General features: G+C 39.2%; 25 protein-coding genes and 1 pseudogene (1 of these 26 running past the window's edge). 13 read left to right on the top strand and 13 right to left on the bottom strand.

Features of this window, described 5'->3' with window-relative positions:
* From BUA16_RS03430 to BUA16_RS03385, 10 genes are all read right to left on the bottom strand, one after another.
* The coding region (locus BUA16_RS03430; protein ID WP_143150446.1) for a helix-turn-helix domain-containing protein at positions 1 to 263 on the bottom strand (263 nt) is incomplete at its 3' end.
* Between the two features lie 113 nt (positions 264 to 376).
* A complete protein-coding gene (locus BUA16_RS03425) occupies positions 377 to 2,029 on the bottom strand; it encodes a DUF4091 domain-containing protein (RefSeq protein ID WP_072763231.1) in 1,653 nt (550 codons plus the stop codon).
* 85 nt (positions 2,030 to 2,114) lie between these two features.
* On the bottom strand, positions 2,115 to 3,644 hold the full coding sequence (locus BUA16_RS03420; protein WP_072763230.1) for a LamG-like jellyroll fold domain-containing protein: 1,530 nt from the start codon (positions 3,642 to 3,644) through the stop codon (positions 2,115 to 2,117).
* A gap of 2 nt (positions 3,645 to 3,646) precedes the next feature.
* On the bottom strand, positions 3,647 to 6,118 hold the full coding sequence (locus BUA16_RS03415; protein ID WP_178338844.1) for an outer membrane protein assembly factor BamB family protein: 2,472 nt from the start codon (positions 6,116 to 6,118) through the stop codon (positions 3,647 to 3,649).
* Between the two features lie 80 nt (positions 6,119 to 6,198).
* Entirely contained in the window at positions 6,199 to 7,191 is a 993-nt protein-coding gene (locus BUA16_RS03410; protein WP_084668425.1) for a metallophosphoesterase family protein, read from the bottom strand.
* Between the two features lie 349 nt (positions 7,192 to 7,540).
* The gene (locus BUA16_RS03405) at positions 7,541 to 9,841 is read right to left on the bottom strand and encodes a glycosyl hydrolase family 95 catalytic domain-containing protein (protein WP_072763228.1); all 2,301 of its coding nucleotides are present in this window, start codon (positions 9,839 to 9,841) and stop codon (positions 7,541 to 7,543) included.
* 18 nt (positions 9,842 to 9,859) lie between these two features.
* Positions 9,860 to 12,712, bottom strand: coding sequence for an NPCBM/NEW2 domain-containing protein (locus BUA16_RS03400; RefSeq protein ID WP_084668424.1), 2,853 nt, complete (start codon positions 12,710 to 12,712; stop codon positions 9,860 to 9,862).
* 197 nt (positions 12,713 to 12,909) lie between these two features.
* Complete coding sequence (locus BUA16_RS03395) at positions 12,910 to 15,438, bottom strand: alpha-N-acetylglucosaminidase (protein WP_072763227.1); 2,529 nt, start codon at positions 15,436 to 15,438, stop codon at positions 12,910 to 12,912.
* Positions 15,439 to 15,457: 19 nt separating this feature from the next.
* A complete protein-coding gene (locus BUA16_RS03390; protein ID WP_072763226.1) occupies positions 15,458 to 15,943 on the bottom strand; it encodes a hypothetical protein in 486 nt (161 codons plus the stop codon).
* 127 nt (positions 15,944 to 16,070) lie between these two features.
* Positions 16,071 to 16,799, bottom strand: a complete 729-nt coding sequence (locus BUA16_RS03385; RefSeq protein WP_072763225.1) for a phytanoyl-CoA dioxygenase family protein — start codon at positions 16,797 to 16,799, stop codon at positions 16,071 to 16,073.
* Between the two features lie 86 nt (positions 16,800 to 16,885).
* On the opposite strand from BUA16_RS03385, the gene BUA16_RS03380 reads away from it, so the two are divergent.
* Positions 16,886 to 17,743 carry an AraC family transcriptional regulator gene (locus BUA16_RS03380; RefSeq protein WP_072763248.1) on the top strand — a complete coding sequence of 286 codons (858 nt, stop codon included), beginning with the start codon at positions 16,886 to 16,888 and terminating at the stop codon, positions 17,741 to 17,743.
* A 430-nt stretch (positions 17,744 to 18,173) separates the two neighbouring features.
* Here the strand turns inward: BUA16_RS03380 and BUA16_RS03375 are convergent, their stop codons facing one another.
* Positions 18,174 to 19,055 (bottom strand): AraC family transcriptional regulator, encoded by an 882-nt coding sequence (locus tag BUA16_RS03375; protein WP_072763224.1) that lies wholly within the window; start codon positions 19,053 to 19,055, stop codon positions 18,174 to 18,176.
* A gap of 154 nt (positions 19,056 to 19,209) precedes the next feature.
* On the opposite strand from BUA16_RS03375, the gene BUA16_RS03370 reads away from it, so the two are divergent.
* From BUA16_RS03370 to BUA16_RS03330, 10 genes and pseudogenes are all read left to right on the top strand, one after another.
* Positions 19,210 to 20,622 (top strand): sugar porter family MFS transporter, encoded by a 1,413-nt coding sequence (locus BUA16_RS03370; RefSeq protein WP_072763223.1) that lies wholly within the window; start codon positions 19,210 to 19,212, stop codon positions 20,620 to 20,622.
* Between the two features lie 130 nt (positions 20,623 to 20,752).
* Positions 20,753 to 23,995 carry a glycoside hydrolase family 2 TIM barrel-domain containing protein gene (locus tag BUA16_RS03365; protein ID WP_072763222.1) on the top strand — a complete coding sequence of 1,081 codons (3,243 nt, stop codon included), beginning with the start codon at positions 20,753 to 20,755 and terminating at the stop codon, positions 23,993 to 23,995.
* Positions 23,996 to 24,666: 671 nt separating this feature from the next.
* Complete coding sequence (locus BUA16_RS03360; protein WP_245795513.1) at positions 24,667 to 27,405, top strand: PSD1 and planctomycete cytochrome C domain-containing protein; 2,739 nt, start codon at positions 24,667 to 24,669, stop codon at positions 27,403 to 27,405.
* Between the two features lie 2 nt (positions 27,406 to 27,407).
* Positions 27,408 to 28,916, top strand: a complete 1,509-nt coding sequence (locus BUA16_RS03355) for a DUF1501 domain-containing protein (RefSeq protein ID WP_072763220.1) — start codon at positions 27,408 to 27,410, stop codon at positions 28,914 to 28,916.
* 30 nt (positions 28,917 to 28,946) lie between these two features.
* Positions 28,947 to 29,825 (top strand): sugar phosphate isomerase/epimerase family protein, encoded by an 879-nt coding sequence (locus tag BUA16_RS03350; RefSeq protein WP_072763219.1) that lies wholly within the window; start codon positions 28,947 to 28,949, stop codon positions 29,823 to 29,825.
* A gap of 10 nt (positions 29,826 to 29,835) precedes the next feature.
* Entirely contained in the window at positions 29,836 to 31,227 is a 1,392-nt protein-coding gene (locus BUA16_RS03345; RefSeq protein WP_072763218.1) for a c-type cytochrome domain-containing protein, read from the top strand.
* A gap of 137 nt (positions 31,228 to 31,364) precedes the next feature.
* The gene (locus tag BUA16_RS03340; protein WP_072763217.1) at positions 31,365 to 34,322 is read left to right on the top strand and encodes a glycoside hydrolase family 2 protein; all 2,958 of its coding nucleotides are present in this window, start codon (positions 31,365 to 31,367) and stop codon (positions 34,320 to 34,322) included.
* A 116-nt stretch (positions 34,323 to 34,438) separates the two neighbouring features.
* Positions 34,439 to 34,759, top strand: a pseudogene (locus tag BUA16_RS18820) (hypothetical protein); the annotation flags it as partial.
* Positions 34,754 to 35,599 (top strand): mandelate racemase/muconate lactonizing enzyme family protein, encoded by an 846-nt coding sequence (locus tag BUA16_RS03335; protein WP_245795514.1) that lies wholly within the window; start codon positions 34,754 to 34,756, stop codon positions 35,597 to 35,599. The pseudogene BUA16_RS18820 and the gene BUA16_RS03335, both read left to right, overlap by 6 nt.
* Before the next feature lie 8 nt (positions 35,600 to 35,607).
* Entirely contained in the window at positions 35,608 to 36,393 is a 786-nt protein-coding gene (locus BUA16_RS03330; protein ID WP_072763216.1) for an SDR family NAD(P)-dependent oxidoreductase, read from the top strand.
* Positions 36,394 to 36,718: 325 nt separating this feature from the next.
* Here the strand turns inward: BUA16_RS03330 and BUA16_RS03325 are convergent, their stop codons facing one another.
* Together BUA16_RS03325 and BUA16_RS03320 are read right to left on the bottom strand one after the other, a co-directional pair.
* On the bottom strand, positions 36,719 to 38,380 hold the full coding sequence (locus BUA16_RS03325; protein WP_072763215.1) for a RagB/SusD family nutrient uptake outer membrane protein: 1,662 nt from the start codon (positions 38,378 to 38,380) through the stop codon (positions 36,719 to 36,721).
* A 13-nt stretch (positions 38,381 to 38,393) separates the two neighbouring features.
* Positions 38,394 to 41,450, bottom strand: coding sequence for a SusC/RagA family TonB-linked outer membrane protein (locus tag BUA16_RS03320; RefSeq protein WP_072763214.1), 3,057 nt, complete (start codon positions 41,448 to 41,450; stop codon positions 38,394 to 38,396).
* Between the two features lie 125 nt (positions 41,451 to 41,575).
* Between BUA16_RS03320 and BUA16_RS03315 the strand changes: the two genes are divergently transcribed.
* Together BUA16_RS03315 and BUA16_RS03310 are read left to right on the top strand one after the other, a co-directional pair.
* Positions 41,576 to 42,436, top strand: coding sequence for an AraC family transcriptional regulator (locus BUA16_RS03315; RefSeq protein WP_072763213.1), 861 nt, complete (start codon positions 41,576 to 41,578; stop codon positions 42,434 to 42,436).
* Between the two features lie 482 nt (positions 42,437 to 42,918).
* Positions 42,919 to 43,973, top strand: the 5' portion of a protein-coding gene (locus BUA16_RS03310) for a sulfatase family protein (protein ID WP_084668423.1). 313 nt of this gene lie beyond the right edge of the window; the window shows 1,055 of its 1,368 coding nt (coding positions 1-1,055); its start codon is at positions 42,919 to 42,921; its stop codon lies beyond the right edge, outside the window.

The following is a 43,973-nucleotide window of genomic DNA, read 5'->3' as shown; positions in this document are numbered from 1 at the left end:
AGTTGTCCATAGGCAGGAAATTCAAAAGCGATTTGCACTACGGCTCTTTCCACTTCTTCCTCAATTCGATTCTTGAGGTTTGGCTTCCTTCTATTGAGTTCCCGTAGTGCCAACTCACCTCCTTGGTCGTAGAGCTCTTTGAAACGATAAAAGCTATCTCTGCTATAACCAAAAAGCTTGCAGGCCTGAGATACGTTGCCCAATTGTTCTGCTAACTGTAATAAACCTACCTTAGATTTAATTACCTTTGCTTCTGTATTCATTCTGACAGTTTTAAGGATTAATATTTGTTGTTTTGACTCTTTAAATATAATTCTTAACTGTCAGATTTTATCGTGGTTACTTCAAATCAATCTAAATATGTACTATCCTGTACTTAATCATTTTTCAAAGTTTCTAACAGCTCTCTTTTTACCGCCCTATAGTCCTGAATGCTTAAATTATAATCGGTGTAAGTCCGAAATAAGCGAGCAATCAATTCCTCATAACGCTTTTCATCTTTTATTTTAAGTAGTTGCAATAATTCATAATCTTCAATACCACCCCTATGAGCTTCAAAGCGCAGGGAAGACAAAGGACCGTTTTTACCGGGATAAATAATATGGGTATCTCCCGCCGGAAGGTAATTGTTAGGGCCAGCTCCAGGAGAGGGGTGTTTTACCGCACTGGTTTGGTAAGGATCTGCCTGATATTGATTTAATCCCCAATGAAGATACCCGTCCGTATTATAACGAGCAGCTCCCCAACCGAAATAAACCTGACGCAATTTCTCCATATCCAAGGTTCGGTTAAGCCATTGCCCTCCGGGTATCAAACAAGTATAGACAAAAATCTGCTCACCTTTCTGCTCTCTGTTCCTGAAAAAAGCTTCGTTTTCCTGAAAATCATTGATAATAGGACACCAAATGTCTATGGCTCCTGCCAAGTTATCCCGGTCGTTGGTCGCTTCCATAATCAAGGCTTCAGGAAACAGCTCTTTCACCTGATCGGCAATGTCTCTGTAACAAGCTGCATTTACTGCTGTAGGTTCATCGGAGATATGCTGTAGCCAGTTATCTACTATATTGTGTTTAACCGCAAAATCCCGTAAAAGCGTTATAATCTTTTGCACATCCTTTTTTCCTCCTTCCGTATAATACCGCTTACCGCTTAGGGCCACTTTTAGTTCTGCATCCCCCCAATCGTCATTGGGGCCCCTATTCATCAGATGTGGTGCTTCAAAGAAACGAAATCCATGTCTTTGAAAAACCTGAAGAAACCGCCACATTTTATCTGCTGCCAGTTTAATCTCCCCCTTTTCTACATATATCAATTCAGCGGGGATCAGGATGGCATTTTGCCGCCCTTTAGACATCAAACTAGCGTATTTGTCAAGCATCTCAAACCAGGCTTCCGTCCATCTTACGACACCGTGATGATATTCCATTTTGGATAGATTGAACCAATTTGTATAGAAAAATTCACTTTTCGAAGCCGAAGGAATATCGATCGCATGAATACGTGGTTTAAACTCCCCTACATAAGTAGTCTCTTGACTGGTTACTGTAAATTTAATAGTTGTTTCACCGGGAGATTTGTATGCTTCAGGCAAGACAAACCTAAAGGCCCGATAGTTTCCGTCACTTATAAAAATTGATTTGTCTACAGGCTTTATTACCTCATAAATCTTAAAGGGTGCTTTTCTTATAACAAAGGGATTGGGCGCTCCCGTATATAGTTCGGTACGGCTATCGAGGCCTGTATTTTGTTCTACCGGAACGTCTATCAATTCAAAAAAAGATCCGTCTGCCAAAGAACGCCCGTCTATCTCTGCGGTTATAGTAAATGGGGAGTTTTTTGGTGTTTTTACAAGCAGGTGGGCGGCTACATCGGTTTGCATAATAAAATCTGCCGACCAATGCCGACTCCAAGATTTCTCGTTATTGCGATCCGGGTACAGCGCTTCCAACGGATCAACAATCCATATTTGGGAATAAACGCTAACTGTTAGAAAAAGAAACATCAAGCTCGTCAAACATATATTTTTCATGGAAACCTTCCTTTAATTTTTATTAAATCTATAACAAACTAAGCAGATATTATGCCCTTAGTCTGACATCATTTTTTACCTATTGTTAAAAATCATCTAACAGTTTAAATTCTACGGTAACACCCGCATGATCCGAGGGAAACTGCAAAGCATGATCCTCGATAAGCCTTGCTTTTACGGGTTTTAATTTCAATCCCTTGTAGTATACAAAGTCAATTCTATCTTTGATATAAGTATCCGATGTATATAAAGGAGACCACGTAATACCGGGATGGGCCTTAACTTTAGGGTACAGCACCCGCCACGCATCTTTAAAGCCATTAGCTTCCATGGCTAAGCTGGCTGGCCATGGAACTACATATCCATTATGGGCTTCCTTGTTCTCTTTGGTCCAATCTAAATGGGAGCCACTGTTAAAATCCCCGGATAAAAGAACTGGAACCTTATCGCTATTATTTAAAAAAGGAGTGATCTCAGAAAGGATGTTCTGAATTTCTTTCCCTCTGGTCTTATTTTCTTCTACTAAAAAATCTTTAACATTCCATTTTTCATCTTTCATAAAACCCGACCAATAGTCAGGTAAATAGTGCAGCCAAACATTAAATATATTAATATGTTTTCCATTCGGAAGGGCTATGGTAGCCCCTCCGCTGTTAAAGGAATTATAAACCAAATGTGTATCGACTATAGGGTACCGACTTATAATGGAGAGATTGGAGCTTATAAGATACAAATAGTACCCTAAACCGTCTGCTATTTTTTCGCCGGATCCATAGGTCTCTACTAATGCAAATACATCTGAATTGCTTTCCTTGAGCAGTTGCATTATTCTATTAAACCCTGCTTCCTTACCAGACTCGTTACCCCCATGCCAAATATTAAAGCTTGTTAGGGTGAGATCCGCTAAGGGAGCATCAATTTCTGTCTGCTCCTTTCCTGTTACTCTGCTATACATTTTACTGATTTCCCTTGGGTCCATCGCAATGTTCGAAAAGCCAATGTCATCAATAGCCCCGTAAAAGGATTCCCACTGTTCACTCTTGTATGGTTTTTTAGTATCGATCGCATTCCCAATCACCACCTTTTCTCCTAAGTTCGCACTTTCTAAACCAGGGGCATTATAAATGGCTAATGGAAGTCCATCATAATAGAAGGACAGATCCTGACTGGTAATGTCATAGCTTACTGCCAATAAATGCCATTTCCCATCTCGAATAGATTGTCGTTCTGGGGTTGGATTATAAGTGAATTGTTTTTCGTCACTTATAATCACAAAATTCCAGGCTCCATTGGCCTGTATCCCTAATTTCCAACCATCATATCCCATATCTGTTTCCTTTAAAGAGGAAACTATGGTGTAGGCCGATCTACCTTCCTCCATAGCTTTTACCCAAACGGTAACGGTAAAATTGGTTTGCTCGTACATTGGATTAGGAACGTCAATAGCATAACGTCTGGCCACATCTCCCAAATCGAAAGCCTTTCCGATGATACCATCCGTTACCACAATTCCTTCCATATTTTCAAAATCTATGGTATGATGTGATTGCGCAAAAGTCCATATGCCTTGTATTATAAAAATAAAAAAGCATATTTTATGAAACATTTTTTTCATCCTTAACTAGTTTTAAAAAAGTAAATATTCCCTGCAAAATCACATATAAAAAAACCGTCGGCACTTATTGCTGCAGAGGTAATTAAAGGAGCCCCCAAGGCCGTTTTCCACACCAAGCTTCCAGTGTCCGCATTCACAACATATACCTTCCCATCCATAGCACCAAAAATCAGGTTATCACCAACTAAGATGGGGGTAGTTTCCAAACTCTGTTGTTGATCAGAAAAATACGAAGGTGTGTAAAACAAGGCGGGATCTACCTGGAATTCCCATTGTTTCTTTCCTGTTTTCAGATCAAAAGATGCTACACCGGGATGAGATCCTGAAATAATCACCCTATCTTGTAGAACAATCGGAGCCGAAGTTCCGGTATGCTGCATTCCTGTAATAAAACTATAGACTGTCTTTCCTGTTTTTAGATCCAGTTGATGTAATTTGTCCTGTTCGGCAACCCAGAGGTACTTGTCCTTATAGCTCAAAACTCCATCTCTAAAACGTAGACCATCATCATTCCTAGACCATAGCAATTCTCCGGTAAACCTATCGTGGGCATAGATAGCACCCCAATGACGGGATGCCAAAAGAACATCATCGGCAATAGTCATCGTAGGGGTAGTTCCTTCGCCTCCTTTCCAAGCCTTATTTTGCCATAAAACCCTTCCTGTATTCACTTCTATGGCCGAGAGTGATTCGGAAAATCCGGTATATACAATTTTTCCATCGGTTACCAAACCGGTAATAAACCCAGGAGCTCTATTGTATTTTAAATCGGTATCCCAAACCAGTTTTCCCGAAGCGATATCTATGGCATACGTATGCCCGATCATGTCGGTGGCTATCACCTTATCTTGGGCGATGACCATTTGGTTCTTAACACCGTTTTTTGTCTTATACCGCCAGAGCTCCCTGCCAGCGCCAACATCCCAACAAACAATAAAGCAGTTTTCTGCATTGCTATCATCAAACCCTGCCGTTAATACATAATTATCCTTAATTACCGGAGAACTCATATAGATATTGCTACCCACATTTGCAGTCCATTCCATGGTATAGGGCGCTTGCTGTTTGCTATCGACCACTGGATGATGCTCCTTGTTCCCCGCTAAATTCGACCATTTATCTTTAGGCGTCCCCCTATCCTTTCTATCTTCCAAACTAAATGTTTCCTTTCTATGAAGTACTTCTCCACTGCGTAAATAAGCATCTACCACCAACAAAAGGTCTTTTTCAGCAGTAGGGGTAACTTTTGCACGCCAATTCCAATCTGATGTTTTGACCATTTCATTCCATTTGGACGTATCACGGGAGGATTCCCAATTAAACCCTTCTTTACCCCAAATACTATAACGAACGCTATCCACTACAGAACCACTATCATATACATTCACAGAAACCTCTATTTCTCCCTGGTTATTTAATGTAAGTTCATTTTTTTGTGGACTCACAATTTGAATTTCTCTTTCTAGATGACTCCAAATTAATTGTGACTTGGTATTCCCTTCCTTATCTACTTTTATTGCCCTAAAACTAGAGGGAGAATGGTCGATTCCGCCCTTTGCCAAGGTAGCCGTGCTATAGGACACTACTCCAGATTTCCCATGAGTTTTTACCATATTAATATGCCAATGACCATACAACCAAGATTTTAAATTGTAATCCTCCAGAACTATAGATTCGTTGTCGTTCTTCTTAAAAACAAAACTTTCCCCATCGGTCAACAGGTCATGGTTAAAAAATATTTTGGGTTGCTCCTTGTCATACGCTTTCAGGAGGTTTTGCAACCATCCCCCAATATCCTCATGGTTAAATCCAGGAGGAAAATCGCCTCCCATCATTGGGGTAATTACAAATAAGGTATTCCCTTCTTCTACAGCATACCAAGCAGGACCAAATTTCTCTTCAAAAAACTGCTCCCCATAATCGCCTTTAACCAAGTCGTGGTTACCAAGACAATAGTAAATAGGCACGCCCAATTCTTTTTCCGTTAAGTTATCTGCATGCCACTCCATGCCTGCCTTATAACAGATATCCCCGGTATGAACTACAAAATCTGGCTTATGTACCTTAATGTACTTTTTCAGGTTATCGACCCAATCACCGTATTCAAAGGTTTCGGTATCTGAAATCTGCACAAAGTTAACCTCTTCCTTTTGTTTTTTAGTTTGTACGGGGAAATCATAGGACTTAAGCTTGGAAGTAATTGGAACAAACCGTTTTTCCGGGTTAAAACTGCCATTAGGGTAAATAGTTACAAATCTTTGCTTCTCCCATCCGGGCAATTCAAAATTCCCTTGCTCATCGGTGCGCACCACATGATAACCATCGGAAACCACCGCGTTTTCCACCCCTTTTTCTTTAGACTCTTTAATACCATTCTTATTTTGATCCAGAAAAACCTTGCCTTTTAACTGTCCGTAACCAAAAAAGTTACTCCCGAAAAGGAGCATCCCTATAGCTACTAATTTAATCTTCATGTAATTTATTTTAAACATTTATTATCTTCTGTTAACTCTTATTCCAATTTAACGAAAACTTCAACCTATCCATATAATCCCTAAAAGCTTACCTTTCTATCACTTATCGAGGCAGAAAGACGTGGCGCATCTGGATGGTTCTTCTGTGATGGCGTTGGTTCTTTAAAGGAGCTTTTCTTTCCTTCGATGGTAATTTCTCCAGAGGGATCTAGGGTGATAAAGGCAAAAATAGCATCCTTATACGTGGCCCTACTGCCATCGGAACCATAACCCTCTCCTACATAATAATAGGAGGCACTGTTCATCTGAAAATAATGAACCTTATTGATGTAACTATGGTCGTCTACGTGATGATGCCCGCAGAAACACCCAATTACCTTTTGAAAACCGGTACTGTTATTGGCATCATCGATCACTTTCCGAACTGCAAAGCGACTTGGCGAAGACCAGCCGTCCCAAATTTCGTCAAAGGCCTGATGCGAAAAAATAATAGTTTGCTTGTTCGTTTTTTCCAAATCTTGACGTAACCATTCTATTTGTTCCGGGTTCACCAAACTACGATTGGCTTGTTCAATATAAAAGTTTGCATGCCCATAATCCACGTATTTCCCATCCTTTGAAATATAATTACCATCTAGAACAACAAAATGAAAATCGCCCTTATCAAAGGAGTAGTAATTACTTTCCATTCCAAAGAAATCCATCGCCTCCTTTTTACTTCCCTTATCCATATCATGGTTTCCCAACACATGGTACTTTTCTCCCTGATAGGAATTCCAAAGATCCATACATTCCTGGGCCTCGGCTATGGGGTGACAAAAATCGCCACCTTGTATTATAAAATCCAGTTTTCGGGAAGAAGCCTCTTTTATAAAAACCTCCAAACGTTCTTGTGCATCCGCACAATAGCCATGATGCAGATCGGTTATAAAACCAACCTCAACACTTCGTTTTTTTAAAGCTTTTGACTTTGGGCTAAAGGCAAAAGAACTTGTATTAGACATCCCCACGGCAACAATACCCATGCCTAAATTATTTATAAACTGCCGTCTTCCTTTAGATGTACTTCTCATATTCTATAATAGTTTTACTTTAATTTAGGAAAGGCTTAAATACTTTCAGCGCTAGCATTAAGCCTTACAAACTAAACTAGCTTGTTACTCTTTGATTTTATTCCCACCGAGGAAATCCCCTCATATCGTTATTATTTTTTTTCTTTCTTGAGAATTGGTCTTTAACAATTATCCTTCTAGCAGTCCATAGCACTTTTGTTCGCTAAAGCATCTGTTATTAAAAGAAAACAATCTGATGAACTTTTTGAATTATGACATCAATTCCAATTCTTACCTTACTGCTTTCTCGTATTAGTATTCAATAAACGGTCTAATTCGTCTACAAATAAGACCGTTTTTAAAAGTGCCTTTATTTATAAAGGCTAAGTTCTAAAATCTCTCCCGGGTTCGAGTTCCATATTAGGATATCATCTTGCCATTTGAGTTTGTTGCCATGAATATTTATGTCTTTGGTTTTAAAGGGGTTCTTTAACCGCAATTCCCCTCCTTTTTCGGCAGTTATCTTCACTGTTTTCATTTGTCCTGCTTCTTTCTTGGCAGACACCAAGAACGCTCCCTCGGTCCGTAATTTTCTAAAACCAACAGTCTCCCAATGGGAAGGGACAGCCGGAAAAATATGTACTGTTCCCGTATGACTTTGGAGCAACATTTCTTGAATTCCCGCAGCAAACGCAAAGTTACCTTCCAAGGTAAATGGTCTGTATGTAAAATTAGACTTCCCTGTCCCAGACTGATCCCCGTTTGCGTGGAAACTGTTGGGAAGCACAAAGGAGGTTGCAAAGTCCGTTAGGGCTTTTGCGGCACCTTCCCCATCAAAAGCCCTAGCCTTAATGTTTCCAAGCCAACTAAAAGAATATCCGGTCCAGGCACTAGAGCCCGTTTTTTCTAAATTCCTGATAGTTTTATCTATGATACCTTTATCGGCCTCCCCTTTGGAAACATCAATAAGCCCCAAGGGATGGATAGCCATTAGATGGGAAAAGTGACGGTGCGATTGGTCAAACTGAGCATCTGGTGTTAACATAAGACCACTCTCGTCAACAGCAAAATCGGGCCATTTCTTTAAAATATTTTTCCACTGCCTAGCCTCTTTCTTGTAGCCTAGTTCCAAAGCCAATTCAGCAGCATGGGCATAGGTCCACCTTACCAAAGCGAGATCAAAATTAGTGGTCTTTTCAAACCAGGCATCGCGGGAATTATTATGTACTTCTGGACTAGAACTAATAGGTAGTTTTCGCTTGCCATCAGTTCCTATAACCGATAACTCATTAAAATGTTGGGCTACTTCTTTTATCCAAGGATAAGCATGGTTTTTAAGAAACTCCCTATCCATACTATACCGCCAGTGCAAGTAAAGGTGTTGCCCTAGCCAAGCCCCAACCGTTGGACCAAAAGAGTACTGAATCCACCCTCCCATAGGGTCTCCGGTCAAAGTTGTTACTCCAGGCACATTTAAACCGCTAGTACCGTAATAATCTTTAGTGTATTTTTTAAAGGTCGATTTATATTTTAGCAACCAGTCTATAAAACCTTCTTCCAGTTCCAAATGGTTTCCAGAATAGGTAGGCCAATAACTTAACTGGGTATTTAGGTCGTGATGAAAGTCGCCCTTCCATGGTGGTAATTTCCCATTGTCGGCCGTCCATACGCTTTGTAAAGAAATTGGTGGCGCTCCCTTTCTAGCGGCAGATCCTAATTTGTACATTTCCATATACCATTGATTTTGTAAAATGGGATCGGGAATACTAACGCTAGATTGTTTCCAAAAGTTATTCCACCAAGAAATATGACTCCCTTTAGAATTCTCCATTCCCTTTGAAGAAGAAGCGGCAAGGACTTCTTCTGCGGGTGTAACTATTTCCTCGGCTGTTTTTTGCGAACTAATACTCCAACTTCCTTCAAGATAGTCTGCTCCTTCTTCCCATTTGGTATATACTTGAAAATTAAATTCCTTCCATCCCTTTTGGTTATAGGTAATAGTATTTCCTTTTTGGGTAACTTTTCCAGCTTCGTATTCCAATCTTCGAAGATCCTGTCCGGTTACCGGGTCCTCAGCTCCTGATTCTTTAGCAGTAACATAAGCGGGAGGCACAAGGATAGGAGGGATAGGATTTTTTAAATTCTCAAAGCGATACCATCCTATGGGTTCCGTAGCGTGCACAAAGGTTTTTAATACAACACCATTTTTCCATCTTACCTCACAGGTCGCCGTTTTTAGTTCCAAGGTTACAGAGGCTATTTCTCCTAGGCTACTGACATCGAACTCCAACGCTCCTCCAGGAATTTTGGAAGGGGCTGGGGAATGGTCGTAGGGTACATCATATTTGTCCTGAACATTTTTATACGTATTGTTCTTCCATTGTTCATATACCCAATTAAAATCGTAATCTTCAAAATTCAAATTTTCCATGGGTCGAAGGTCCCAAAGATCTGCTCTGTCCAAGGACATTCTAAGTTTTCCTTCTTTTTGCCAAACCAAAGCACCTACGGTAGCATTTCCTAGAGGAATACCCTCGTCCCAACTGCTCGCTAGATTGGGAAAACGTAGCTCGTATTCCGGTAGCATGGAACCATCTATGGACTGTCCCTTGACTTGATAGCTTCCCAGTATGGAAAAAACTATTAATAGGCATAAAATATTTTTTTTCATTTTTAATATTTAGGTTGATTAGTGAATTTTAAACCAGTTATAACCATGAGCCGGTATTTTTACGGTAATAGGAACACTATAATCGCGCTCTAGTGTATAAGTCTTCACCGGACCTTCTTTTTCTTGTATACGGGCTACCTCTGTAAGCCCGGTATAATACAAGGGCAGTTGAATAGTTTGTGTAATCTCCTCATTGGTAGGGTTAAAAAACATGGCCATCCCCTTCTCCTTTAATTCTGGGTTTACATGCATTATGCCATCCATTTCCCTTCCATTGGCTCTTTTAAGGTGAACGATGGGGGAATTGAGAATATCGCGATATTTTTTATACCAATCTACCACCTCTATAACCATCGATTTCGTTCTCTCGGTATCGTATAAACGTGGCCCTCTATAACAAGCCTGTAACCCCATACCATAATTCTGTATCATATGCGCTTTGTAAGCCTTCACATGTGTATCCAAGGGCTCTATGGTTGCGGCGGCTCCTCCCCCATGATATTCGGTAAGCGGAACAAAGGTCCAGCTCATGCTAGGAAGTCTATCGTAGGTGCCATCGAACATATTTTGTCTGCCCAAGACCAGTTGTCGTTCTCTAGGCAAGGACCAATTTACCTCGCGATATCCTATACTGTTTTTAGTGCTACCACTTAGGTAATACCAATCTGGGATATTGAGGAAAATCCCTTTTTCGTTGCACCATTTATAGAAATCACTGATGCGTTTCCAAGATTTCCATTGGGAATCTTCCAAGCCACGGTGGCCTACGTGAGCTGTTGATGCACACAATTGACCAGGGTAAGAACCATCGTGTTCCAACAGGTCGAAACCTGTTTTTTCGAAGAAAACTTTAAGTTTTTCAAAATAATCAATACCCCATTGGCTATTTAAACAAGGAGAACTCCCATGTATTACGCCTCCTCTTTTCCCAGTTTCAGGATTAATAACATCGACCTCATCACTAATCCAGCGACTAGACAAGAGAGAGTAGCCCCCCAGTTCTATTCCCTTGGCATGGGCATAATCTGCCAAAGCCTTAAATTTGGCAATATTGGATTCGGATAAGTCTTCCATATTGAGTCCGCTACCAAAGCTTAAGATCACCATTTCGTACCCTGTTTCTGCACATTGGTCTATGGCCGCCTTAACTTTGGCATCTTCAGTAGTTGTTACATGTAAGAATAGCGGATTTTCTGTAACCCAAGGCGCTATCTTGGCATACATAGCATTGGTATATAACCCTTTGCGTTGTTTATCAGAACTATCGTACGGCAATTCCCAAATTCTAAAAGATTCAAATGTAGCAGCTGGGGCAATGGCTTCATTAGGTCCTATAGGCAATTTACACTCCAACAAACAGGGGGTTGCTAATAAATAGCTTGCTTGTGAGGTATACCGTGGGTCTTTTTCCCAATGCACTACCTTATTGGCATTTTTCATGGACATGGAATGAAAAGCATAATCGCTTTCTACATGAATATTTGGAGTTTCCCATCCCCTTTGTTTCTCTACCGCGCTCTCAGCTTCCACCATGGCCAGTATTTCACTTTTAAAATTATTTAAGACAATGGTATGCGAGCCTTTATTTGTTATGGTGAACCATTTACTAATAAGAGGGATTCCATCATAAATATTATAGTGTACCTGGACTTCAATATCCTTTAACCGACTATGGTGATAGGTAAAGGAAATGCTTTTTCCTTTTTGTGGTTGTTTAGACTCCAATGACCATCTTTTGTTAGGCCATTCAATTCGTTTTTGAATATCTCCTATGGTAAATGTCGAAAGCTGAAAAGAACCATCCGGACTCCATAGATCATCTAACCACTCTTTTTTTAAATATCCATACTCCTTTTGCCCATCTAGGCCACCAACCGCATATTCTTGTCCGTCAATGGTAAGCATGGCTTCTGGGCTAACCCCACGAAGTAAAGATTCGCCTGTAGTCAAGTTTTTAAAATCTACCGTGGCGCAATTAGGACTCAATCTAAAAGTTCTGCTTACCAAGCCATTAGACATCATTATTTCTTTACCGTTATCTTCCTTATAGATATTAGAAGAAAGGGATACCTTTTCTACCAACCAGTCCTTGTTTACCCCAGTCCTTAAAGCAGCACTCCCAACGGGAAGTTGTTCGATTAAGGGTTTTAAATGGTTGTTAAAATTATTGTCAACAGTTTTTAAGGTATTTATATAATTGGCATCTACTAATATTGGCTTAAATGAAGAATAGGTTATTTCTGGATTTCCCCAAACGGCATGATCTCCTGAAATCCCGTCATCACCATCGTTTACCGTCAGCTCTAAAACTTTGATCCCTTTTAAACTTAATGCTATCGGTGTTGGGGTTTGACCACCCTTTATTTTTTTGCTTCTCCATAAAAGCTTGCCGTCACCTTTAATAACAAATTGCACACTACCGCTGCCCATGGTTTCTTCGGAGTTCGCTATACCAACAAACTTTTTACCGGTTTCGTCTTGGGTATAAAACAATTTTGAGCCATCACTGAGAGCGTTGTATTTTACCGCTACAGGAAATGCAGAGGGATCTTGTAGTCCGACTTCGGCTTTAAAAGTATCACCTTTTCCATCCAAAAAAATATAAACACTACTTTCCGATAAGGTTCCTATTCCCTTTTTAAAGTTCGTTCCAGCTATTGTTAGGGGAGCTCCTGTTATGGCTGTATTTTTTTGTAATGGCCACCAAGGCTGAACCGCCTTTTCTATTTCTAGTTCGGAGAGGGATACTACCCCTGAAGGGGATTGTTGTGCGACTGTATAATTTAAAGAACAAACAAGAAAAATAAGTAACAGTAAAAGGTTAGACTTATAGACTCTTGTAGGAAGGGGCAAGTAAGAAGTAAATTGCATGGCGTTATAGTCAGGATATTTATTGGATTATTTCAATTGGAAAATTAGTTGCTTAGCTCCCTTGAATCCACCGATAATTTACCATTTATTGATATTTTTTTTCCATATAAGTCCTAAGACTATTCCGTTTCTAGGCAAATTGACCTTAAGAAACACGAATTATCAACGTTTAGACTTAGACCGTATCCTTTGTTTCTTTAATCTTCAAGAATTAAAACCGCCTTGCCTTTCGCTGGTATTTCTTCATCATTACTGCTTATTGCCACTTTTAGAGATGCACCGTTGTTTGCCCTCACACCCTTTGGTAATCCCAATGGATACACTACTGTTGCATTCTCTCTATCAAGAAAACCAAGCTTTGAGTTTTCATATAAAGGCTTACCATCGGCGATTAATGTTACATTTTTTATACTGACTGGCGTATTTCCGCTAGTATAAATGAATTTTACCTCTTTAATTTTTGGCAAATCCGCTCTATTAATAGGCCATTCCATGGTATTATCCTTTGAAGACCATTCGCCCACCACAATACCATCTTCATTTACGATAACAGGAACAGGTCTTTCAATAGCTTGTTTTACCAACTTCCTTGCCGACTCCAATGGATCTTTAAAAGGCTCTATTTTACTCACCCCTTTGTTTCGTACCCAAGCGTCCTCAAATGTTCTATGATCATAGGTTTCGTTTAATCGTAAGCTTTCTAATTTACCTGCCATTCTCTCCCGATAATAATCACGGATCAGACCTCCCCACATTCTAGCGGCATAATCATTAACCCCTAATTTAAGTTTTGGAGGGCCCCAAACGGTCAAAATTCTTCTTGCATCCTCTTCATACTTATCCTGTTGATTTGTATCGGTACTTGTTGCTCGGGCAAAATCAATCCATCGTTGTAGATTTAAAGTCGGATGGTTTTCCAACAACCTATCAGCATTCGTTAGTAGCTGCAATGCCCATTCACCTGCTTTATCCCGTGTTTCAAAATCTGACTTTTGATGTGCATTATAGGCATAGCCAAACCAATCTTCAGCCTTATGGCATAAGGCAGTTGCTGCAAATTCAAGAGCATCTGCTTTATACAGTTCAGAATCCTTCAACTCCTCCGAACAGGAAAGAAATTTTTCTATAGCTTCAAAAATACGGGGATCTTTGTTTATGGTTCCTGTAGACCATGATCCACTATTGCCTTGAAAACCAAAGCGAGGATGGTCTGTCATAGTTCCGTAACTAGTTTTTCTAAGCAACTGCCAAGCTTCTGCCATGGCTGTCGGAGCGGCACCGTAGCGCCCTTTCGCATACTCAACGTACCAATTATCCAAATCAATAGCTTCGCTTGTCCATGCCATATCGGACACTAGTTCAAAGGTTACTTCATTATTTTCTATACCTTCAGGGGCAAAACCAAAACCAGTATTACTTTTATAATATGGAGATTTTAAAAGCTCAATAGGGTTGGTTGCATAATAATCGTGCACACCTGTATGTCCGGTTTTTCCTCCACTATTAAGCATAAAACCATATACCCACGGTTTATTATTATACCCTTCGAATACATCATAGTTAAATCCGTTTTTATAAGCGATACCGTTATACTCATATGCATAATCGAGAATCATTAATTTGTCATCAGGAATTTTACTAAAAAGTGCATTCGTAGTTTCCTTGTTCCAGATATTTCTTTGATAAGTAAACATCCATCCCTGTACCACCCATACGGCATCCGGGTTACCAGATTTAAGTGACTCATAGATTGAGCTCCCGTATTCGGCTAAAAGTTCGGTTACCGGCCGATCTGTTTTTGGAAGGTCCATTTCATTAAAACTATCGGCAAGATAGTATTTGCCTTTACCAAATTCTCTTTCCCATTCCTCTATAAAAAGCTTTCCGATCTTATCAAACAAAGGTGTTTTTGGACTTATGAGGAACCCTTGATGTTTATCCGGGAAACCTCCCCAACTTACTGGCAAGAGCTCATTTTCTGGAAACAACCTACTAATATCCTTAGGTACAAAACCGGCAAAAGAGGGAAGAATAGGATTCATGTTAAGTTCTTTCATTCTTTTTAAGATTTTGTGCTGAAGTGCTATTTGACCATTATGCCATTCTTCCGTCAACAATTCACCACCAAGATCGTTTACATTCCCCATGCGTTGCCATGGCAGTAATGAAGGGGCCGTATAAAAGGCATCAATTTCGTCTTGCGTTAACCCCAACTTTTTCCATACACGTGTTGCAATTGCTTCATTGGCTACTAACGCTAAAGGGAAGTTCATGCCTTTTAAGGCCATCCAATCTATTTCCTGTTCCCACCGTTTCCAGTCCCAATATGGTGTTGAATAACCAAAGGCACATACATTTAAATAATATCTGTTCTTGTATGGGGAAGTACTAGTTTTTTCTACTTCGGGCAATTCCTCTGGAATATTGATATTTTTCCCAGACCAACTTATCATGGAATTTGTGGCGTTTTTTAAATAGTCATAGGCTCCCCTAGTCAATGCCGTAGGCGAATTTCCGCTTACTAAAACCTTATTGTTTTTCACCTTTATGGTATAAGTATCCAAGGAGTCATTCGCGGTGTATTTAAAGATAAATTTAGACGCGTCTTCTTCTCCTAAAGTTCTATTAAGGACCTCTTGGGCCGCCAATTCTTCCGGGCTTTGATCCTTGTAAGCGTTACATGAGCCTACTATTAAAAGGAGCGAAATAATTTGTAATCTGAACATAATGATAATTGTGTTTGTCCTAAGTATTAAGGGTTTTATATAGATTTTTGTAGTTCTCTACAATTTCTTTTTGAATGAATTGATTGATTTCCCATTGGTCACCCATCGGTATTTGAGTATTGGTCTTATATAGTGTACAGGGATGGGGGCCATATTCGGGAGTGATGGTGATAAAGGAGCGTTTGTTTTCCAAAGCATTTTTGATCATTAAACGCCACCATTCGTTGAACCTATCCAGCTCATTTTTGTAATTTCCATCTCGGGGATCTATCACCTGCGGACTTTGGGCCGAACCAACACGTGCATGGATATGATAGGTGTGTTCAATGGCCTTTTCTACTGCTGTTAGTTGATTTTCTAATAAAGGTTCGGCAACACAACACCAATGTAAAAAGTCAGCCGTAAGTTTCAAAAAAGGATAATCTTCCAAATAAGACAAACAGGCGTGAGCAGCAAAAGAGAAGCGGGAACGATGGGTTTCGTGTGTTATTGCAAAACAGGCCATGATACTTCTGAGCTTCCCCAGCGGGGATATATAAATTTAAGGTTCATTTATTACTTTTTGTTTTTAGTAGTCACCATCAATTTTAGAATTTAACTAAAGTGAAATCAGGTGATAGGCATTGGATCAACTAATTCCTTTTTTTTCGCTCTCCTGTATGATCTACCCCTTTTTCCCTTTCTAACTCGATCATTTTTTGGGGCCTGAAATTTAAGATCAGGGCTCTTCGTTGCGTATTCGTCGTATTGCCCTTGCTAAAGTGAAGCGTGTACCCATCATGAAAAGTACAGCCACCAGGATGTAGCGGAATGCTCTTTGCTTGAGTGGTGTCGGTTTCACAATACAGTGCTCCTCCATTGGGTAAATTTTTATGTGGAAGAATAGTATTTCCTTCCTCTTTGGGGACAAACCACATACAGCCATTTTCTTCGAACACCTCATCCAAGGCTATCCAACAACTGGCCGATCTTTTATCGGGCATGTCAATCCAATAAGCTGCATCCTGATGCCAAGGGGTTGGCGTATTGGTATGGGGGGCCTTATTGATCATCATGTCAAAGTCAAGCGCCATATCGGCTCCTAGCATATTCTGTACTAGTTGCAAGGCTTTTTCGTAAGCCTTGTTATTGAGCAATTCGATATTGACACTACTCGGTCGCATAATTTGGGTGATGCGCTCAACCTTTTTGCCAGTGGTATTTTCTTCACCGGCAAGATCGCTACGCAGGTGAGCGGTTGCTATTTTGTCTTGGAGCAATTCATCATAAATAGTACGCAAGGATTGTACCTCCTCTATTGAAAGCAAGGCATCTATTTTGATATAGCCTTGTTTCGAAAATTCTAATCTTCTCGTTTCCATTGTTTTGTTTAAAGAATGCCAAAATTGTAATTTTAATAAATGAAAGTCTATTAATTTTGTACTATATTACTTTTTTATACATTTTAATGGAATTAGAAAAGCAAGAAAGAAGGGTGTTTAATCTTCAAGAGTACGGCATAAAAAGAGCCCTTTCCTTTGGCCATTATAAATACAACAGGGTACAACCGGGTCTAGAGCAGCATAGGCACAAAGGAGCCATGGAGATTTGTTTTTGTATGAATGGACAACAACATTATAAGATTGGCGAGCATTTATATGAACTTAATGGCAATGATATATTTGTAGTGCCTCCAGATACTATTCACAGTACTGGAGAATTTCCTGAAGATAAAGGCGAACTGTTTTGGATTCAGGTACTGATAGACCCATCTAAAGGCAAGCTTTGCAGCCTACCTAAAAAACAAACGGAGTATTTATTGAATGGACTTTTAGATAAAACGGAATATATTTTTAAAGGGTCGTTTCGGTTAAAGTGGATATTGGAAAAATTAATGAACTGTTTAGAAAATGAAGATTCTATACTATCTAAAATACAGTTAGATCAGTTAATTGTTCAATTGTTGTTAGAAACCGTTATTCTTTCTAAAAAACCACCACAAAACACCCCTTCCATAAAGTTGGATACTTTGGATCGGTATATTTCAAAAAATCTGCATCGGATCATTTATGTTGATGAACTTGCAAAATTGGTAGATATGTCCACGGGGTATTTTAAAAATTGGTTTAAGATAAATTCTGGCATGCCTCCCAAGGAATACATCAACCGACTAAGGATCGAGCAAGCAAAAATGGAGCTGTTAAAGAAAAAAAAGGTCACACAGGTTGCCTTTGACCTTGGGTTTGGCTCTTCTCAATACTTTGCCACTACGTTTAAAAAATTCACAGGATACACTCCAAGATCCTATATTCGTTCAAAAAGATAAAAACAACCGTCATTACATAAAATACTTCATACTATCAAAGCAAGTAACATTGCTTCCTATTATATGTAGATATTATTGTTTTATAACCATCATACTTCGGCTGCGCTCAGTACAAGCATGAAATTCACAAATTTTCATTTGTCTTTGCTACATGTTTTCGGTCACGTTCATTTCAAATCAATTCTTCTCAAATTCCCAAATTGGAGAATTGGTTATTGTTAACTGAATGCCGCGTTAGGGACCGCGGCGGCATCCCCGCAGCGGAGCAAGGGATATAGACAAGGGCCCGCCCGACGAAGGAGGGAACGCCCAAAGGATTAGAATAATTATTTACATTTAACATCAGCCCAAGAATTTGGCATCACATGTGATTTAGGACCTTATTATAACATCGTACCAAAACGCACATGCCTACTAAATTAACAAGGCTTTAGTTTTCTAATTGATCTCGATATTTTTTAGGAGAAACACCCATGTATTTTTTAAATATTCTTGAGAAATACAAGGGGTCCTGATACCCTAATTTAAAACTTATTTCCTTTATATTCATGTCGGTATATTTAATATACTCACATGCCTTTTGGATTTTCTTTAAATTAAAAAAATGAATCAGGGAGTATCCTGTCTTTTTTTTAAAAATACTGAATATGTAAGAAGAAGAATAATTAAAGTTCCGAGCTATATCATCTGAAGTATAGGACTTATCTAGGTTGTTGGTCAAAAAACCAATTATGGAATCCACTAAATTTTCATAATCATTGTAGCTTACATTATTGATATCCTTATAAACAAAAGTACTAATGAAGTTTAAAGCAGCAAGGCTGGCATATTCCATTTGTGGTTCGGTATAACTACTTTCATAAATATTAAAAATTTGGCCAAATAAGTTTATCCGTCCACTTTCAAAGGGAACCGTTATAGTTTTGTTATTGTTTTTAGAATAGCGCGCAAAAAGGCTAGTTACTAGGGACCCATTAAAATGCATCCAATAAATACTCCATGGATTCTCATTTTGCGCCCCATAACTATGTTTGGTATTCTTTGGAATAATAAAAAACTGATTGGGCAAAACAGCTATAATTTCATCATCCAATTTATACCACCCCTCCCCTTTTGTACAATAAATAAATATATACTCGCTTGCCCCCTTTTCCCGTACCCTTTGATGATGGTTTGCGTTAGGGTAATACCCCAAATCAGTTACATAAAAAGAATTTGTAATAGGATTAGAACTTAGGCGTTGTTTAACCTCATTTGGCAGCACAATCATTCTTTGTCCCAAAAACCCCTCTTTTATAGTATAATTGTCCATATATTTCCATCATTTTTATATTTGTAAAACATCCCATAAGGTATAATTTTCAAAATTATATAATTAAGCTTTGTGATGGGACAATGTGTTACATATTTAAATATGAAGGATAGCAATAGTCGAACCCACAACTAAAGTCCATTTAAAATAAGAAATGAACAATTCAGAATTAAACATCCCTTACCTTCTATTTCTTTCGGTAGGTACGGCGATGGGCGGCTTCCTTTTCGGTTATGATTGGGTAGTGATTGGAGGTGCCAAACCTTTTTATGAACTTTATTTTGAAATTTATGATGTCCCAACTTTACAAGGGTGGGCCATGAGCAGCGCCCTAGTGGGCTGCGTATTTGGAGCGGTACTTTCAGCGGTAATTTCGGATAAGTGGGGCCGAAAGAACTCCTTGATTTTGGCCGCTTCCCTGTATTTCCTCTCTTCTTTTGGCACAGGCCATGCCGATGGGTTTGCGACCTTTATTATTTACCGCTTGATTGGCGGCTTAGCAATAGGGTTGGCTTCAACACTTTCGCCTATGTATATCGCAGAAGTAGCCCCTACAAAATACCGAGGACAATTTGTAGCCATTAACCAATTGACTATAGTAATCGGCATATTGGCAGCCCAAATTGCCAATTGGGGTATCGCGGAGGCCATTCCCACAGATTTTAGCAATTCTGAAATACTTGGTTCTTGGAATGGCCAATACGGTTGGCGGGTTATGTTCTGGGCCGAACTGATACCGGCTGGAATTTTCCTTTCTCTAATGTTTTTTGTACCCAAAAGCCCTCGGTTCCTTGTCAAAATAGGCCATAAAGAAGCTGCTTATAAAACCCTGGAAAAAATTGGCGGCAAGGAATACGCCCTAAATGAGCTCGACAATATAACCCGGTCCTTGAAAGATGATTCAGAACAAAAATTTACAAGTTCAGAAATAAAGAATAAAAAGGTTTTGTCCATCCTTGCCATTGGCATTGTATTGGCCGTTTTTCAACAATGGTGTGGCATCAATATCATTTTTAACTATGCGGAAGAAGTTTTTACCGCTGCAGGCTACAGCGTCGGAGATATGTTTTTTAATATTGTAATTACAGGTAGCGTCAACCTCATATTTACTTTTGTAGCGATGATTACGGTAGAAAGTTGGGGCCGCCGGAAGTTAATGCTTTTTGGGGCCATGGGCTTGGCCGTGGTATATGCTTTTCTTGGAACCGCTTATTATTTTGAATTTAGTGGATGGCCAGTATTGTTATTGGTAATCATGGCAATTGGCATTTATGCCATGTCATTGGCACCAATAACCTGGGTGATTCTTTCTGAAATATTCCCAAACAGTTTACGGGGAGCCGGCATGTCCATAGCTACATTTTCATTATGGATATCCTCATTTGCACTCACCTTTTCCTTTCCTATCTCAAATGACTTTTTAGGAACTTACGGTACATTTTGGATGTATAGCGGGATTTGTGTATTAGGGTTTACGTTCATTAAAAAGAAACTACCTGAAACAAAAGGTAAAAGTTTGGAAGAATTAGAATTAACACTAAAAGAGGTGAAATCATGGAACAAATGATGAATACCGAAAAACCAAATAAGCAAATGCAAGCTAGTCTACTTATTGTATAGGTCCGACTTCAAAGCAGCTAAAAATAGACCAAGGAACCTTCTTATAAGGTAAAAAAACTTATTTTAAAACCTATAAAATGAATTGGAAAAAAATTATTCTTATTGTTTTAGCAGCCACCTTTAACAATAGCATAAAAGCGCAAAAGGATACCATAGACCTTTCCGGAGCCTGGAACGTAACCTTAAATTCCGACATCCAGATTGGGGACAATATCTCTGAAGCCAATAAAATGAAAGGTATGATTCAGCTTCCTTCATCACTTGCCCAACAAGGTTTTGGGTTTGAAACAAAAGGATCTGATTTTGGTGTTCTTACTCCCGAGTATAAATATTTAGGTGTGGCCAGTTTTGAGAAAGAAATTATCATCCCTAAAAACTGGAAAGACAAACAGCTTACCGTTTTTCTTGAACGGGTATTATGGCAATCCAAAATTTTTATCGACGGCAAGGAACTTAGTACCCAAGATGCATTAGGAACTCCACATGTCCATAAAATCGGAAAACTCTCCCCTGGAAAGCATCGGCTAGTTATAGAGGTAGACAATGAAATGATACACAATATAGGTGATAAGGGCCATGCCTATGGAGACTATACCCAAGGTATATGGAACGGAATAGTAGGAAAAATGGAAATAAAGGCAAAGGATCCTACTTATATTCAGAATGTTAGAACCTTTTCATTGTTAAACAAGGACCAATTGAAAGTAGAGGTAGGCGTCATTGCCCAAAAAGATACAAAAACAGATGTAATTCTTCAAATACAAGAACTCGGAAAACCAGGGATAATTAAACAACTTAACATTTCTCGAAAGTTGAATATTGGGTCAAATAATATTGAAATTATACTAGATCTTGAGGGGCAGCTTAAAAAATGGTCCGAATTTGAACCCATTGTTTATTCCCTTAAGACAAAAATCAAAACAAAAAAGCATGAGGATATCCACGAAACAGAGTTTGGGTATCAGGAAATTGGTCACAACGGCACTCATATTACAATCAATGGTGCCCCAATTTTTTTAAGGGGAAATCTAGATTGCGTTCATTTTCCATTGACCGGTTACCCTTCAACCGAAGTAGAGGATTGGGTACGTATTTTTAAAACTTACAAGGAATACGGGCTAAACCATGCCCGCTTCCATTCTTGGTGTCCCCCTGAGGCCGCCTTTAAAGCCGCCAACAGGGTTGGTATTTATTTGCAGGCAGAAGCCTCTATTTGGATTGATTGGTGGATGAGTGAGGATATGAAAATAAAGGGAAGACCAGAGATGGACACTAAAGGGTACCCAAAGGGACTTGGTCTAGATCCTGAACGCGATGCTTTTGTTATCGAAGAAATGAACAGGGTGGTAGACACTTACGGAAACCATCCATCCTTTACTATGTTCTGCATTGGTAACGAATTGGGAAATTCAGATTTTGATATTATGAAAGGATGGGTGGCAGATTTAAAAAACAAGGACAACAGAAGGCTTTATTCTGTTTCCACGGCCCGCAAAATTACCGATGTAGACGATTATATGGCTACCCATTATATTCAAGGAGTAGGTCGTACAAGAGGTTTGAACGGGGCAAGGACGGATTGGGATTTTGAAGATATATACTCGCAAATGAACATCCCCATAATAGCACATGAGATAGGACAATGGCCAGTTTACCCTACTTGGGATGAAATTTACAAATATACTGGTGTACTCAAAGCTAGAAATTTAGAGGGGTTTAAGGAAGTTGCAGAAAAAAACGGTATTGCAGACCAGGATCATGACTTTAAAATGGCTTCTGGAGCCCTGAACCAAATTATGTACAAATATGAAATCGAATCATTTTTAAGGACCAAAAGTTGTGCAGGGATTCAATTATTGAGCATGCAGGACTATCAAGGGCAGGGAGAAGCCTTGATTGGCTGGCTAGATGCACACTGGGACAGCAAGGGAATAACAAGCCCAGAAAAATTTAAACAACATTTCGATGAAACGGTTCCTCTTTTGCGAATGAAGAAATTTGTCTGGGAAACGGATGAAACTTTTGAAGCGAGTGCTCAGATTTCCCATTACGGACAATTCACCATCAAAGAAGGGACTATTATTGCCAAGATCCTGACCAAAAAGGGAACAGTATTAAAGGAAGAAAAGTGGTCGATAACAAATTTGGAAAGCGGTAGTTTAACTGATATAGGAAGTTTTAAATTTCCTTTAAAATCAATTGATCGCGCACAACAATTGACCATATCCCTAGCCTTGGAGAATTCCCATTTTAAAAACACTTGGGATATTTGGGTCTACCCTTCCCAATTGCCAAACACAGATGAGAGTGAAATTTATTTTACGCACTCATTAGACAGCAAAGCAATGAAAGCCTTGGAGAAGGGCAGAAAAGTAATGTTATTCGCAAATCAATTGGGAACCGAAAAGAACAGTGTTGGTTTAAATTTTTATCCATTGTATTGGTCGTTGACATTCTTTCCCGGACAAGGCAAAACAAATATCGGTCTATTGATTCAAAACGAACACCCTGCTTTCGATAATTTCCCAACCTCCTATCACAGCGATTGGCAGTGGGAGGCTATTATGGGCGCTTCAAAAGCCTTTATATTAAACACTACCCCAAAGGAATATAAACCTATTGTACAGGTGGTAGACGATTTTCACAGGAACAACAAGGAAGGTGTTGTTTTCGAATTCGGAGTAGGAAAAGGTAAATTATTGGTTTGTGGTTTTGATATTGCTTCAAATGATTCTCCAGTTGCAAAACAGTTACAATATAGCCTTGAGGAATACATAAAATCTAACGCTTTTAACCCTAAACTTGCGGTCGACAATGCATTTTTAGAGGAACTTTTCCCCTTAATTCCCAAGGCTGAAGAAACCACTATAAATGAAGGTTTCAAAAATATTCTATTACAAGTGAGATCTGCTTCCTTATTAAAAATCAAAAATACCGATGTTCCTTGGTCTAAGGAGGTAGACCAAATAATTGTCCAAAAAGAAGGTGTCGCCTACAATTTACAATCAGATGGCGTATGGAAAGATGGGGAAGCCAGTGGGTGGCACGGAGAAAAAATGTCCCTTACTATAGATTGTCCTAGCGGAATATTGGGAAGTTTCTATGTATTATTTGACGATTGGAATCATAAGAACAGGGAAGGATTTGTCGAATTTGAAGGTAGAAAAGTTCAGTTAGGCGCACATGATACTGAAGGAGGAAAATGGGTAAAATTCCACGTAATGCGTGAAGATAGTAATGACGGAAAACTTGTTTTGAAAACTTCAGCATCTAAGGGAGGAAATTTGATGATTCGACAAATAGTATTAGAGAAGGAATAGTTTTGACGAAGCTAACAAACTATCCCTTTAAGGGGGTAAATGAAAAATAATGAGGGGCAGACTTTTAATAAGATCTGCCCCTTTTTTTATAAAACTCAAAAGCTGGCCAGTCCTATTCTAAACAATGTAATCTCCATTGATTGAACTACCTACTTATTGGGACTTGAAGTATATCATACTATAATACATATATAGAATAATAATGTCCATCCGATAAAACACTTATTCTAACTATTATTGAGTTTTAAAAAAAAACAATTAATAATGAAAAGTAAACCAAATTTTTTATCAACGATAACTGAAGATAGGCGTACCTCATTATTCTGGATGGAAGAATTTTAATCCAATAGCATCCATACTGTGATAGATTCCATACCTTATAGTATTAAGTATTTTACAAGGAGAAGGTTTACTTTCTTAAATGTTCCTATTTAAGTTATAAGCTACAAAGAATTGCAAATATAGAGGAGTCTTTTGTTAATATATTACCATGTTTATATGGCTATGAGAATTAATTTGCAATGGTAAAATCATGGATGGATTTGTAAATAAAAATCTACCAAAAATTAGATTCTTAAAAAATAGCAGTATTTCTTTTTAACAATTACAAATCAACACATTACAACGTTACAGAAGTAATCTAAAAAGCTTAACTATTAAAATTTAAAAGAGTGAGTAAAAAATATTTAATTGCCTTAGTTGTTGCCGTCATGTTAGGGCTTGTTCTTGTTATATGGAGCAAGTTAAAACCAGTTTCAACAATAGATTTCAGTACCGATATTAAGCCAATTCTTAATAAGAACTGTATAACTTGTCACGGAGGGGTAAAAAAAAGTGGCGGTTTTAGCCTTTTATTTGAAAGCGAGGCCTTGGCCGACACCGAGTCGGGGGGGCCTGCCATAATCCCGGGCAATGCCTCTAAGAGTTCTTTTATACAGCTTTTAAAGGAAGAGGATCCTGAATTGAGAATGCCCTATCAAAAACCAAAATTATCGGAAGAAGAAATAGCTCTTTTGACCAAATGGGTAGATGAAGGAGCAAAATGGGGCAAACATTGGGCGTATAGCCTACCTGAAAAGGTAGCAGTCCCCAAAACTAACCAAAGGGCAGGTATTTCCTCTAGTACTTCTGATGGATTTATACAAAATGACATAGATCGGTTTACTTTTAAAACACTAGAAAACAACGACTTGACACCTAGTCTACCAGCAGAACCAAATATCATTGCTAGAAGACTTGCTTTGGATTTGATAGGGCTTCCTGCCGACAATACCTTATTCGAAGATTTTTCGACAGGGAAAATATCGTATGAAAATATGGTCGACGAACTTCTCTCTCGAGATTCATATGGCGAAAAATGGGCTAGTTGGTGGTTAGACCAAGCACGTTATGCAGATACCAAGGGCTATGAAAAAGATATGGGACGATCGATGTGGGAATATCGGGATTGGGTGATAAAGGCCTTGAATAAAGACATGCCATATGATCAATTTACTATTGAACAACTTGCGGGAGACCTTTTGCCGGAACCTTCGGTAGATCAACTTATTGCTACAGCCTTTCATAGAAACACCATGAACAACGATGAAGGAGGCACGGATGACGAGGAGTTTAGGGTTGCCGCAGTTATTGATAGGGTGAACACCACTTTTGAAGTATTTCAGAGTACTACCATTGGTTGTGTGCAATGCCATAGCCATACCTATGATCCCTTCAAGCATGAGGAATTTTATAATTTGATGGCCTTTTTTAACAATACTAGGGATGAAGATACCACAGAGGATGAACCCAACCTAAAATTCTACAATGAGGAGCAGAAGGCAAAAGTGGCTAAAATCCACGAATGGATTTTAAAAAATGAAAACAAGGAAGTTGCTGATGCGTATAAAAATTTCCTTACTTATTCGGAACCTGTGTACCATGGGCATTTAGCAAAAAATTATACCAACGGAAATTTAGCGGATACCAAATGGATTGCTTTGCGCAATAATGGTTCTTGTTACATGAACGACGTTTATACTCAGGGAGCCGACTATATATATTTAAAACTTTACTCGGGCATTGACGCTACTAAAGTAACTATAAGAAAGGATAACTCCGAGGGGGAAATTCTAGCACAGTTTAACACCAATAAAACCCAAGGAAGGGTCGTTCAAAAGTTTCCATTTAAGAAAACTAAAGAAAAGTTAAACTTATACATTGAGGCCGAAAATAACAAGATTTCTCCAACAACGCCCACGAGTTATATATCATGGATAGCTTTTCTTCCTGAAATTAAAGCCAATAAAAATAAAGAATTCTATCAAATTGACGAAACCTTTATGCAGCTAGTGAATAGCCATACGCCTACCCTACCTATTATGGTGGAGAACTTGGATCATCAAAAAAGAACTACGCAATTCTTTGAAAAAGGCAGTTGGCTTATGAAAACTGATACCGTATACCCATCTACCCCTCAGGTGTTAAACGATTGGAAGCCCGAATGGCCAAAAAACAGGTTAGGTTTTTCCCAATGGTTAGTGAGCAAAGAGAATCCACTTACTGCCCGAACCTTGGTAAACAGGATATGGCATCAACTTTTTGGACGAGGTATTGTAGCCTCCTTGGAGGACATGGGATCTCAGTCCGACGCGCCTTCCCACCCAGAATTACTGGATTGGTTGGCCCTAAGATTTATGAACGAACATCAATGGAGTATAAAAGCGTTGGTAAAAGAAATTGTAATGTCTGGCACCTATAGGCAGCGTTCTGTAAACAGCGCAGCACTATATAACAAAGATCCAGAAAACAAATTGTATGCTCGAGGTCCCAGGACAAGGCTTTCTGCAGAACAAATACGAGACCAGGCCTTGGCGGTTTCGGGGCTCCTGAGCAAAAAAATGTATGGCCCAAGTGTAATGCCACCCCAACCAGAGGGGATTTGGCAAACCGTTTACAATGGCGGCCAATGGAATGAAAGTAAAGGAGAAGACAAATACCGAAGAGCCTTGTATACTTACTTAAAGCGTACCAGCCCCTACCCTTCACTAGTTACTTTTGATGCCAATAGCCGAGAGGTTTCCACCGTTAGAAGAACAGTGACCAATACTCCTTTGCAGGCATTGGTGACCCTTAACGATCCGGTATACCTAGAAGCTGCATTTAATTTGGCTAAACATATGGCCAAGGCCGGTAATGTAGATAAAAGCATTACAACAGGGTACTATAAGGCCGTATTAAGAGAAATTGAAAAAGAAAAACTAATAGCCCTGAAGCAACTTTACAAAAGTGCCTTTTTAGAGTTTGAACAGCAACCTGAGACTATAAGGGAGTTCATTCCTTTTGACGCGGAAGCTACACCTAATATAGCGGCATTGACCATAGTAGCCAATGCCATAATGAACCTAGATGAGTTTTTAACAAAATCGTAACAATGAACAATATAGACCGACTCATAAAAGAAAAGATAGAAAGAGAGTTGCAGGCCAACACTAGAAGGCATTTTATTAAAAATTGTGTCACAGGAATGGGTGGACTAGCTTTGGGCTCCTTTTTCATGTCATGTAATTCTTTTAGCAGTAAAAATGGAAATGGAAAAATAGCGCTTACCGAAAGGGATGTGAACCCTTTAGCCTCTTTAGCCCCTCCGTTTCCTGCCAAGGTAAAATCTGTAATCTACCTTCACATGGCCGGAGCGCCATCGCAACTCGAGATGTTCGATTATAAGCCCATGCTTCAAAAACTGGACGGACAGCTTACCCCACAATCGATGTTGGAAGGAAAAAAATTCGCTTTCATACGGGGGACTCCTAAATTACTAGGGCCTCAGGCAGAATTTAAACAAGAAGGGGAGTCCGGAAACTGGGTTTCCAATTTTTTACCCCATTTTTCAAAGGTAGTAGATGAAGTTTCTTTTTTAAAAGCCGTGAATACCGACCAGTTTAACCATGGCCCTGCCCAGTTGTTTATGCAAACAGGGAGTCCTAGGTTGGGAAGACCGAGTATAGGGTCTTGGGTGACCTATGGCCTTGGTTCTGAAAACCAAAATTTGCCAGGTTTTGTCGTATTGACTTCTGGAGGAAAAACACCAGATGCCGGAAAAAGTGTTTGGGGAAGCGGTTTCTTGCCCTCGGTATACCAAGGGGTTCAGTGCCGTTCTAAGGGCGATCCGGTCTTATACATAGATGATCCTAAAGGAATTTCCCGAGACCTCAAAAAAAACACCATCGATGCTATCAACAAAATTAATAAGGAAGAATTCAACAAATATTCCGATCCCGAAATCCTCGCTAGGATCAACCAATATGAGATGGCCTATCGGATGCAAACAGCTGTTCCCGAAATAATGAATATCAATAACGAACCGGAGCATATAAAAGAAATGTACGGGGTAAAACCTGGAAAGGAATCTTTTGCCAACAATTGTTTGTTGGCCAGAAAACTAGTAGAAGACGGGGTACGTTTTGTACAATTATATGATTGGGGCTGGGATAGCCACGGAACAGACCACGGTACAGCTGTAGACTTAGGCCTAAGAAATAAATGTACAGAAATAGACCGCCCTATGTCTGCCTTGCTTTTAGACCTTAAACAAAGAGGGTTGCTAGACGAAACCCTTGTGGTCTGGGGAGGTGAATTTGGCAGAACACCGATGCAGGAAAACAGGGAAGGCCAGGAAATGGCCTATAAAGGCAGGGATCACCACGGGGACGCCTTTACCATGTGGATGGCCGGTGGTGGCATTAAAAAAGGAGCCAGCCATGGAGTGACCGATGAAATTGGTTACTCGGCCTTAGAAGGAAAGGTATCGGTCCATGATGTCCATGCCACCATTTTACATTTACTAGGGTTTAACCATGAACAGTTTACCTTCGATTTCCAGGGTAGACCTTTCCGTCTCACCGATGTTGAGGGACATGTCATAAATGAAATATTAGCTTAACATTCAAATCAAACCATTTAAACCAATACAATGCGATCACTTACTACCATCATAATCTTTTTATTCGGGGCCATTTTCCTTTCCCATAGCCAAGGAAAAGTATTATTTTTCCAAACAGACTGGGGGAACCCACTCTCTATGGACAAATTTTGCGAACGAACCAAGGCATCGGGATATGATGGCATCGAGATTTGGTTTCCATGGGATACCAAAAAACAAGAAGAGTTAAAAACAGCCCTTAAAAAACATGGATTATTGGTGAGTTTCCTGCACGGCACCAATAAGGGAATACCCTTTGAGGCAAGCTTGGAGCAATACAAAAAAGGCTTAAATACCCTGTTAGAATGGAAACCTGTCTTCGTCAATTGCCATACTGGTAACGATTTTTATACCGAGGCACAAAACGCGGCGTTTATTGAAGCGGCAAATGCTATTAGTGCCACTCATAAAATTCCTGTATACCATGAAACCCACAGAGGTAGGTTTAGTTACTCCCTTCCAGAAACAACCAAATACCTGACTTCCATTCCAGATTTAAAATTAACCTTGGATATCAGCCATTGGATGGCAGTGCATGAATCCTTACTTCAAGGAAAAGATGAATTATTAGAACCTGTAATTAACAAATCGCACCACATCCATGCGCGGGTAGGACACTCTCAAGGGCCACAGGTCAACGACCCCAAAGCTCCGGAATGGGCAAATGCCCTAAAGCGCCATGTAGATATTTGGGAGAAAATCATTAGAAAAGGATGGAAAGAACACCAAGGAGTTTTCACCGTTACGACAGAGTTTGGTCCTGCCGATTATATGCCTACACTTCCCTATACCAGGATTCCGTTATCGGACCAGTGGGAAGCCAATGTTTTTATGATGAAAGCTATTAAAGAACGTCTAAACTTGAATTAATAAGTATTTCATGGAAGTTATTCAACAACTCATAGGACGCTTACACCCCGTAGTAGTTCATTTACCCATAGGATTTATAATTACTGGCTTATTACTGCAATGGTATGACCGAAAGGAAAACAATCTGACCAACATAATTGCCCTGGTTTTTCTATGGGGTTTTATCGCCGCTACTATTGCCTGTATCAGCGGTTATTTTCTGTATTTGGGAGAAGGGTATGCTTTTGACACGGTAGCCTTACATTTATGGTCGGGGGTATTTACGGCACTATTTTCATTGTTAATGTTCCTACGATTAAAGGAGGTCTCCGAAAAGATTTTCCTTAAACGTTTACCTATTGTAATGTTGTCGTTTTCACTATTGTTTTTAATTTCCATAACTGGCCATCTTGGGGGCAATATTACCCATGGCTCGGATTACCTAACTGAACCTCTTCCACAAAACATCAAAACATTATTGGGCATACGCTCTGATACTTATGAAATGCCTGTTTTACAAGAAGACAATTGGGAGGAGGCCGTTCTATATGAAGAGGTGGTACAGCCTATATTGAACAATAAATGTGTGAGCTGTCATAACCCTAAAAAAGACAAAGGCGAACTACAGTTACAGGAAGAAAAAGGGATCCTTAAGGGAGGTGAGAACGGCGCAATCATAAAAACCAACGACCCCGAGAACAGTTCTATATATGCAAGGCTAGTACTACCCTTGGATCATGAGGACCATATGCCCCCAAAAGACAAGACCCAACTCACCAAGGAAGAAATAGAAATTATAAAAGCTTGGATCGCCAACAACAACGACTTTGACAAAAAAATTGGGGAATTAGGGTTGCAAAAGGAATTGTTTACCGCTTTTTTTCCTAAAACCCATAAGGATATTTATCCCAACATTACGGTCGCCGAAGCTTCCATGGACAGTATTGTTTCCCTTAAAACTAAGGGGCTCCATATAGAACCAATCAGTGTGGATAATAATTTCCTTAAAGTTTCCTGTACTAACAATCCGCTATTTGGAGACGAAGATGTTAAATCGCTAGCACCTATCCTAAAGCAGACGGTTTATTTGGACTTAGGTGACACCCAGATTACGGACGAGGTATTTGATTTTATATCCCAATTTCCAAATCTGACAGTTTTAAAGTTGGACAAGACCGATATAAGCGGAAAACACATAGAGAAACTAAAAAATTTAGAACATTTAACTGTCTTAAACCTAACCGGTACAAGTTTTAAAGAAGAGCATCTTTCTGTGTTGTCTGCCTTTAAACAGTTAAAAACTGTTTATCTCTACAACACCCCTTTGGCCGAAAATAATATAGACAAAACAATTAACGAAACACACTATAATTTTGGGAATTATAAGCTGCCAATAAGGGCATCGGACTCCATAATATATTAATAATGGAGTTTTTCAAGTTATGTTTATTATGTGTATTCGCTACAAAACGACAGTTTGTTTTGTGGCGAATATTCTTTTAACCATTATATTTTCTGCATTAGTACTCTTTCTTAAATAATAACACTTTAAAACAAAGCATGAAAACCAATAAAGGCTACCACAAGCTATCGAACCATAAAATACCGCTTATTTTATATGTCTTTTTACTTTTGATTATCACAAAAGTAAAATCCCAGGGACATCAGCATCCGATACTTCAAGAGACCGAGCTTGAAGTCCCAAGATTATCCCCTATTCCTACAGAAGTGCAAAACATAAAAACCCCAGTGATATCCCTAAATGGGACATGGCAGGTTGCTCTTAACAATAATTCACCAATCCCTGTAGAAGTCCCTGGGGAATTGGTCATGCAGGGGCACGAGTTAAATATAGGGGAAACGGCCTATTATCAAAGAAATATAGAAATTCCCAAGGAATGGCGGAACAAGCGGATTTTCATCAAATTTGACGCTGTTAGTTCCCATGCTCTTGTAAAGTTAAATGGAATACCTATTGTTGAACACGAAGGCAGTTTTGTTCCTTTTGAGGCCGAATTGACTAATCAAATAAAAGCGAACAACAATTTATTAGAAGTGGCCGTAAGGGCGAATACGATCAGTGATGTTTTAGGTTGTACCTCACAATATGCTGCCCATACCGTCGCGGGAATATTACGAAAGGTACGCTTGTTTGTTTTGCCAGAATCGAATATTTCGGATATAACCATTACCACTACTTTTGATAAAAAGTTTCAGAATTCCAAACTGCAAATTAAAACTAAAATAGACCTCTTAGATACTGATATTCCGGATATGCAGCTTCGCTATACCCTAATAGACGCCAAGGGCAAACAAAAGCTACACAAAAGACTATCTTTAGAAAGCACGAGTAAGGACCATAAAAACCATACTATTTCCGATGTGATTTTTGAGGTTAACAACCCTAAGCATTGGAACCCAGAGAACCCATATTTGTATCAGTTGCAAACCGAATTGGTCAAAAACGGGGAAATTTTACAAAAAAACGTTCAAAATATAGGGTTTAGGCAAGTCGACATTAAAAAGGGAGAGGTTTTTGTTAATGGGCATCCAATAAAACTTCATGGGGTAAACCGCCATGCGGTTCATCCGCTTACTGGTCGATCTTTGACACCAGAATTAGAACGCTTAGACGCCAAACTTTTTAAGGAAGCAAATTGTAACTATATCAGGACCTCGCATTACCCTCCTTCGGAAGAATTCTTGGATGCCGCAGATCGTTTGGGACTCTTTGTAGAAAGTGAAGCTTCCTTAACTTGGATTCAGCACCATGCCTCTCCTATATGGGGGCATTGGAATTACCAAGACGAGAAATTTTTGCCCTATATGTTAATGGCCAATATTGAAAATATCCAGGCAAACAAAAAGCACCCTTCTATTATCCTTTGGTCCCTTGCCAACGAATCTCGTTGGAGCCCTTTATGGGACAAGGTAAAACAGTTCGTTAAATTTATGGACCCTTCTAGACCAAATGCTTTTCATGATCAATGCTGGGGAGGGTTCAATAATGCCGGAAGTACTGCAGACATAGCCAACTACCACTACCCTGGCATCAATGGCCCGGCAGCCACTGATACCATGTCCAGACCTACTTTGTTCGGGGAATATGCGCATTTGTCTACCTATAACAGAAGAGAGCTGTTGACCGACCCGGGAGTACGTGATGCCTATAACCAACCTTTAGTTACCTTTTACGACTCTATATATGCTCATCGAAATAATCTAGGTGGAGCTATTTGGAGTGGTATAGATGATACTTTTCATTTGCCCAATGGAAAAATAGTTGGGTATGGCCCATGGGGACCATTAGATGGATGGAGACGACCAAAACCCGAGTATTTTGGTGTTAAGAAAGCATATTCTCCCATAAGAATTATAAACAAGGGCTTTAGTGGTGAAAAAGTACAATTACACGTAGAGAACCGCTATGATTTTACTTCTTTAGAGGATATCAAAATAATTGCTGAAATAAATGGCAAAAAACATCAGATAAAAAGTAAAATTCGCCCAAGAAAAAAAGGAGTGATAACCATTCCTTCGAAAACAAAAGTCAAAACCCTTAAAATGACATTCTATGACCCTCTCGGATTTATTGCCGAAGAAGAGTATTATGATTTTAGGGAAGAGGTAGTCATAGAAAACCCCAAAAAAAAGACTCTTTCTTATGAAGAAAACCAAGATTCTTATCTTATGCGTCAAGGTGAAATTAGATATCGGGTAAGCAAATTAACAGGCGCTATCAATTCTATAGCAAAAGACGACCAAACCATAATCAAGGAGGGACCCTTATTTTCGGTTGTACCTATGAACAGCGAAGACGGTGGAAAAAACAATATTGCCGGAGAGACCTATCAACGAAATATCTCACCACTTCAAAATTTCCCATGGTTTATAAAATTTGCAACAAATTTTGACATCCAAAAATCTGAAGAAGAAATTAAAATGGTGATCGATGTAACCTTTAAGGAAGGGAAGGGAGTCTTGGAGTATACCTTTGATTCCAAGGGATACTTCAATGCCCGCTATACTATTTCTGAAATATCAAAACAGGAATCTCCGTATCAATATGGTTTAGTTATGATATTGCCCAAATCTTTTGATCGCTTGGCCTGGAAAAGGAAAGGAGATTTTACTCTTTACCCCGATGACCATATAGGAAGAAATAAAGGAACAGCACAATTAAATGCCGTTTCCACGAGTGGTGTGGCGCCATGGGGTATAAAACCATTACATTCTTGGAAAGAGGATGCCAATGAATTGGGCAGCAATGATTTCCGATCTACAAAGCGAAATATCCTCTATGCCTCACTTTCCAATGAAAAAGGAAGCAAGGTTACGGTGCTCTCAAAGGGAGATCAATCTTCTAGAACCTGGTTGCAAGAAGAGCATATTCATTGGCTGATTGCGGATTACTCCAATAATGGTTCGGAACCATTTTACGGAACTCCCCATAGTGAAGGAAGAATCTCTATAAAAGATAAAGTATTAAGAGGTGAAATTACCCTTATGTTTGAATAACACATGGCTTTTACCATGAACCACTTTTAATGCCAATAGAAATGAATTGATTTTGTGTCCGTATAAATCTATTGCTATTTTCAACTAAAAATAGACTAACATCAAAATAAAAAGAAGTGAAAATAATTGACGTTAAAGTATGGCTAGTAGAAGGTGTAAAATACAATTGGACCTTCCTTAAAATCTATACCGATGATGGTCTAACAGGAGTTGGTGAAGCTACCAATTGGCCTGGAAGCCAAATTGTAGAAGCGGCAGCGAAAGAACTTGGAAACCGAATTATAGGCCTAGATCCTATGAAAATAGATTTTATATGAACAAAGCTTTATCGAGACCTGAATTGGGTTGGACCTTTTGGCGCCAGCATGTGTGCCATTTCGGGTATCGATATGGCGTTATTGGATTTAAAGAGCAAAGCTCTCGGTGTTCCTATGTACGACTTGCTGGGAGGGGCTTTTAGAACTGACATAAAACTCTATGCTAATTATTGGTTTACCCAAGGCGAACACAATAGCAATGATTATGTTTCACAAGCAAAAGAAGTTAAGGCTGCCGGATTTACCGGATTAAAATTTGATCCGTTTGCCCATACGAATTATTTTTACGGCGATGATCTAGACACAAATCTATCCTTGTCCATGTCTGATCAGAACAAAGCTTTTGAAATGAGTAAAGCAGTGAGGGAGGCCGTAGGGAAGGATATGGATATTATGATAGAAACCCATGCGATGCTAAATTTTAATATAGCAGTTAGTATGGCCAATAGAATGGCCGCACTAGATATCACATGGTATGAAGAACCAGCGGGTCCGGAAAACACCAATACGCTAAAGGCTTTTCGTGATAGGATAGATTCTAATGTTTCTATTTGTGTAGGGGAACGACACTATACGCGATACGGGATACGGCCTATTTTAGAGAAACATATTTGCGACTATATTATGCCAGATATTACTCGTTGCGGAGGCCCTTCCGAAATGAAAAGAATGGCTAGCATGGCCGAAGTCTATAATGTCTTAATAGCACCGCATAATCCTAATGGTCCTTTATCGACGCTGGCTTCTGGACATGTTTGTGCTACAATCCCCAATTTCTTTAGGCAAGAATTTATTTTTAAAGATGTCCCTTGGCGCGATTCGATAATTTCCCGTCCATTGGATATTGAAAACGGTTATTTAAAATTAAGTAACAGACCTGGTTTAGGAGTAGATTTGATCGAGGCAGAATTGGAAAAACATCCAGGTGTACGAGAAAACAAAGAAGGATTTTATATTTAAAACTAACTATGCTTTCGATTGACTTAAAAGGAAAAACAGCCTTGGTTACAGGCGTGACCAGTGGTATAGGATTTGGAATAGCCAAAATATTTGCAAGGGCAGGTTGCACTATCACGGGCTGTGCTAATTTTAAAGAAAATACTGAAGATGCCAAGAAATTCTCTGAAATGCTGACTATGGAAGACGCTAATGGACACTATAGTTATTGCGATGTAACGGATATTAATCAAATGACAAGAACTGTTGAAGCTACTGTCGAAAAATATGGCGGTATAGATATTTTGATATCTAATGCAGGGGTTAATGTTTTTGAAGGTGCAGATCATTGTAGCGAAAAACAATGGGATTTTAATACCGATTTAAACCTAAAATCGCATTGGCAATTAAGCCTTCTTTGTAAACCATGGTTAGAGAAAAGCGAAAACGGCGTTATTCTCATTATGACCTCGAACCATTGTGAGGCTACCATTCCGGGATGTTTTCCTTATAATGTCACCAAAACTGCCTTAAAAGGCTTAGTTCAATCCCTTGCTATTGAATGGGGTCCTAAAATCCGAACTATCGGAATTGCTCCTGGATTTATCGATACTGTAGGAAATCAAAAATGGTTCGACAGCTTTCCAGACCCAACAGCAGAACGTAGGCGAACCATAGCTTTACACCCTGTAAAAAAACTAGGCACCCCAGAAGATATCGGCACTTTCTGCGCTTTTTTAGCATCTGATCTTGCCGGTTTTATTTCTGGATCCACTTATCTGATCGATGGGGGGCGATCTGCTTTAATGCAAGACTAGCTAGTTTGTAATATGTTATCGTGAGTTTAAGACTTCTATACCTCAGAAGCCATAATGCAAATAAAGATATTTGCATCCCCAATATTTTTATTTAAGTGATTTAGCAATTTGACACAGATAGCGTAAAGTGTTACTTAGCACAAAAAATAACTCGATTTAGAAGTCCTACATTATTACATTTCTATATTTGCGTATACATATTCTATTACTTAAAATTCGATCGATTTAAAATTCTTCAAGACAATATCCTGAGATGTGACTTTAACACAAAACCCCTAGACTTATTGCCTAGAGGTTTTGAAAACTAAACCAACTAAAAAATTTCTTACCAATTAGGATTTTGCTCCAATTTTGGGTTAACCTCTATTGCTTGCTCAGGAATAGGAAACAAATAATCTCTAGGCTCATTAAACCTCATTTCTCCTCCAAAAGCATCAACTCTTTTGTGTACTAAGGATCCGTCCGGTTCTTCTTCGATACGCATTCCTTGCTTGGATTGATTCAAAACTTCCCCGCCAATTTTCCAGCGAATAATATCCCAATATCGTTTATCCCCTTCGAAGGCCAACTCTACACGTCGTTCATTACGGATTTTTTCTCTCATTTCGCTCTGGCTTAAACCACTTAATGGCATCAGGCCTCCTCTTTCCCTTAATCGGTTAACGGCTTCATAAACCGTCCCATCTGGACCGGACAATTCATTTTTTGCCTCGGCATACATCAATAAAATTTCTGCATATCTGTAAATGATGGCATTTGTAGTTCCAACACTTTTCCCGTAATAAGTAGTTTCGCTTGGAACCACCTCCGGATCCAAGTATTTTTTAAAGTAATAGCCAGTGAGGGTTCCTTGATGGGTATGGTTTTCATCAAAGGAATTGCTAAAGGTACCTTGTTGTACGGTTGGATCGAACCTAGTGAAAATTTTTCCGCCTCTCCAATCCGAATTATCGTATAAAATAGAAGCATAAAACCTATTATCCCTGCCTGTATAGGGGTCATCGGCATGTGCAGGATCATCTCCCTCGGAACCATCCTTAAATTCATAGGCATCCACTAACTGTTGGGTTGGCAATAAATGCCCCCATCCTGCGGCGACTCCGGTAAGTGGGTCAACCCTTGGACTTAAAAATACTTCTGCATCATGTGCTCTGGATTCATTAAATTCGATATCAAAAATAACTTCTTCATTGTCCTCCGTTTTTGGTCTAAATAAGGATTCGTAATCTTCTACGATACCGTACCCCAGAGAAAAAATATCTTGACAGGTTTGCACACAATCGCCCCATCTTTCCGAAAATAACTCGGCATCTGCCTTAAGAGCTAGGGCAGCACCTTTACTTGCTCTAGTTGAACCATCATTTGACCAAAACTCTGGAAGTAATTGGGCCGCGTCCATACAGTCCTTTACAATAAAGTCGATCGTTTCTTCATAACTACTACGAGGAAAGGCTATATCTTCTCCTGAAGTTCTGCTCAATACTTTATCTATTAAAGGTACACCTCCAAAGGATTTAGCAAGATTAAAATAAAAGTAGGCTCTTAAAAATTTCGCTTGTCCTATAAGATGATTTTTTTCTTCTTCGGAATAAGTCCCCTCTGGAGCTTCTAAAACCCCATTTATTAAAAGATTCGTTCTTCTAATATTACCATAACTATTGGTCCAAGTGCCATTGCCTACCGGCGCATTGGAAGTACTATAATCTCTTCGAGCAATGGCATTTCTTGAGGTAACCCAACCAAAAGTCGTCATACTATCATCGGACCAATTGGACTGTGGATCGTATCCAAACCAAAAATCGCCTCCGATTCTGCCATATATCCCATTAAGAAAAATATTTGTATTGTTATAGGAAGAGAAGACGGCCTCTGAAGTTACTGAAGCTGTTGGTTGCGTTTCCACAAATTCCTCACTACAACCGGTAAATATCAGTAAAAGCAAGCCTAATACCGGTGAAAACAGATTTAATATTTTATTTTTTTTCATTGTCTTTTATATTTTAAAATTTCACATCAACACCTACAATAAGTGTTTTTTGCTGCCAATACCCCGTATAATTATTTGGATTCTCTGGATCTACATCTGTTTTCAGATTCGTAAAAGTCAACAAGTTTTGACCAGACAAATAAAGCCTGACATTGTTAATTCTTGGTATTTCTTTTAACGAATATGCTAGGGTTAAGGTTTTTAACCTTAAATAATTTCCGCTTTTTATCCAATGTGAAGATCCCCAATAGTTATATCCTGCTGGGTTAGAAGTTAACCTGGGGTATTCTGCATTTGAATTGTCAGGTGTCCAATAATCCAAGTGGTTTTTAAAGGCTACTCCGTTGGACTGTTCAAAAGCTTGTGCTCCCCAACCGCTTAAATAAGTATCGGCTCCCATAGAACCTTGCCAAAAAGTGGTTAAAGAAAAATCCTTGTAATGGGCTCCTAAATTAAACCCATAAGTCACTTTAGGAAAGGCGGAATTCCCTATAACAACATTATCCTTATCGTTGATTTCCCCATCTTCATTTCTATCCCAATACTTAACATCTCCTGGTTGAATATTCCCAAGATTTACGGCGTAAGGTGTTGCTGCTATTTCCTGCTCATTTTGAAAGTACCCCAAAGATTTTAATCCAAATCGGGTCCCTAGAGGCTTCCCAGTTCTACTTCTCTCCGGGTCATTTAAAGTGGCATCATTCTCTGCAATTTCCAATATTTTATTTTTGGCATAGGTGAAATTAAATCCCGCATCAATCTTAAAATCATCAAAAAAACCGTGGTAATAGTTCACCGAAAAATCAAGGCCTTTATTTTCCATAACCCCATTATTTTCTTCTCCAATACCGATGCCAAATTCATTCGGCACTACAACGTTGGCCGCGATAAGCATATCCGAGCGTCTTTCATAGAAAGCATCAAACTCTATCCCCAAATCGGAATTGAACAAATCTACTTCAACACCTAAGTCATATTTAGTAGCTTTCTCCCAAGTAATGTTCGGATTTGGATCTAAGGATTCATAGACCCCAGAAACTGTACCGCTATCAAATGCGTAAACATTATTACTAACAATAAACTGGCTCAAGTACTGAAATGCTCCTCCTCTTGCTAGATTTCCTGACTTACCCCAAGATCCTCTTAACTTAAGGTTATTGATTGTTTGACTAGCGAAAAAATCTTCATCGCTAATTCTCCATGCCCCAGAAAAACTAGGAAAGAAGGAAAAGCGTTTCCCTGGCGCAAAGAAATAGTGTCCATCATATCTCCCTCCTATTTCTAGAATGTATTTTTTCGCATAATCGTAAGTGGCCCGATACGCGTAGCCTACCTGTCTCTGACTTTGAGAGAAACCACTGGCGCTTAAATCGTCTGGATTAGAATTACCACTTGTAGATATTTCATCTAAGTCCAAATTAAAATTAGTACGCGTCACGGACAGCGTCTTATTAAATATATTCGGATCATTGGTACCATCTCTAGGTTCAAAAACAGTAATAGCATCTATACTGTGTTTTCCCCAAGTATTATTGTAGGCTGCAATGAGCTGTCCTGTCAATTGTCGAGATCCTCCATAAAATTCGGTCAAAGAAGGGGCTTGGATATTTCCTGTAAAGCCAGAAAGGCTATTATCGTTGTTTAATTGATAAAAGGTGTAAGGCGTTCTCCACGTTTTATTGGTAACATCTCTTTTATCTATCGCTAGATTAGCCTTTATAGTTAAACCTGGAATTTCTTTTATTTTCTGTTCCAACCGAATAGTAAAGGCATACCTATAATCGTTACTCCTAAAATAACCACTATGGTTGATATCCAAATATGGATTTCTCTCGAAGTAGCCTGCCGGGGTATTTTTATCATTATTGTAAAAAATAGGATTTGTAGAATTCAACCTCCAGAATCCAAAAATGATCTGTCCGGCACCTATGGAAGGGGTTTCCACATCTCTTAACGAGGCAGATACGTCTATCCCAAATTTAGTAGACTCGGACAATTGGTAATCGATATTAGAGCTTAAGTTATAGCGCTGAAAATTAGTAGCATCACCCCAAACTCCTTCTTGGGTTAGGTATCCAAGAGAACCAAAATATTTAAATTTATCATCTCCTCCAGTTACTGTTAAGCCATGAGAAGCCATTGGAGCCGAATCTATTAATTGATCCATAACATCCTCATTAGGATATCGGTTTATATCAGTCCCGTCCAGGAATTTGGTCAAATCCTCTTCTGAAAACGGTACATTTGTTGGATCACCGCCATCGTTTACAAAGGCAATATTTTTTAAACTTGCCCATTCGTACGAACTAAGCTGCTCTGGCAGATTGGTTGGTGTTTGAAACCCATAACTTGAATGTAAGGAGATTTCTGCTTTACCTTCCATACCTCTTTTGGTTGTTATCAAAACAACCCCATTAGCCCCCTTTAATCCGTATGGAGCAACAGAAGCGGCATCTTTAAGTACCGTAACTGTTTGAATATCCCTTGGATTTATACTCGTGATACTCCTTTCGATACCGTCTATGATTACTAAGGCATCAGAATTTCCGGTAGTACCTATACCTCGGACCTTAAAAGTCGTTTCATCGAACCCTGGTTCCCCACTGCTTTGGGTTGTTAAAAGGCCTGATAATCGTCCCCCAAGAGTATTGGCAACCGAAGCAACTGGAGCATCAACAAGTTCATCTCCCTTTACCGAGGACACCGAAGCTGTCAATGTTGTCTTCTTTTGAGTTCCGTAACCAAGGACCACCACTTCCTCCAGCGCTTGGGAGCTTTCCTCCAAAACCACTGTTATGTTTTTTTGGTTCTTCACCGCTATCTCCTTGGTGCTAAAGCCAAGATAGCTAAAAACAAGTACATCACTTGAACTGGCGTCAATAGAGAATTTCCCGTCAAAATCGGACACCACACCTTTTGAAGTGCCTTTTATAACAATACTAACCCCTGGTAAGGGCATGTCGTCACCTGACGATAATATTATTCCCTTGACGGTACTATTTTGTGCATTTCCCGAGTACCACACCAACAATAGGAGCGGTACCATAAAAAATTCAATAATTTTCTTCATAGGTATTCAATTAAATTTTGGTTGTTATTTATGATCTCGCAATTTACTGGCATCCAACGGGTGGGAGTTTTATTATATTAACAAATACATTCTCTATATTTGCATAAACTGACCATTTTGAAACCATGAAAGCAAATTTCCACAAACTCAATTACCCCATTGAACAGGCCTTCCATATTAGAAAAGATGTAAGGGAGTATTTTGATGACCATTGGCATTTCCATGATATGATAGAGTTAGTTTATATTGAACATGGCCAAGGAGGAAGATACATAGGAGATTCCATAGACGCCTTTTCTGAAGGAGAAGTCGTCTTGGTCGGGGCTCATTTGCCCCATGTTTGGAAAAGCAACTTTTTTGAAGACCAATTGCCGCAACAAAAAAAATGTGTATCCATTGTCATACAATTTCCAGAGGATTTTTTAGGCATCAACTTTATGTCGCTACCAGAGTCCAAACACATTAAATCTCTTTTCAAAAGAGCTGAAAGGGGGATTGTTTTTGTGGACAATGACCGAAAAGTTTTAGCAAAAAAAATAACTTCTTTATTAAAACTTGAAGGAATGGATCGCTTAATAAAGTTTATTGACATTTTAAATTATGCCGCAAAATCTATAAACTACCAGTTATTGGCGAGTCCTTTATTTGTAGATACCATCACTGACAGCGACAATAAAATCAACAAGGTTTTTGAATATATTATGGATAATTTCACCGAAGACATCCAATTGACAACGGCCGCCTCCTTAATCGGCATGAACAAAACCTCATTTTGTCGTTATTTTAAAAAAAGAACTAAAAAGACCTTTTCTTCCTTTTTAAACGAAGTCCGTATTGGACATGCCTGTAAACTAATATCGCAGGATAATATTCCTATCACGGAATCTGCTTACTTAAGCGGGTATAATAGCCCTTCCTATTTCTACAAACAATTTAAGGGGATTACCGGGGTTTCTCCTACCGAGTATCAGGCCAAGTTAATATAAGAGGTGACTTGTGCGTATTTATTAAGATTGATCCCTAAAATATATTGATATTACTAAAAATCAGAACCTTTTTTTATCCCCTCTTTTTTTTAAAAAACACTGCTAAGACCAAAAAAAAATTTAAACCTCTCCTCAATTCTCCTGCTCCAAATACAGTGCTTATCAGCGATAAGATCGATTTCTCCGTAATTAAATTGGCGGGGATACGTGTTGTTAATCGATATTAAAAAACACACCTCTTTTTAGCTATCCAACTAATACTACAAAATTTTAAATGTGTCCTATACCCCAAAAAGCATTTCCTAACCCTTACCCAAACCCTAAGTGTACGTCTTCATACATATGGAATTGCAAGACAGCTGAGTTAGGTTGATTAATTTGCGATTTAATAGAATCTCCATGTAACCAAGGTGGTATTAATCGCTCTTTTCTTTTTATATTGTTCTCAAATGTGCTTATAGTGCTGTTAATATGTTACACCTATGAATAGAAATTTTTCAATATCATTGATAGTTGGTCTACTTTTATTTTCGTGTCGAGGCAAATCAGATAAAGAAGAAAAGGACACAAAAACTACCAAGCCCAATATCATTGTAATTTTTACGGACGACCAGGGATATGCCGATCTGAGCTGTTATGGCGCTACGGCCTATCGGACACCTCATATTGATGAATTGGCTTCACAGGGCGTTCGTTTTACTGATTTTTATGTTCCGGCCACGGTATGCACCCCTTCTCGTGCCGCACTACTCACAGGAAGCTACCCCAAACGAGTGGGACTTCATGAGTCCGTACTACGTCCATTCTCCGATACTGGTCTATCGCCAAATGAATATACTATGGCCGAAATGTTAAAAGATGTGGGATATCAAACAGCCTGTGTGGGCAAATGGCATTTAGGCCACCAACCCGAGTTTATGCCCAATAACCAGGGTTTCGATTATTTCTTTGGCGTTCCTTATTCCAACGACATGGACTCTTTTTTATACCGAGAGATTAACTTCCAATCCCCACCGCTACCGTTGTTTGAAAATGAAAAACAAATTGAATCGGGACCAGACCAACGATTCCTGACAAAACGATTTACGGATGCCACTATTAAGTATATAAAAGACCATAAGGATGCCCCTTTCTTTGTCTACCTAGCGCACATTATGCCTCATATCCCATTGCATGTTTCCGAAGAATTTGAAGGCAAAACGTCCTACGGACTTTATGGGGATGTAATTTCTGAACTGGACTGGAACGTGGGCAGAATAGTTTCCTTTTTAAAAGAAGAGGGCCTCTTTGAGAACACTATAATTGTCTTTACCTCTGATAATGGCCCTCATCGGGCTGTCAATCGAGGAGCTGCCCTACCCCTTCGTGGCTGGAAGACCCAAACCTGGGAAGGAGGACAAAGGGTGCCCGGAATAATTACTTGGCCATCCCAAATTCCATCAAAAGTAGTTTCAAATGAACTGGTTACCACCATGGATCTGATGCCTACCTTGGCAGCAATAACAGGCGGAAAACTACCCCTTGGTAGCTCTATAGA

Origin of the sequence: Arenibacter nanhaiticus (assembly GCF_900141935.1) — a bacterium.
Lineage (GTDB): Bacteria > Bacteroidota > Bacteroidia > Flavobacteriales > Flavobacteriaceae > Arenibacter > Arenibacter nanhaiticus.
The sequence above is the reverse complement of the archived record's forward strand: the minus strand, read 5'-3'. Positions and strand labels throughout refer to the sequence as shown.

Bases quoted from the DNA above. Each gene is read 5' to 3' on its own strand.
- BUA16_RS03425 (WP_072763231.1), bottom strand. From the start codon at position 2,029: ATGAAAAATATATGTTTGACGAGCTTGATGTTTCTTTTTCTAACAGTT.
- BUA16_RS03420 (WP_072763230.1), bottom strand. From the start codon at position 3,644: ATGAAAAAAATGTTTCATAAAATATGCTTTTTTATTTTTATAATACAA.
- BUA16_RS03415 (WP_178338844.1), bottom strand. From the start codon at position 6,118: ATGAAGATTAAATTAGTAGCTATAGGGATGCTCCTTTTCGGGAGTAAC.
- BUA16_RS03410 (WP_084668425.1), bottom strand. From the start codon at position 7,191: ATGAGAAGTACATCTAAAGGAAGACGGCAGTTTATAAATAATTTAGGC.
- BUA16_RS03405 (WP_072763228.1), bottom strand. From the start codon at position 9,841: ATGAAAAAAAATATTTTATGCCTATTAATAGTTTTTTCCATACTGGGA.
- BUA16_RS03400 (WP_084668424.1), bottom strand. From the start codon at position 12,712: ATGCAATTTACTTCTTACTTGCCCCTTCCTACAAGAGTCTATAAGTCT.
- BUA16_RS03395 (WP_072763227.1), bottom strand. From the start codon at position 15,438: ATGTTCAGATTACAAATTATTTCGCTCCTTTTAATAGTAGGCTCATGT.
- BUA16_RS03390 (WP_072763226.1), bottom strand. From the start codon at position 15,943: ATGGCCTGTTTTGCAATAACACACGAAACCCATCGTTCCCGCTTCTCT.
- BUA16_RS03385 (WP_072763225.1), bottom strand. From the start codon at position 16,799: ATGGAAACGAGAAGATTAGAATTTTCGAAACAAGGCTATATCAAAATA.
- BUA16_RS03380 (WP_072763248.1), top strand. From the start codon at position 16,886: ATGGAATTAGAAAAGCAAGAAAGAAGGGTGTTTAATCTTCAAGAGTAC.
- BUA16_RS03375 (WP_072763224.1), bottom strand. From the start codon at position 19,055: ATGGACAATTATACTATAAAAGAGGGGTTTTTGGGACAAAGAATGATT.
- BUA16_RS03370 (WP_072763223.1), top strand. From the start codon at position 19,210: ATGAACAATTCAGAATTAAACATCCCTTACCTTCTATTTCTTTCGGTA.
- BUA16_RS03365 (WP_072763222.1), top strand. From the start codon at position 20,753: ATGAATTGGAAAAAAATTATTCTTATTGTTTTAGCAGCCACCTTTAAC.
- BUA16_RS03355 (WP_072763220.1), top strand. From the start codon at position 27,408: ATGAACAATATAGACCGACTCATAAAAGAAAAGATAGAAAGAGAGTTG.
- BUA16_RS03350 (WP_072763219.1), top strand. From the start codon at position 28,947: ATGCGATCACTTACTACCATCATAATCTTTTTATTCGGGGCCATTTTC.
- BUA16_RS03345 (WP_072763218.1), top strand. From the start codon at position 29,836: ATGGAAGTTATTCAACAACTCATAGGACGCTTACACCCCGTAGTAGTT.
- BUA16_RS03340 (WP_072763217.1), top strand. From the start codon at position 31,365: ATGAAAACCAATAAAGGCTACCACAAGCTATCGAACCATAAAATACCG.
- BUA16_RS03335 (WP_245795514.1), top strand. From the start codon at position 34,754: ATGTACGACTTGCTGGGAGGGGCTTTTAGAACTGACATAAAACTCTAT.
- BUA16_RS03330 (WP_072763216.1), top strand. From the start codon at position 35,608: ATGCTTTCGATTGACTTAAAAGGAAAAACAGCCTTGGTTACAGGCGTG.
- BUA16_RS03325 (WP_072763215.1), bottom strand. From the start codon at position 38,380: ATGAAAAAAAATAAAATATTAAATCTGTTTTCACCGGTATTAGGCTTG.
- BUA16_RS03320 (WP_072763214.1), bottom strand. From the start codon at position 41,450: ATGAAGAAAATTATTGAATTTTTTATGGTACCGCTCCTATTGTTGGTG.
- BUA16_RS03315 (WP_072763213.1), top strand. From the start codon at position 41,576: ATGAAAGCAAATTTCCACAAACTCAATTACCCCATTGAACAGGCCTTC.